Source organism: Pseudomonas sp. GL93 (assembly GCF_003408955.1).
Lineage (GTDB): Bacteria > Pseudomonadota > Gammaproteobacteria > Pseudomonadales > Pseudomonadaceae > Aquipseudomonas > Aquipseudomonas paracarnis.
In genome coordinates this window covers 1-57,152 of the sequence record NZ_NKRF01000002.1, presented here as the reverse complement: position 1 = coordinate 57,152, position 57,152 = coordinate 1, and the positions used below count along the sequence as shown (strand labels likewise).

The following is a 57,152-nucleotide window of genomic DNA, read 5'->3' as shown; positions in this document are numbered from 1 at the left end:
GGTTTTGCATGCCGTACTTCCAGTCGTTGAAGCCTGGGCAATTGGCGATGTCGAACGTCACCGGGCGTTGCGGGCTGAAGTACGCGTAGGACGACGGGTTAGCCACCACATACCGCAGGCGGATGCCTTCGGCGTTCAGCAGCGGATGGTCGTGGCCGGTGAGGGCGAAGCGCTGCACCACCTGGCCGCCACCGGAATGCCCGGCGACCACTATTTCTTTCAGTGCCGGGAACAGTTTGCGGTTGCCCAAGTGCTTGATGATCTGGTCCAGAGCGCCATAAGAGCTGATCTGCCCTGGGCCGGTGGACGCTTCGCCGGCCATCCAGTCGTTACCCTTCCAACGCAATACCTCTTTGTCCAGATGGTTACGCTTCACGTCCACTTGATTGAGGAACTGCGGCGCGATCACCAGCGTACTGCCGCCCACCCCGGCATGCTCGGCGGCGTCGATGCCGCTTTGCAGGTAGGTTTGCGCATTGCGCAGGCGGCCATGCACGATGATCAATGCGCGGGTGACCTTGGGCAGTGGTTGGCGCCAATCCTGGCTCAGGCCCAGGCTGAGGTCGCCGGCCTCCAGATGAAAGCGATCGGGGTTGACCACCTTGACGCCGTGTTCGGCTGCGAAGGTGCAACAGGACACGAGCACCCCCAGCAGTAACCCCAATCGTTTGATCATTTAGAGACTCTTGGCCGCGAAGGTATCGCATTGAGTGATCTGGCCCTGGGCGAAGCCGGTCTTGAACCAGCGCACGCGCTGGGCCGAGGTGCCGTGGGTGAACGAGTCTGGTACCACGCGCCCCTGGCCTTGTTGCTGCAAGCGGTCATCGCCGATGGCATTGGCTGCGTTCAGGGCCTCTTCGATATCACCGGGTTCCAGCCAGTTCAGGCGTTTTTGCGCATGGTTGGCCCACACGCCGGCAAAGCAATCGGCTTGCAGTTCCTGGCGAACCAGCAGGCCACCGTCGCCTTCCATCTGCCGACCCTGTTGGCGCGCTGCCTGGATCTTGGACGAGATGCCCAGCAACGTTTGTACGTGGTGCCCGATTTCGTGGGCGATCACGTAGGCCTGGGCGAAATCACCGGCGGCCTGGAAGCGTTGCGACATTTCCCGGAAAAAATCCAGGTCCAGGTACACCTGCTGGTCCGCCGGGCAGTAGAACGGGCCGCTGGCTGAGGTGGCGCCACCACAGGCTGAGTTCACCCGGCCACGGAACAGGATCAGTTTCGGGTTCTTATACGCCAGACCATTTTCCTGGAACACTTGGCCCCAGGTGTCTTCGGTATCGCCCAGCACAGCGCGCACAAAGTCGGCTTGCTCATCGTTGGCTGGCGGCGCTTGACGCGGCTGGGTGCTGACCGACGGCGCCTGTTCCATCTGGCCAGTCAATTGGCCAAGAATCTGCATCGGGTCCTGGCCGGTCAGCCAGCCAATGCCGACGATCAGCACGATGGCCGTGAGGCTCAGGCCCTTGCCGCCGCCGAAGCGCATACCGCCGCCGCCGCCGCCACTGTCGTTACGGGCATCCACCACGTTGTCGCTGCGTCGGCCTTTTTTCCATAGCATGGGAGCAATCCTCTGTGTGCTAACCGTGATTGATTATGGTCGGTATTAACGGCAATAGCCTTCGCCAGTGGCAACGATCAGGCAGTCTTTTTTATCTGCCAGCCACTTCAAGCCGGTGGCGGCGCCGTCGCCAGCGCGCAACAGCTGCGGGCCGTCGGGGCGGGTGAAGGCGATGCCGTCTTCGGCGGCCTCACCTTTGAAGGTGCCCGCGTCGTCGGCGTCCAGACCGTATTGCATGGTGAGAAGGTAGTGGCCGCGGCCAATGCTGTCGTCCTTGGCGATGGTCAGGTGCAAGCCTTCGACACCGACCCACTGGCCGACCCATTTATCGGTGGGCGGGGTCTCGGGCACCAGGGTCGCTTGCACGGAAGCCGGCGCGGGCTTGGGGGCTTCTTTCGGTGCTTTGTCGCAGGCAGCGAGCAGGGCGAGGGCAGGCAGGGCAAAGAGGATTTTTTTCATAGCGGCAAGGCCTTGGTTAAAAAGTGTGCAACGCCGGGGCGAGCGTGCAGCGTTGGACTAGGATCCATCGATTTAGTGCGCTGTTCGCCCGGTGTTTGGTTATGCTCTTGGGGCAGACTCCGGCCCGGCTGCTAGATTACCGGGTTGAGCGCTCCTTGGTTCAGTGCTCAGCGTCCCGCTCGCCACACAAGAGAATTCAATGACTGTCAGTACCCCGCTCTCCGGCGTCAACCATCCGTTCAAAGGCATCCTGCTGATTGTGCTGGCGACGTTCCTGTTCTCCAGCCACGACGCCTTGTCCAAATACCTGGCCGGGTTCTACCCGATTGTGATGGTGGTGTGGGCGCGGTACATGGTGCACACCTTGCTGATGGCCGGGATCTTCCTGCCGCAATCGGGCCTGCGCGTGTTGCGCAGCAAGCGGCCGGGCATGCAGGTGGTGCGGGCGTTATGCCTGTTGGGCACCAGCCTGTTCTTCACCACGGCGCTGCATTACATCCCGTTGGCCGAAGCTACAGCGGTGAACTTCCTGGCGCCGATCCTGGTGACGGCGCTGTCGGTGCCGTTGCTGGGTGAGCACGTGACCCGTGGCCAGTGGCTGGCGGTGATCTGCGGGTTTATCGGCGTGGTGATCATCATCCACCCCGGCGGCGAGCTGTTTACCCCGGCGGTGTTGCTGCCGCTGTGCTCGGCGCTGTTCTTCTGCTTCTACCAGTTGCTCACGCGCATCCTCAGCCAGTACGACAGCCCGACCACCAGCAACTTCTTCGCCGGCCTGTGCAACACCTTGGTAATGAGTGCGATGGTGCCGTTCTTCTGGCAAGTGCCGACGCTGTGGCACGCGGTGATGATGCTGGCGCTGGGCACCTGCGGGATGACCGCGCACTTGATGCTCACCCAGGCGTTCCGCTTCGCAGCGCCGGCCTTGCTGGCGCCGTTTGGCTATTGCCAGATCGTATTCGCGGGGTTGTTGGGCTGGCTGGTGTTCAGCCATACCCCCGATATGACCACGGTGGTGGGTATCGGGGTGATCTGCATGAGCGGGTTGGCCGCTGCCTGGCAGCAGCGGCGGCGTTAGTTAAACGTCTACCGTGGGGATCTTGCGCGGCGCCATGAAGTACATCCACACCAGTGCGATGAAGTACATCGCCGGGATCAGGGTGAACAACACCGTGTAGTTGTTGTTGGTCACCGTGAGGATATGGCCGACGATCTGGGTCATGAACATGCCGCCGATGGCCGCGCACATGCCGCCGAAGCCGAACACCGTGCTCATCATGTGCTTGGGCGTGTAGTCCATCACCAGGCTCCAGATGTTGGCGGTCCAGGCCTGGTGCGCGCCGATGGCCAGGGAGATGGCAAACACCGCGACCCACAGCTGGCTGGAGCCGGCTGCCATGATCACGCCGACGATGCAGCAGGCGAACAGCAGCATGGACAACAGCCGCGCCTTGATCGAGTTCATCCCACGGCCAATCAGGAATGACGACAGGATCCCGCCGCCCACGCTGCCGAAGTCGGCGGTGAGGTAAATGATGATCAGCGGAATGCCCATCTGGGTCACGTTGATGCCCAGGTTGTATTGCTGGTTCAAGAACGGCGGCAGCCAATACAGGTAGAACCAGAACCCCGGCGCAGTGAGCGAGTAGGCGAGGGCGAAGGCCCAGGTGCCACGCATGCGCAGGATGCGGCTGAACGGCACGCGGGGTTGTTCCGGTTCGACTTCCTGTTGCACGTAGTCCAATTCGGATTGTTTAACGGTGGGGTGGTCTTCCGGGTTGTAGTACTTCAAGCCCCAGAGCACCAGCCAGATACCGCCGAGTGCCGACATGCACAGGAACGCCGCCTGCCAGCCCCACACGTGCAGGATCAACGGCAGCAGCATCGGCGTCATCATCGCGCCGACGTTGGTGCCGGCGTTGAAGATACCGGTGGCCACTGCACGTTCACCTGCCGGGAACCACAAGCGTGTGGTCTTGACGCAGGCCGGGTAGTTGGCGGCTTCGGTCAGCCCGAGGATAAACCGGCAGACCATAAAACCGACCGCCGAGGTGGCCAGGCCATGGGCACCGGTGGCCAGGCTCCACAGCAGCACGGCGCAGAAGAACACGCGCTTGACGCCGACCCGGTCGATCAGGCGGCCTTGCAGCACAAAGCCGATGGCGTAGCCGACCTGGAACCAGAAGTTGATGTTGGCGTAGTCCATCGCCGTCCAGCTCATTTCCTTGGCGAGGATTGGTTGCATCACGCCCAGGGCGGCGCGGTCGATGTAGTTCAAGGTGGTGGCGAAGAACACGAGGGCCAGCATGCCCCAGCGCGTTTTACCCACGGCCAGGGCACCGCGGATCTTGTCGCCGATGCCGGCGTGCGGGTTGCCCGGGCGCGCGGCCAGGGCTGAATTTTGCAGAGGCATGAGGTTTGTACCCGTTTTTTGAAATTCTTATGGTGTGTTCTGGGTCTTTGTTACGTGAACGAATTGCCCGGTCGATGGTGCGCAGTGGTTAAAAAGTCGTCAATTCGCCAAAGGGGCTTAGTGTTCGATAATCGCACCAAAAACTAACCGGTTCGTACATTTTAATTGCTGCCTGTAGGCTGGGGGCGAATAATTTGCCACAAACAACAATTGCCGGGAGTCTTCCATGCAACGTTCTATTGCCACTGTGTCCTTGAGCGGCACCCTGCCGGAAAAACTCGAAGCCATCGCCGCCGCCGGGTTTGATGGGGTGGAGATCTTTGAGAACGACTTGTTGTATTACGACGGCAGCCCTCGGGAAGTTAGGCAGATGTGCGCCGACCTGGGCATCGCCATTACCCTGTTCCAGCCGTTTCGCGACTTCGAAGGCTGCCGCCGAGATCGCCTGGCGCGCAACCTGGAGCGTGCCGAACGCAAATTCGATTTGATGCAGGAGCTGGGCACCGACCTGGTGCTGGTGTGCAGCAACGCCTCGGCCGACAGCGTGGGCGACGAACGTATTCTGCTCGATGACCTGAGCCTGCTGGCCGAACACGCCGGCAAGCGCGGCCTGCGCATTGGCTATGAAGCCCTGGCCTGGGGCAAGCATGTGAACACCTGGCAGCAGGTGTGGAACCTGGTGCGCCAGGTCGACCACCCAAGCCTGGGCGTGTTGCTCGACAGCTTCCACACCTTGTCGCTCAAGGGCGACCCAAGCGGCATCGCCCAGATCCCCGGCGACAAGATTTTCTTCGTGCAGATGGCCGACGCGCCGATCCTGGCCATGGATGTGCTGGAGTGGAGTCGGCATTTCCGCTGTTTCCCAGGCCAGGGCGAATTTGACCTGGCGGGCTTTCTCGCGCCAATCATCAAAAGTGGCTACAGCGGGCCCTTGTCCCTGGAAATTTTCAACGATGGCTTCCGCGCCGCGCCCACTCGTGCGAATGCGGCAGATGGCTTGCGCTCGTTGCTGTACCTGGAAGAGAAAACCCGCCAGCGCCTGGCGCAAGAAGCCCCCGCTGCGCCGGTGGACATCCTGTTTGAAACCCCGGCGGCCAGCGAGTACGACGGTATCGAATTCCTGGAATTTGCCGTGGATGAAAGCCTCGGCGCCAAGCTGAGCAATTGGCTGGAACGCCTGGGTTTTGCCAAGGCCGGCCAGCATCGCTCGAAGAATGTGAGCCTGTTGCGCCAGGGCGATATCAACCTGATCCTCAACTGCGAACCCTATTCCTTCGCCCACAACTTTTTCGAGGCCCATGGCCCGTCGTTGTGTGCCACGGCGGTGCGGGTCAAGGACAGCGCCAAGGCCCTGGAGCGGGCGGTGGCCTACAAGGGCCAGCCTTATCGCGGCCTGGTCGGCCCCAACGAGCTGGAATTGGCCGCCGTGCGTGCACCGGATGGCAGCCTGATTTATCTGGTCGACCCCAGTGAAGGCGGGCTGTACGACACCGATTTCAACCTGCAAGCGGCCACACCCGCCAGCGGCGGCTTGTTGCGCATCGACCACATGGCCATGGCCTTGCCGGCCGACAGCCTCGACAGTTGGGTGTTGTTCTACAAAAGCCTGCTGGATTTCGAAGCCGACGACGAAGTGGTGCTGCCCGACCCTTACGGCCTGGTGAAAAGCCGTGCGTTGCGTAGCCGTTGCAGCTCGATCCGCCTGCCGCTGAATATCTCCGAAAACCGCAACACTGCGATTTCCCACGCGCTCTCCAGCTATCGCGGTTCGGGTGTGCACCATATTGCGTTTGATTGCGCGGACATTTTTGCTGAAGTACGCCGGGCCAAGGAAGCCGGTGTGCCGCTGCTGGATATCCCGCTCAACTACTACGACGACCTGGCTGCGCGCTTCGATTTTGACGACGAGTTCCTCAGCGAGCTGGCGTACTACAACGTGCTGTATGACCGCGACGCCCAGGGCGGTGAGTTGTTTCATGTGTACACCGAGCCGTTCGAAGGACGGTTTTTCTTCGAGATCATCCAGCGCAAGCATGGCTATGCCGGCTACGGCGCGGCCAACGTGGCGGTGCGTCTGGCGGCGATGGCCAAGTCACGCAGCGGTGCGGCGCGCCAGGCCCGTTTATAAGGGCAGGGCGGGTGCTTCCTTCGGGGAGCGCCTCGGCCCATAATCGGGCCTGCCCAAGCAATCGCCGTGAGCGCACCATGACCCTGACCCCTGACCTCTGCGCTGTGTCAGACACACCGCGCAAGAGTCGCAAGAACAATCCGGAAAAGACCCGCGAAAATATCCTGCAGGAAGCTATTGTCGAGTTTGTTCAGCAGGGCCTGGCTGGCGCTCGCGTGGACGCCATCGCCGAGCGCATTCACACCTCCAAGCGCATGATCTATTACTACTTTGGCAGCAAGGAACAGCTATACGTCGAGGTGCTGGAGAAGCTCTACGGTGATATCCGCAACACTGAAACGCGTATGAACCTCACCGCCCTGGAACCCCGTGAGGCGATTCGCCGGCTGGTGGAATTCACCTTTGATCACCACGACCAGAACGTGGATTTCGTGCGCATCGTCAGCATCGAAAATATCCACAACGCCGAATACGTCAAGCGCACCGACACCATCAAGGCGATGAACAGCAAAATCCTGGAAGGGCTGGGGGAGACCTTGCGCCGCGGGGCTGAGTTGGGGCTGTTTCGCGAAGGGCTGGAGCCGTTGGATGTGCACTTGCTGATCAACTCGTTCAGTTTCTACCGGGTGTCCAACCGGCACACCTTCAGCGAGATTTTCCAGATCGAACTGTCGGATGAGGCGATCAAGCAGCGCCATCGGGAAATGATTTGCGAGTCGGTGTTGCGCTACCTGCAAGCCTGAGAGCACCCGCTTTCAAGAATGAATCGAATCAATGCGGGAGCTGGGCTTGCCCCAATGCTGTAGGAGCGAGCTTGCTCGCGAAAAACGTCAACGATAACGCGTGCTTGCTGAATGAACGCGGCGCCCGTGAGTTTTTCGCGAGCAAGCTCGCTCCTACAAAAAGCTGGCATTGGGGCAAGCCCACATTTTGATGGGTTTGCATCCCTAGATATTCATGCTCTGGAAGTGCGCCAGCATCCGGTCTGCATCCGCCATTTCACCGCAGAACAACTCAAATGCCTTCACCGCCTGAAACACCGCCATATTGCCGCCGTCCAGCGTACGGCAACCCAAGGCGCGAGCGTCACGCAGCAGTTGGGTTTCCAGCGGGAAGTACACAATTTCCGCTACCCACAATTCGGCCCGCAACAACGCCGCTGGCACAGGCGTGCCGGGCAGCTTGGCCATGCCCATCGGTGTGGTGTTCACCAGGCCATCGGCCTCGGCCATGGCGTTTTCCAGGTGGCTGCCGACTTGAGCGCGACCGACGCCGAAATGCTGGGTAAGGTTATCCACCAGGTCCTGGGCACGGGCGCTGTCGACGTCGAAGAGGCTCAGTTGCTCCACACCCTCGGCCAACAGTGCATGGGCCACCGCCGCGCCCGCGCCACCAGCGCCCATCTGCACCACGCGTTGGCGCGGCACGCTGTGCAAGTTGCGTCGAAAACCTTCGGCGAACCCCAGGCAGTCGGTGTTATGGCCAATGCGCTTGCCGTCCTTGAACACCACGGTGTTGACTGCGCCAATGCCCCTGGCCTCATCGGAGAGTTCGTCGAGCAAAGGCAGGATCGCCTGCTTGCACGGGTAGGTAATGTTCAGCCCGGTGAAGTGCATCAACTCGGCGGCCCGCAATAGTTCCGGCAGGGCGTTGAGGTCCAGGTGCAGCGGCTCCAGGTCGATCAGGCGATACAGGTAGCGCAAGCCCTGGGCGTCGCCTTCCTGTTCATGCAGTGCCGGTGTGCGTGAGGCCTGGATGCCGGCGCCGATCAGGCCGGCGAGAATGCGCGGTTTCATCACGTGCGTCCCTTCAGCGTCAGGCTGAAATGCTCTAGGGCCAGGTGGTAGCCATGGCTGCCAAACCCGGCCAGCACGGCCTTGGCGATCGGTGACACAAACGAGTGATGACGAAAGGCTTCACGGGCATGCACGTTGGATAAATGCACTTCGATCACCGGCACCTCACTGGCTACCAGGGCATCGCGGATCGCGACTGAGGTGTGGGTCCAGGCCGCCGGGTTGATCACAATACCGGCGCAGCGGTTGCGGGCGGCGTGGATCCAGTCGAGCAATTCGCCCTCGTGGTTGGTCTGGCGAAACTCGATCTTCAGCCCGAGCTTGTCGGCGCTGCGACCACACAGGGCGGCAATGTCGGCCAGGGTTTCATGGCCATAAGTGGCAGGCTCGCGGGTGCCGAGCAGGTTGAGGTTGGGGCCGTTGAGCACCAGCACGATGGGCGGCATAGAGGCTTCTCCACAGTTCTTATTGGTTGTGGAGTCAAAATGTACCGGTTGGTTAATTTGGTCAATGGATGGCAGCGGATCTGTTCGGTGATCGAACGTTTAATCCATGCAATTACTGGATCACCGGCTGACGCGCATTCGGTTGTAGGAGCGAGCTTGCTCGCGAAAAACCCACAGGCAACGCGTTTATCCAGGAAGCACGCGTTATCGTTGACGTTTTTCGCGAGCAAGCTCGCTCCTACAACCCGCCGCTTTATCGGCGGGTCAGCAACACACCTGATTCCATATGGTGCGTCCACGGGAACTGGTCAAACATTGCACACTGGGTGATCTGGTGCGTGTCGTGCAGTTGCGCGATGTTCGCCGCCAGCGTCTGCGGGTTGCAGGAGATGTACAGGATGTTGTCGAAGCGCCGGGTCAGCTCGCAGGTGTCCGGGTCCATGCCAGCGCGGGGCGGGTCGACGAAGACGCTACCGAATTCGTAGCTTTTCAGGTCGATGCCGTGCAGGCGGCGGAACGGGCGCACTTCGTTCAGGGCTTGGGTGAGTTCTTCGGCGGAGAGGCGCACCAGGGTGACGTTATCCACGCCATTTTCATCCAGGTTGCTCAGGGCCGCATTCACCGAGGTCTTGCTGATCTCGGTGGCCAGCACCTTGCGCACGCGGGTCGCCAGCGGCAGGGTGAAGTTGCCGTTGCCGCAATACAGCTCCAGCAAATCGTCCGGGCGATCGCCCAGCGCTTCATAGGCCCAGTTGAGCATCTTCTGGTTCACCGTGCCGTTGGGCTGGGTGAACGCGCCTTCGGGTTGGCGGTAGCTGAAGGTGCGGCCACCGACGTCGAGTTTTTCCACCACGTAGTCATGGCCGATCACATCGCGCTTGCCCTTGGAGCGGCCGATGATGCTCACATTCAGCTCAGCGGCCAATGTGTTCGCGGCGGTGTGCCACTGTTCGTCCAGCGGGCGGTGATAACACAGGGTGATCATCGCGTCGCCGGCCAGGGTGGTGAGGAACTCTACCTGGAACAGCTTGTGGCTCAGGGCGGCGCTGGCTTGCCAGGCGGCCTTGAGTTGCGGCATCAACTGGTTGATGCGCTGGCTGGCGATGGGGAATTCTTCGATGAGGATCGGCGTGCGCTTGTCCTCCTGGGAGAACATCGCGTAGTGGCGCTCGCCGCCTTCGCGCCACAGGCGGAACTCCGCGCGCAGGCGAAAGTGCTGCAGCGGCGAGTCGAAGACCTGCGGCCCGGGCGCGTCGAACGGTGCCAGCAGGTCACGCAGGCGCGTGACCTTGTCTTGCAGTTGAGCGGTGTAGCTTGCGGCGTCGAAAGTCATGCGTTGAACCAGCCCAGCTTGATCACAAACAGGATCGACAGGATCACCAGTGCCGGGTTCAGCTCACGGTAGCGGCCCGAAAGCAGCTTGATGGCGGTCCAGGCGATGAAACCGAAGGCGATGCCGTTGGCGATGGAGTAAGTGAAGGGCATCGCCAGGGCGGTGATCACCACCGGCGCTGCCACCGTAATGTCGTCCCAGTCGATTTCGGCCAGGCCTTGGCTCATCAGCACCGCCACAAACAGCAAGGCTGGCGCGGTGGCATAGGCCGGCACGCTGGCGGCCAGTGGCGAGAAGAACAACGCCAGCAAAAACAGGATCGCGACCACGATGGCGGTCAAGCCGGTACGGCCACCGGCGCTCACGCCTGCGGCCGATTCGATGTAGCTGGTAGTGGTCGAGGTGCCCAGCAGGGAACCGGCCATGGCGGCGGTACTGTCGGCGATCAGTGCACGGCCCATTTTCGGCATATGGCCGTCTTTGCCCATCAGGCCGGCGCGCTTGGCGACGCCGATCAGGGTGCCGGAGTTGTCGAACAGGTCAACGAACAGGAAGGCGAAGATCACGCTGACTAGGCCGATGTCCAGCGCGCCCTTGATATCCAGCTGCAGGAAGGTCGGCGCCAGGGACGGCGGTACCGAGGTCACACCGATGAACGGCGTGAAGCCCAGGACGATGGAGGCGACGGTCACCGCCAGGATGCCGATCAGCACCGCGCCGCGTACGGCCAGGGCTTCCAGCGCGACGATCAGGACGAAACCCAGGGTGGCCAGGATCGGCGCCGGTTGCTTCAGGTCGCCCAGGCCGACCATGGTGGCCGGGTTGCTCACCACGATACCGGCGTTATGCAGGGCGATCAGCGCCAGGAACAGGCCGATGCCGGCGGCAATCGCCGAGCGCAGCGGCAGGGGGATGGCGTTGATGATCCACTCACGAATGCGGAAGATCGACAGCAGGAAAAACAGCACCGCCGAAATGAATACCGCACCCAGCGCCACCTGCCAGGTGTGGCCCATGTGCAGGACCACGGTGTAGGTGAAGAAGGCGTTGAGGCCCATGCCCGGTGCCAGGGCAATCGGGTAGTTGGCGATCAGGCCCATCACGGTCGAACCGATGGCCGCCGCCAGGCAGGTGGCGACAAACACCGCGCCCTTGTCCATGCCGGTCTCGCCGAGGATGCTCGGGTTCACGAACAGGATGTAGGCCATGGCCAGGAAGGTGGTGATCCCCGCGAGAATCTCGGTGCGCACATTGGTGTTGTGGGCTTTGAGTTGAAACAGCTTTTCCAGCATGCCGGCTCCCTGTGACGCTAGTGTGCGTCGTGATTTGTTGACCTCTAAGTCAAAGCACAAACTGCGCCAAACGCTTGTGGTTTCAGAGAGGATCGGAAAAAGCGGCGCATCATACCAGCAGCCGAGGCTGTGTGGCGCATGGGCTTGAGGCATACTGCGCCGACGTTCAACAGCCGGTCATCAACAGCATGAAAAAAGCCAACCCGTGGAGTCTAGCTCTGATCGCCAGTATCAGCCTGTGGCTGGGCGCGGCACCGGCATGGGGCGCGGCTGCACCGGCCTTGAGCGAGGTGCGGGTGTTCAAGGTGGAGTCGGCCAACTGCACCGAAGCGATCCCGGAGCGGGTCAACACCACCCAGATGTGCGAGCACCGCGGGCCCACCCAGGTCTCGGTGATGGAAGTCGGCCTGGGCAACAGCCCCATGGGCCGCTTCAACGGCGCAGAGTTGAATGGGCAACGCACAGCGGTGTGCCAGGTCGGCAACATCAGTGAGGCGTGCAACGGCGTGGGCACCTTGATGGGCTACATCTATGTGTTCGACCTGAACGTCCAGGCCCAGGGCTGGTTCGAATTCACCAATACCTCGATCAACCCACCGCAAAACACCCTGAAAGCCCAGCTCAATATCCGCTGATCAATCATCTTGAACGCTCAAAACCCCGGGAAGTCGTACCCCTAAGACGGCGATTTTCCTGAACGCCGCGGACGTACACCAACCCGTGAGGTGTTTATGAGCGCGACCCCCAATGGCGCGGCGGCCCAGCCGTTCGTCGCCCACCCGATACGCCTGACACTCAACGGCCAGGATCGCCAACTGAACGTGTTGCCCTGGACCACCTTGCTGGACTTGCTGCGTGAGCAGTTGGACCTGGTGGGCAGCAAAAAAGGCTGCGACCACGGCCAGTGCGGCGCTTGCACCGTGTTGCGTGACGGCAAACGCGTGAATGCCTGCCTGACCCTGGCCGTGATGTGCGACGGCGCCGAATTGACCACCGTCGAAGGCCTGGCCGACGGCGACCAACTGCACCCCATGCAACAGGCCTTTATCCAGCACGACGCTTTCCAATGCGGCTATTGCACGCCCGGCCAGATCTGTTCTGCCGTGGGCCTGGCCAATGAAGGCCGCGCCCACGACCGTGCGCAGATCCAGGAATTGATGAGCGGCAACCTGTGCCGCTGCGGCGCCTACAACAACATCCGCGATGCCATCGAAGACGCGCTGCCGGCCTGCCGTCGCCAGGGAGGTGAGTCATGAACCCCTTCCACTACAGCAGGCCGACCGATGTGCAGCAGGCTGTTCAGATGAGCAGCGCCGCCTCGCGCTTTATCGCCGGTGGCACCAACCTGCTGGACCTGATGAAGGAAAACATCAGCCATCCCGAGCACCTGATCGACATCACCGGCTTGCCGCTGCATGACATTCAAGAGACCGCCGAGGGTGGCCTGCGTATCGGTGCGCTGGTGAGCAACGCCGACCTGGCCTGGCACCCGCTCATTGAGCAGCGTTATCCGTTGCTGTCCCAGGCCATCCTCGCCGGGGCGTCCCCGCAGTTACGCAACATGGCCAGTACCGGCGGCAACCTGTTGCAGCGCACCCGTTGCTATTACTTCTACGACGCCGCGGTGCCGTGCAACAAGCGCCAGCCCGGCAGCGGCTGCCCGGCGCGCAACGGTTTGAACCGTATCCATGCGATCCTCGGCGCCAGTGAACAGTGCGTGGCCACCCATCCATCGGACATGTGCGTGGCCTTGGCGGCGCTTGCAGCGCGGGTGCATGTAGAAGGACGCGGCGGCGCACGGGTGATCGAGTTCGCCGACTTCCATCGCTTGCCAGGCGATGCGCCGCAACGTGACAACCAATTGGCCGACGATGAGCTGATCACCGCGATTGAACTGCCCGCCGATCACTTGGCCCGCCACAGCCACTACCTGAAAATCCGCGACCGGGCCTCCTATGCCTTCGCCCTGGTGTCTGTGGCCGCCGCCTTGGAACTGGACGGCGATGAAATCATCGACGCCCGCCTGGCCTTGGGCGGTGTGGCGCATAAACCCTGGCGTGACCGCGCAGTGGAAGCCTTGCTGATTGGCCGCACAGTCAGCCGCGAAACCTTCAGCGCCGCCGCCGATGCCCTGCTGCAAGACGCCGAACCGTTGGAACACAACGGCTTCAAGGTCAAGCTGGCCCGGCGCGCAATCATTCGTGCCCTGAGCGACGCCGCCGTCGCAGGAGAACAGCCATGAGCGCCATCGGCAAACCCCTGGACCGTGTCGACGGTCTGCTCAAGGTCACCGGCCAAGCGCGTTATGCCGGTGAATTTCCCGAGGACGGCCTGCTGCATGGCAGCGTGGTGTCGAGCACTGTCGCCAAAGGCCGGGTGCTGCGCATCGATGCGTCCAAGGCGTTGGCCTTGCCCGGTGTGGTGGACGTGATCCATCATCTCAATCGGCCGAAAATCGCCAGCTATGACGAGGCCTTCGCCGATGCCGATGCGGCCGATGGCTCGCCCTTTCGCCCGCTGTATAACGACCGGGTGCTTTACAGCGGCCAGCCCCTGGCCCTGGTGATCGCCGATAACCTCGAACTGGCGCGGCACGCCGGCTCGCTGGTACAGATCGACTACGCCCCCGAAGCCTTCGAAACCGACCTGCTCACCCAGCAAGCGGCGGCGCACCTGTCGCCCCAGGCTCCGCCCGGGCCGCGAGGCAACTTCGAGGCTGAATGGGCCGGTGCCGCAATCAGTCTGGACTTGCACTACAGCACGCCCATCGAGCACCACAACCCGATGGAACCCCACGCCAGCACCGTGCTGTATCAACCCGACGGCACCCTGCATATCCATGACAAGACCCAGGGCCCGCAGAACTGCCAGGCCTACGTGCAAAAAGTCTTCGGCCTGGACAAGCGCCAGGTGCGCATCTTCGCCGCTTTCGTCGGTGGCGCTTTCGGTTCGGGCCTGCGCCCGCAATATCAATTGCCGCTCGCGGTGATGGCGGCCATGGCGCTCAAGCGCTCGGTGCGCGTTACCCTGACGCGTCAGCAGATGTTCACCTTTGGCTATCGCCCGCGCACCTTGCAGCGTTTGCAGATGGGCGCCGCCGCTAATGGACGCTTGCTGGCCCTGGGGCACACCGCGATTGGCCAGACGTCGCGGTTTGAGGATTTCAGCGAGCACGTGGTGGAGTGGAGCGGCATGCTCTATCACTGCGACAACGTGCAGTTGACCTACAAGCTGGCGCCGTTGGACGTGTTTACCCCGCTGGATATGCGTGCCCCCGGTGCAGCACTTGGCGTGCTTGGCCTGGAGTGCGCCATGGACGAACTGGCTTGCGCCCTGGCCATCGACCCGGTGCAGTTGCGGCTGATCAACTACGCCGAACGTAACCAGAACGAAGACAAACCCTGGTCGAGCAAGGCCCTGCGCGAGTGCTACAGCGAGGGCGCCGAACGCTTCGGCTGGCACCAACGCAACCCGGAACCGCGCAGCATGCGTGACGGCCGCCAGTTGATCGGCTGGGGCATGGCCGGCGGGGTGTGGGAAGCCATGCAGATGAAAGCCAGCGCCAAGGCGCGCCTCGACGCCGAGGGCAAGCTCACCGTTAGCAGCGCCACCACCGACATTGGTACCGGCACTTACACTGTAATGACTCAAATCGCCGCCCAGGCCAGTGGCGTGGCCATGGCCGACGTGCGTTTTGTGCTGGGTGATTCGTCGTTGCCCACCGCGCCGTTGCAGGGCGGCTCGTTTACCGTCTCGTCCGTCGGCACTGCCGTGCAGCAAGCGTGCGAAGCGCTGAATGCCAAGTTGCTGAAGATCGCCCGGCAGACTTATCCGGTATTCAAGGATGCCGATTCGGCTCGGTTTGAAGACGGCCAGCTACACAGCGGTGACGTGAGCGTGTCGTTGGCGCAATTGGTCAAGGACAGCGGTGAAGAGGCCCTGGAGGTACAGGTCGACAGCCAGCCCGACAAGAAGCGCGAGGGTTATGCCAGCGCTACTCACTCGGCGGTGTTCGTCGAGGTGCGGGTTGATGAAGACCTGGGCACCATTAAGGTCAGCCGTGTGGTCAGCGCCATTGCCGCTGGGCGCGTGGTCAACCCCAAGATGGCCCGCAGCCAGATTCTCGGCGGCGTGGTGTGGGGGATTGGTATGGCCCTGCATGAAGAGACCCAGGTCGACCATGAACTGGGGCGCTACATGAACCACAGCCTGGCCGAGTACCACATCCCGGTGAACGCCGATATTGGCGAGATTGACGTGCTGTTTGTCGAAGAGCACGACGAGATCGTCAATGCGCTCGGGTCCAAGGGCGTGGGGGAAATCGGCATTGTCGGGGTGGCGGCGGCGGTGGCGAATGCGGTTTACCATGCCACCGGCAAGCGGGTTCGGGAGTTTCCGATTACCTTGGATAAGGTGTTGTAGCGCAAACCGTCAGGCCAATGAGGTTCCAATGTGGGAGCTGGCTTGCCTGCGATAGCGGTGTATCAGCCACCAGAAAGTTGCCTGATACACCGCTATCGCGGGCAAGCCCGGCTCCCACAGGGTATGGCGGTGACGCCTATGGCTTGGTTTCTTCCACCGGCACATGCATGCGATCCCGGTTGGCCAGGGTCGGGAACAGCTTGATCCACACGCCGGTCACCACCAGGGTGCCAACCCCGCCCATCACCACCGCAGGCACGGTGCCAAACCAGTGGGCGGTAATCCCGGATTCGAATTCGCCCAATTGATTGGACGCACCGATGAACAGGCCATTGACCGCACTCACCCGCCCGCGCATTTCATCTGGCGTTTCCAACTGCACGAACGACGCACGGATCACCATGCTGATCATGTCCGCCGCCCCCAGTACCACCAGCACCGCCAGTGAAAACCAGAACGAAGTCGACAGACCGAAGGCAATGGTTGCCACCCCGAACACGCCGACGGCGGTGAACATCACGCGGCCCACCTGGCGGTCTACCGAGAACCGCGCTAGCCACAGTGACATCAGCAATGCCCCCACGGCTGGGGCCGACCGCAGCAGGCCCAGGCCCCAGGCGCCGGTCAGCAGGATGTCCTGGGCGAACACTGGCAACAGCGCAGTGGCGCCGCCCAGCAGCACGGCAAACAGGTCCAGGGAAATGGCGCCGAGAATGTCCGGGCGGCTGCGGATAAAGCGAATGCCGGCCAGCAGCGAGTCCATGGTGGCCTTGGCTTTGTTCAGCGGGGTCTGGCGTGCGGGCAGGTTAAGGGTCAGCACGCAGGCGATCAGGTACAGCGCTACGGTGGGGCCGTACACCCACACGCTGCCAAACGCGTAAAGCAAACCGCCCACGGCCGGTGCGACGATGGTCGCCAGTTGCTGGGCCGATTGCGAGGCGGCCACAGCGCGGGGGAACAGCGCGCTGGGCACGATGCTGGGCAAGAGCGCCTGGGTGGTGGGCATTTCGAACGATCGCGCGGCGCCCAGCAGGAAGGCGAGGATAAAGATCATCTCGCGGGTCACGTTGCCGGTCAGGCCACCGATGGCCAGGGACAAGGCAATCAGCGCCTGCAAGGTCTGGCAGATAGCGGCGACCCTGCGGCGTTCATAGCGATCAGCCACGTGCCCGGTGTGCAGCATGAACAGCACGCGCGGCACAAATTCCACCAGGCCGACCAGGCCCAGGTCCAAGACGTTGCCGGTCAGCTGGTAGAGGTTCCAGCCAATCGCCACGGTGAGCATCTGGAAGCCGCTGGCGGTAAAGATCCGCGCCAGCCAGAACGCGATGAAAGGGCGGTGGTGACGTAACAACAACGCAGGTTCACTGGGCATCGGCAATCAGGTCGGCAACGGGAGAAGGGCGAGATTAGCATCAAGCTGTAACAAATAGTTGCAAGAACTGAGCTGAGGCAAGCTGTCACGCGGCAAAAGACCACACAGTCCTACAGCAAAAATGGGACTACTCTTTCAACGATGCTTGATCCAGATCAAAACCTGCCCCGGGATTGTTCTGGCGGTCGCAAGGCCAGATTCCCCACGCGATGGGTAATAAAAGAAACGAATTGAAATTCGCCACACTCCATATCCGTGGGGGCAGTGGGTGCAGGCTCCCAGCCAGCAGCCGGTATTACCTGACAGAGGAAGACTTATGTTCGGTTTGGAGGCGCTAGATCTCGCCCGAATTCAATTCGCGTTCACCATCTCATTCCACATCCTGTTCCCGGCGATCACCATCGGCCTGGCCAGTTACCTTGCGGTGCTGGAGGGCTTGTGGCTCAAGACCCACAACGACACCTACCGTGACCTCTACCATTTCTGGTCGAAGATCTTTGCCGTCAACTTCGGCATGGGCGTGGTATCGGGCCTGGTCATGGCCTACCAGTTCGGCACCAACTGGAGCCGCTTCTCGGACTTCGCCGGTGCCGTCACCGGGCCGTTGCTGACGTACGAAGTGCTCACGGCCTTCTTCCTCGAGGCCGGTTTCCTGGGTGTAATGTTGTTCGGCTGGAACAAGGTGGGGCGCAAACTGCACTTCTTCGCCACGGTGATGGTGGCCGTGGGTACGTTGATCTCCACGTTCTGGATTCTTGCCTCCAACAGCTGGATGCAGACGCCCCAGGGCTTTGAAATCATCGATGGCCGCGTGATCCCGACCGACTGGCTGGCGGTGATCTTCAACCCGTCGTTCCCCTACCGCCTGATGCACATGGCCACAGCGGCGTTCGTGGCCACGGCCTTCTTCGTCGGCTCGTCGGCGGCCTGGCATTTGCTGCGCGGCAAGGACAACCCGGCGATCCGCAAAATGCTCTCGATGGCGATGTGGATGGCCCTGATTGTTGCGCCCATCCAGGCGGTGATCGGCGACTTCCACGGCCTCAATACCCTCAAGCATCAGCCGGCCAAAATCGCCGCGATTGAAGGCCACTGGGAAAATATCGGCAACGAGCCGACGCCGCTGATCCTGTTCGGCTGGCCGGACATGAAAGCCGAGAAAACCAAATACTCGGTCGAGATTCCGTACCTGGGCAGCCTGATCCTGACTCACTCCCTGGACAAGCAGGTGCCGGCGCTCAAGGAGTTTCCGCCTGAAGACCGCCCCAACTCGACCATTGTGTTCTGGTCGTTCCGGGTCATGGTCGGCCTGGGGTTCCTGATGATCTTCACCGGTCTGTTCAGCCTGTGGCTGCGCCGGGGCGACAAGATGTACACGTCCAAACCGTTCCTGTACCTGGCGCTGTGGATGGGCCCGTCTGGCCTGATTGCGATTCTGGCCGGCTGGTTCACCACCGAAATTGGTCGCCAGCCCTGGGTGGTCTACGGGTTGATGCGCACGGCGGATGCCTCCTCCGGGCATAGCCTGACGCAGATGACCATCACCCTGGTGTTGTTCGTGGTGGTGTACTTCGCGCTGTTCGGCGCGGGCCTGGGCTACATGATGCGCCTGGTGCGCAAAGGCCCCGTGACCCACGACAGTACCGAGCCAACCCACGGTGGCCCTGGCCAGAAACGCACCCCGGCGCGTCCGTTGTCTGCTGCCGACGATGGCAGTGATAACGACCACGACCACATCCAGCACAAGGGGAATTGAGATGGGTATTGATCTTCCGCTGATCTGGGCCGTGATCATCATCTTCGGCATCATGATGTACGTGGTCATGGACGGCTTCGACCTGGGGATCGGCATTCTCTTCCCGTTTATCCCGGGCAAAGTCGACCGTGACGTGATGATGAACACCGTGGCGCCCGTATGGGACGGCAACGAAACCTGGCTGGTACTCGGCGGCGCGGCGCTGTTCGGCGCGTTCCCGCTGGCCTATTCGGTGGTGTTGTCGGCGCTGTACCTGCCGCTGATCCTGATGCTGATCGGCCTGATCTTCCGCGGCGTAGCCTTTGAGTTCCGCTTCAAGGCCAAGGACCACAAGCGTCACCTGTGGGACAAGGCGTTTATTGGCGGCTCGCTGGCGGCGACCTTCTTCCAGGGGGTGGCGTTGGGCGCCTTTATCGACGGTATTCCGGTGGTGGATCGCCAGTTTGCCGGCGGTTCACTGGACTGGCTCACACCCTTCACGATGTTCTGCGGCGTGGCGCTGATCGTGGCGTATGCCTTGCTCGGCTGCACCTGGCTGATCATGAAGACCGAAGGCAAGTTGCAGGAGCAGATGCACAACCTGGCGCGGCCTTTGGCGTTTGTAGTGTTGGCGGTGATCGGCATCGTCAGCATCTGGACGCCGCTGACCCACCCGGAAATCGCGTCGCGCTGGTTCACCTTGCCGAACCTGTTCTGGTTCCTGCCGGTGCCGATCCTGGTGCTGGTCACCATGTACGGGCTGATCCGCGCTGTGGCACGTAACGCGCACTACACGCCGTTCCTGTTGACGCTGGTGCTGATTTTCCTCGGCTACAGCGGCTTGGGGATCAGCCTGTGGCCGAACATCATCCCGCCGTCCGTGTCGATCTGGGATGCCGCCGCGCCGCCGCAAAGCCAGGGCTTCATGCTGGTGGGCACGCTGTTCATCATCCCGTTCATCCTGGGCTACACCTTCTGGAGCTACTACGTGTTCCGCGGCAAGGTCACCCACGAAGACGGTTACCACTAGGAGGGTTGAAACATGTCCAAACCTTCGTTGCACGAGATTGAACAGGCCGAGAAGCAGCCGTTGTGGCGGCGCCTGGGGTGGCTGGCGATGATCTGGACCGGCAGCGTGCTGGCCCTGTTCGTGGTGGCCAGCCTGATGCGCATGTTCATGAATGCGGCAGGCCTGAGCACCCACTGACACCAATAATGTAGGAGCGAGCTTGCTCGCGAAAAACGTCAACGATGACGCGTGCTTCCTGAATAAACGCGGCGTCTGTGGGTTTTTCGCGAGCAAGCTCGCTCCTACAAAAAAATCAGGGCTTTTTTATTTTCGCGCTTTGAGGATTACGAACTTGGGTGTGGCGGCTACTTGCTCTACACCGCGGAACAGCCGCGCCAGCTTGCTGTGGTAGCCCAGGTGACGATTCCCGACGATGTACAAGGCGCCACCGACCACCAGCGCTTCACGTGCCTGCTGGAACATGCGCCAAGCGAGGAAGTCGCCGACCACTTGCTGTTGGTGGAACGGCGGGTTGCACAGCACCACGTCCAGCGACTGCGCCTCCTGGCCGGCCAGGCCGTCGTCGGCACGTACGCTGACGTCCCGTTCACCCAAGGCGGCTTGCCAGTTTTCGGCGGCCGATTGCACGGCCATGTACGACTCATCCACCAAGGTGTAGTGCGCGCCGGGGTTTTGCAGGGCGCTGGCAATCGCCAGTACGCCGTTGCCGCAGCCCAGGTCCGCCACGCGGGCGCTGCCCAGGTTTTTTGGCAGGTGCGGCAGGAAGGCGCGGGGGCCGATGTCCCGGCCTTCGCGGGAAAAGACGTTGGCGTGGTTACGCAACTCGATGACGGGCGCGTCCAGGGTATAGCGGGTCGGGTAGGGCGAGACCGCAGCAGGGCGCGGCTCAACGCTGGCGATCAACAGCCGCGCCTTTTTGACCGCCAATGAGGCGTGCATGGGCCCGATATAACGCTCCAGCAATTCGCCCGCAGCCCGTGGCAAATGCTTGACCATCGCACCTGCGATTACCTCGGCGCCGGGCGCCAGTTGCCCTTGCAGGCGGATCAGTTGTTCTTCCAGCAACGCCAGGGTTTTCGGCACGCGGATCAACACGCGATCGAATGGCCCGGTCGCGAGCTGGCTGGCCGGTATGAAGGGCACGGCGTCAAAGGGCTTGCCGTTGCGCACCAGGTTTTTTTCCAGGCCCTGGGCGGCGAGGAACGAGTCACCGCTGGAGGTCACTTGCACCTGGCCTTGAAGGCTGGCTGCCAGGGCGCCGAAACTGTCATTGAGGACCAGCAAGCGGGTGGCAGCAGTAAGCTGTTGCGCGGCGAGGTGGCTGAGCAGGTATTCGTCGGCGGCATCGAAGGCTTGCAGCGGATCATTGTGTTGCTCTGGCTGACGAATCAGGTCGAGCTGGGCGAAAGGGCTGTCAAGCAGGGGCATGGTGGGGCAAGGCTCTGGGTAATCGACGGACCTTCTGAGCGAACTGCGGGGCAACCGTGGAAAGCGCACCCTCAACACTCAGAATTGGCCGTAAATGTTACGTTTTTTTCAACGCGATGACATGCGGTGTTTTGCGTGGGCTAAAACAGCCCGGCTTTAGCGGCGCGCAGCACCGCCTGGATTTTGTTATGCACGCCCAGCTTCTTGAAGGTACTGCTGATATGAAAACCCACCGTGCGCTCGGACAGGCAAAGAATCGCGGCAATCTCGGAGGCAGTCTTGCCCATCGCGGACCACTTGAGGATTTCCGTTTCCCGGGCAGTCAATTTGCTGGGCGCTTTGATGTCGGGTGCGTCGGCGTACTTCTGCGCGACGACCGCATGCATCGCATGGCAAAGCCACAACACCTGGCCGGCTTTTTCGTAAAGCTCTTCAGGGCTGACTTCACCCTTGCTGCGAACCAGGGTCAGCATGCTGAATACACCCTGGAAATCATGCACGGCTTGGGTCCAGCCTAAATGCACCCCGCATGACTGGGCCAACTCCCACAGCTGGGGGGTGTTGGCAAAGGTTTTTGGCTCCCAGAGAATGGGCAATACCGAACTTTTGCAGTGGGATACAACGGGGTCTACATCGAAGTAGTGTGCTTGTTTATAGATATGGCTCCATTCGTTTGGATAGTTATTGAATAGAATGGGTTTTGTTTTAGTGTCTTGTGTTTGGGAACTCATCGTAAAAGAGCAATATTCGAAACCCAGCTCATAGGTGTGGTTAATCACCATCTCAAACACACTGGTGACTTCACTTTCGCCTTCCAGCTTGGGCAGCCGGGTGTTATGCCAATTGACCATCGGTGACTCTCCATAGGTTTTTGTGTGACTTGGGTACGTCCTGATCCCCCAATGCAGCTCGAAAACAAGTGTAGGGTAAGTCCTACAAGTGAGTCTGAAATAAAATTTACCTATAGGATTTCTTTCATATGCCAGTTTTGTACAAGGCTCTAGGCTTTGTATAAGGGAGCCTGTCGGCTTTTTTTTCTTCAATATTCTTAATGGCTTGGAGGTAATGTTGAAATGATATTGTCGTGGGTGCCGTTTCATCTAGTGAGGTGTGCGAAGCGTGCTAATAGCCAAATAGTTAGTGCCAGGGTGGCGCGCAGGGTTCACGTGTGACTGTGCCAAAAACGGCCAGGCTCGCCCGCAAGGTGGCTGCCCGTACCTTGGACGATTTTAAATGCCAGTACCAATCATCGGTGTTTGCGCGGTCTGTTTTGAGGGACACTAAAGGCCTGTGCAAAACGGAGCCCCCCATGACGGCCAGTGCTGAGAAATTTACCCGCCAGACCCTGCTCGATGTGCAATCGCTGACCCCCAGCCTGTTCACCCTGCGAACCACCCGCGATGCCGGTTTTCGTTTTACCGCCGGCCAGTTCGTGCGCCTGGGCGTTACCAAGGCGGATGGCAGCACCGTCTGGCGTGCCTATTCCATCGTGTCTTCGCCGTTTGACGAGCATCTGGATTTCTTTTCCATCGTGGTCCCCGGTGGTGAGTTCACCAGTGAATTGAGCCGCCTGAGGGCGGGCGATACCTTGCTGGTAGAGCGCCAGGCCACCGGTTTTCTGACCCTCAACCGCTTTGTCGACGGGCGCGACCTATGGTTGCTGGGAACCGGAACGGGCGTTGCGCCGTTTCTGTCGATCCTGCAGGACTTCGAAGCCTGGGAAAAATTCGAACGCATCATCCTGGTGTACAGCGCCCGGGAAGCCAGGGAACTGGCCTACCAGTCGCTGATCAACACATTGGGCGAGCGTGAATACCTGGCCGAATACGCTCACAAGCTCACCTACATCCCCATCGTCACCCGCAAGCGGTATCCGGGCACGTTGAACGGGCGTATTACGGCCTTGATCGAAAATGGCGAATTGGAGCGGGCCGCCGGCGTGGAGCTGACGGCGCAGGATTCCCGCGTGCTGATTTGCGGCAACCCGCAGATGGTTGATGACACGCGCCAGTTGCTCAAGCGACGGGACATGCAACTGAGCCTGAGCCGACGGCCTGGCCAGGTAGCGGTAGAAAATTATTGGTAGAAAAAAGGCGCCTTACGAGGCGCCTTTTTTGCATCCGCCGGTTAAAGCGGCTTGTTGTTCTGTGCCTTGAGCAGATCGCGGATCTCGCCCAGCAGCACTTCTTCCTTGCTCGGCGTCGGCGGCAGGCTTGGGGCCACGGCTTCTTCGCGCTTCAGACGGTTGATCGCCTTCACGCCCATGAAGATTGCAAACGCGACGATCACAAAGTCGATGATGCTCTGGATGAACTTGCCGTAGGCCAGGACCACAGCGGGGACATCACCCTGTGCTGCCTTGAGCGTGACGGCCAAATCGGCAAAGTCCACGCCACCGATCAGCAGGCCGATGGGAGGCATTATCACGTCGCCTACAAATGAGGAAACAATCTTGCCGAAGGCAGCACCGATGATGATACCGACGGCCATGTCGACCACATTACCTTTGACCGCGAAGGCCTTGAACTCACTGATCACGCCCATAGGTTATTCCTTGTTACAGTTGAGGAGGGTGGAGGTCAGTGTAATTCAGTCGAACAGCGCTTGCTCGACACAACTGTTAACACTGTCGGTTTTTATCGACACATCAAATCGCAAATAGTTTGCAAAGTGCCATCAATCGCGCGCGATTTAGCGGCTATTTCAGCGAGTTACCAGATTTTTTTCTTAATCGGGCCTGTGGTGTTTTTCTATTTATCTTCTGACTCGCAGGTCACTAGCCTCTGACAAGCACAACAGAATGTGCGCTAAAAAAACCAGAGGAAACCTCGATGAACACTCCAATCAGCCGCAGGCCCGTGTCGGCGCGCCATGCGCTGGCACTGGTGACCGCCAGCCTGCTTTCCCTCTCTGTGCAAGCCGCCAACCTGACCCGCGATAACGGGGCCAACGTCGGTGATAACCAGAACTCCCAGACCGCCGGCGCCAATGGCCCGGTGTTGCTGCAGGATGTGCAACTGATCCAGAAGCTGCAGCGCTTCGACCGCGAACGCATCCCGGAGCGCGTGGTGCACGCACGCGGCACGGGCGCCCATGGCACCTTCACCGTGACCGACAACCTCAGCGACCTGACCAAGGCCAAAGTGTTCGCCGCCGGTGAAACCACGCCGGTGTTTGTACGCTTCTCGGCCGTAGTGCACGGCAACCACTCGCCGGAAACCCTGCGGGACCCACGGGGCTTCGCCACCAAGTTCTATACCGCCGAAGGTAACTGGGACCTGGTCGGCAATAATTTCCCCACGTTCTTTATTCGCGATGCCATCAAGTTTCCGGACATGGTCCATGCCTTTAAACCGGACCCGCGCACTAACCTGGACGATGACTCGCGCCGTTTCGACTTCTTCTCCCATGTTCCAGAGTCCACTCGTACACTGACCGAGTTGTACTCGGACTCCGGTACCCCTGCCAGTTACCGCGAAATGGACGGTAATGGTGTACATGCCTACAAGTTGATTAACGCCAAAGGCGAAGTGCACTACGTCAAGTTCCATTGGAAGAGCCTGCAGGGCATCAAGAACCTTGATCCCAAGCAAGTGACCGAGGTGCAGGGGCGTGACTACAGCCATATGACCAATGATCTGGTCACGCACATCAACAAAGGCGACTTCCCTAAGTGGGACTTGTACGTGCAAGTACTCAAGCCTGAGGACCTGGCCAAGTTTGATTTCGACCCACTGGATGCCACCAAGATCTGGCCGAATGTGCCCGAGCGCAAAGTCGGGCAAATGGTGCTGAACCGCAACCCGGCCAATGTGTTCCAGGAAACCGAGCAAGTCGCGATGGCCCCGGCCAACCTGGTACCGGGTATCGAGCCGTCGGAAGACCGCTTGCTGCAGGGGCGCGTGTTCTCCTATGCCGATACGCAGATGTACCGCCTGGGCGCGAACGCCCTGCAACTGCCGATCAACGCTCCACGGGGCACCGTCAACAACGGCAACCAGGATGGCGCGATGAACTTCGGCAAGACCACCACTGGCGTGAACTACCAGCCAAGCCGCCTGTTGCCACGCGAAGAGCCGCAAACCGCGCGCTACAGCCAGTCGCCGCTGTCGGGCAGCACCCAGCAGGCCAAGATCCAGCGTGAGCAGAACTTCAAGCAGGCCGGTGACCTGTACCGTTCCTACACCAAGAAAGAGCGTGAGGACTTGATCAACAACTTCGGCGGCTCATTGGCCACCACCGATGACGAGAGCAAGCACATCATCCTGTCGTTCCTCTACAAGGCGGATCCGGAATACGGCACCGGCGTGGCCAAGGTCGCCAAGGGCGACCTGGCTCGCGTAAAGGCGCTGGCGGAAAAACTGACTGACTGATTCGTTGGTTGCGGTCGGCGCCTTCACGGGCGTCGACCTTTGGCAGGAGAGACACCATGCGTATTTCTATCGGTTTGCTGATGAGCATGCTGGCCTTTATCGCCCATGCCGAGTCCCCCGACCCGGTGGCGCTCAAGGCGCAGTTGCAGGATTACTATTTTGACGCCGCCCGTCGTGGCGACCTCGACATGCTCAACACCTTCATAGAGTCCGGCTACGGCCTCAATACCCAGGACGACAAGGGCTACACCGCGTTGATCCTGGCTGCTTATCACGGCCAGGGCCCCTATGTGGAGCGTCTGCTCGATGCCGGCGCCGACGCCTGCGTGCAGGATAAACGCGGCAATACAGCGTTGATGGGTGCCATTTTCAAAGGCGAGCTGAAAATCGCCCAACGCTTGTTGGCCACCGACTGCAACCCAGACCAGCGCAACGGCGCGGGGCAAACTGCTGCCATGTACGCCGGGCTGTTCAAGCGCGTCGAGTTGCTGGGGGCGCTGCAAGCCAAAGGCGCCGACCTGAACGCCGAGGACCCCGTGGGTAACAGTGCTTCACGTTTAGCCAAAGGCGAAATCCGGACCCCAGCGTCGCGCTGAGCTATCATCGCGGTTTTTCGGTTGGAGGTTCTCACATGGCAAAGGCCAAGCGCATGTACGGCTGCACGGAGTGCGGTGCGACCTTTCCCAAATGGGCGGGCCAGTGCTCCGAATGCGGCGCGTGGAACACCCTGACTGAAACCATGATCGAGAGTGGCGGTTCCGCGGCCCCCCCCGGCCGTGCCGGCTGGACCGGGCAACAGGCACAGATCAAGACCCTGGCCGAAGTCAGCGTCGAAGAGATCCCGCGCTTTTCCACCGCCTCCGGCGAACTGGACCGGGTTTTGGGCGGTGGCCTGGTGGACGGCTCGGTGGTGCTGATCGGCGGTGACCCTGGCATCGGCAAGTCCACGATCCTGCTGCAAACCCTGTGCAGCATCGCCAGCCGCATGCCTGCGCTGTATGTCACCGGCGAAGAGTCCCAGCAGCAAGTGGCCATGCGTGCCCGGCGCCTGGGCTTGCCTCAGGACCAACTGCGGGTCATGACCGAAACCTGCATCGAAAGCATCATCGCCACGGCGCGCATCGAAAAGCCCAAGGTCATGGTCATCGACTCGATCCAGACGATTTTCACCGAACAACTGCAATCGGCACCCGGTGGCGTGTCCCAAGTGCGCGAAAGTGCGGCGCTGCTGGTGCGTTACGCCAAGCAGAGCGGCACGGCGATCTTCCTGGTCGGCCATGTCACCAAGGAAGGCGCACTGGCCGGGCCACGGGTGTTGGAACACATGGTCGACACCGTGTTGTATTTCGAAGGGGAATCCGACGGTCGCCTGCGCCTGCTGCGGGCGGTGAAGAACCGCTTTGGCGCCGTCAACGAACTGGGTGTGTTCGCCATGACCGACCGGGGGCTGAAAGAAGTCTCTAACCCCTCGGCAATTTTTCTCACCCGCGCTCAGGAAGAAGTCCCAGGCAGTGTGGTGATGGCGACGTGGGAAGGCACCCGGCCGATGCTGGTGGAAGTCCAGGCGCTGGTGGATGACAGCCATTTGGCCAACCCACGGCGGGTCACGCTGGGCCTGGACCAGAATCGCCTGGCGATGTTGCTGGCGGTGCTGCACCGGCATGGCGGCATTCCAACCCACGACCAGGACGTGTTCCTCAACGTGGTGGGCGGGGTCAAGGTGTTGGAGACCGCGTCGGACCTGGCGTTGATGGCGGCGGTGATGTCTAGCCTGCGTAACCGGCCGCTGCCCCATGACTTGCTGGTGTTTGGCGAGGTGGGTTTGTCGGGTGAAGTGCGCCCGGTGCCGAGTGGGCAGGAGCGCTTGAAGGAAGCGGCCAAGCATGGCTTCAAACGCGCGATTGTGCCCAAGGGCAATGCGCCGAAAGAAATGCCCCAAGGCTTGCAGGTCATCGGCGTTACCCGTCTGGAACAAGCCTTGGATGCGCTGTTCGAGTAACCCCTGTGGGAGCTGGCTTGCCTGCGATAGCGGCGGGTCAGCTTACCCATCCTTGCCTGAGACACCGTCATCGCAGGCAAGCCAGCTCCCACATTTTGATTGATGTGTGTTTCAGATCTCCAGCAGGGCGCCCAGCTCGCGCTCCAGCTCTTGCTCATCACCCAGGTTCAACTCAACGAACCTACGCAAATGGCTGATCGAATCCAGATCAATGTGTTTGCACACAAAGCCCAATTGACCCTGATCTTCATGGGTCAGCCGCGCTTGCATCTTTATATGCGTCTTCTGGTCCAGTCGTATGTCGACGTCAAAGGGCAGCGCTTTATTCCCTTTCCAGCCTTCAGGCCGTTCCACCAACAATCCCTTGAGTGACAGATCCACCAGTTTCACCGGCCATTCGCTGCCGTTTTGCCGAAGTTCGGCAGTGGCATCAAAGGCGATCCGGCGAAAACGGCGACGTTCAGACGCATGCTCGGTCATGGTATAGCCCTCTGTGAATGGGAGGAGTGTAGCCCGGGGCCATCAAGGGGCGTTTATTTCGGCTTTTTTTAACGGTTGAAGGCTCTAGACCAACGTAGGGGGCTGGTCTTTAAGGCCAGTAGCGCTAAACTCGGGCTGGCTGTCCTTTCTGTCCACCCTGGCTGGAATATAAAAATGAAAAATAATAATAGCCTGCTACGCCACTTACCCTGGCTGGTGCTGGCAATTGTAGGAGCGTGCGCCCTGGGCGTAGTGGCCTTGCGCCGCGGCGAGGCGATCAACGCCTTGTGGATTGTGGTCGCTGCAGTAGCCATCTACCTGGTTGCATACCGTTACTACAGTCTGTTCATCGCCAACAACGTGATGCAACTCGACCCACGGCGGGCAACCCCTGCGGTGGTCAACAACGATGGTCTGGACTATGTACCGACCAACAAACACATTCTTTTCGGTCACCATTTTGCGGCGATTGCCGGTGCAGGCCCGTTGGTCGGCCCGGTGCTGGCGGCGCAAATGGGCTATCTGCCCGGTACCCTCTGGCTGATTGCCGGGGTGGTGCTGGCCGGTGCGGTGCAAGACTTCATGGTCCTGTTCCTGTCCACCCGTCGCAACGGCCGTTCCCTGGGAGATATGGTTCGCGAAGAGATGGGCCGCATTCCCGGGACCATCGCGCTGTTCGGCTGCTTCCTGATCATGATCATCATCCTCGCGGTGCTGGCGCTGATCGTGGTCAAGGCCCTGGCCGAGAGCCCATGGGGCATCTTCACGGTGATGGCGACCATCCCGATCGCGATGTTCATGGGCATCTACATGCGCTACATCCGCCCGGGCCGCATCGGTGAAATCTCGATCATCGGCGTGCTGTTGCTGCTGGGTTCGATCTGGCTGGGCGGGCAGATTGCCGCTGATCCGGTGTGGGCCAAGGCGTTCACCTTCACCGGCATTCAGATCACCTGGATGCTCATCGGCTACGGTTTCGTGGCCGCTGTGCTGCCGGTGTGGCTGATTCTGGCGCCCCGCGACTACCTGTCGACGTTCCTGAAAATCGGCACCATCATCGCCCTGGCGATTGGCATCCTGGTCACCATGCCTGACCTGAAAATGCCAGCGCTGACCCAGTTCATCGACGGCACTGGCCCGGTGTGGAAGGGCGGCCTGTTCCCGTTCCTGTTCATCACCATCGCTTGTGGCGCGGTCTCGGGCTTCCACGCGCTGATCTCTTCGGGCACCACGCCCAAATTGCTCGCCAGTGAAAGCCACGCCCGTTACATCGGCTACGGCGGCATGTTGATGGAGTCGTTCGTGGCCATCATGGCGATGGTTGCCGCCTCGGTGATCGAGCCTGGCGTGTACTTCGCCATGAACAGCCCGGCTGCCATTGTCGGCACCGACGTGGTCACCGTGGCGCAAACCGTCAGCAGCTGGGGCTTTGCAATTACCCCTGAGGCGCTCTCTGCCGTGGCCCACGATATCGGGGAAACCACCATCCTGGCCCGTGCCGGCGGTGCGCCGACGCTGGCGGGAGGTATCGCACAGATCCTGCACAGTGTGCTGCCAGGTGAAAACACCATGGCGTTCTGGTACCACTTTGCGATCCTGTTCGAAGCGCTGTTCATCCTCACGGCGGTCGACGCCGGCACCCGTGCCGGTCGCTTCATGCTGCAGGACCTGTTGGGTTCGTTCGTGCCGGCGCTCAAACGCACCGAGTCCTGGACCGCCAACCTGATTGCTACCGCAGGCTGCGTGGCGATGTGGGGTTACTTGCTGTACCAGGGCGTAATCGACCCGCTGGGTGGTATCAACACCTTGTGGCCGCTGTTCGGTATCTCCAACCAGATGCTGGCGGGGATCGCGCTGATGCTGGCGACCGTTGTGCTGATCAAAATGAAGCGCCCGCGCTACATCTGGGGGACCATGTTGCCAGCGGTGTGGCTGTTGATCTGCACCACCACTGCGGGCTTCATCAAGCTGTTCGACGCCAACCCGGCGATCGGCTTCCTGTCGCTGGCCAAGAAATACAGCGATGCCCTGGCTAACGGCCAGATCCTGGCTCCGGCCAAGAGCATCGACCAGATGCAGCACGTGATCTGGAACGCCTACACCAACGCAACGCTGACGGCGCTGTTCCTGTTCGTGGTGTTCAGCATCCTGTTCTATGCGCTCAAGGTGGGTGTAGCCGCCTGGGGCAACAAAGAGCGTACGGATAAAGAAGCCCCGTTCCAGGCTGTACCGGACGCGTAAACGAGGATTGCAAGCATGTTCAATGACATCAGTCGCCTCGGTAAATACCTCGGTCAGGCCGCCCGCCTGATGGTCGGCATGCCCGACTACGACACCTACGTCGAGCATATGCAAACCAAACACCCGGACAAGCCGGTGATGGACTACAAGGCGTTCTTCCGGGAGCGCCAGGAAGCCCGTTATGGCGGCAAGGGTGGGCCCAAGTGCTGCTAAGTTGGTAAAACTGCCTTACCTGTAGGAGCGAGCTTGCTCGCGAAAAACCCAAGGACACCACGTGCATCCAGACAGCACGCGTTATCGTTGACGTTCTTCGCGAGCAAGCTCGCTCCTACAGTTGTTTTTGCGTTCCCTTTTTTCAGGAGAATCTCTTTGTCCTCTCCCATCCCCGTCACCATCCTCAGCGGCTTCCTCGGGGCCGGCAAGACCACCTTGCTGCGCCACCTGCTCAAGGCCGAGCACGGCTTGAAAATCGCCGTGATCGAAAACGAATTCAGTGACGCCGGTATCGACACCCAATTGCTGGGCGACGAGCCGGTGCAAGTGATGACCCTCTCCAACGGCTGCGTGTGCTGCACCATCCACACCGACCTGACCAAAGCCCTGTACCTGCTGCTGGAACGCCTGGACAGCGGCGAGATCGCCTTCGACCGGCTAGTGATCGAATGCACCGGCCTGGCCGACCCTGCGCCGGTGGCCCAGACGTTCTTCATCGACGAAGAACTGCGCGAGCGTTATATCCTCGACGGCATCATCACCCTGGTGGATGCGGCCCACGCTGAGCATCACCTGACCCAGACCATCGCCCAGGCCCAGATCGGCTTTGCCGACCGCCTGTTGGTGAGCAAGCGCGACCTGGTAGACGACGCCAGCTTCGACGCCCTCAGCCAGCGCCTCACCCGCATCAACCGCCGTGCGCCGATTCGTGTGGTGGACCACGGCAAGATTGATTTGGCCGAATTGCTGGATGTGCGCGGCTTCAACCTCAATGCCGGCATGAGCCTGCGCCCGGTGAGTGCAGCGCCTTCGGTCGACCGTATTTCCAGCCTGGTGCTGCGCACCGACCAGCCGCTGGATATCGACCGCCTCAGCGAGTTCATGAACGAACTGCTGGAGGACCACGGCAAGCAACTGCTGCGCTACAAAGGCGTGCTCAATATTGCCGGGGAAGACCGGCGCATGGTGTTCCAGGGCGTGCTGAAGCTCTATGGCTTCGACTGGGATACCGAATGGGCCGAGGGCGAGGCGCGGGAGAGTGTGATTGTGTTTATTGCCGATGAGCTGCCCGAAGACAAGATTCGCCAAGGCTTTGAGCGGGTCTACCAATGAACCCGGCTTGAAATGCAAGCCAATGTGGGAGCTGGCTTGCCTGCGATAGCGGTGGGTCAATCACTGATGGGCTGGCTGCACAACCGCCATCGCAGGCAAGCCAGCTCCCACACTTGACCCTGTTTCAAATTGAAATCTGTCCAGTCCTGAAATAGGTTTACACCCTGTTTCAGTCTCAAAACGCCCGATGCACCGCATCGGGCGTTTTGTATTTCAGGGACAGGTGTGGCCGTTCCCCGTTGTAGATCAGCACCGACTCATCCACCATTTTCACTGCGTCCGCCAGATTTTTAGGGCGATACAGCAGGAACTCGGTCTTCAAAATGCCGTTTATCCTCTCCGCCAGAGCATTCTGGTAGCAGTCATAGCCGTCGGTCATTGAGCATCTGATGCCATGACTAGTGTGCAAACGTTGATAACGCGCAGAGCAGTATTGGGCTCCGCGGGCTGAGTGATGGATCAGTGGCTGCTTGCTTCGACGTTCGCCAACTGCCTTTGCCATCGCCTTGATCACCGACTCGGTATGCAAGCTCTCATGCACATGATGCCCTACGATCTTGCGCGAGTAGGCGTCTGTCACCAGGCTCACATAAACCACGCTTTCCCGTGTCGGCAGGTAGGTTATATCTGCAACCCAGACCTGCTCTGGCCTATTGGCCACAATCTGGTCCTGACCCGCTTTGAGCAGGTTAGGATGGCGTCGAAAACGGTGATGGCTGTCTGTCGTTTTGTGGTAAGCCCGTTTGCGCACAACCAGTTCTCGAGCGTTGCGCAGGATGCTAAACAGGCGGTCTCTGCCGACCCGCACTGATGCGCCAACTTCGACGCTCATCAGGTAATGCAGCTTGCGCGTGCCTATCCGTGGTTGGCGGCGGCGCTTTTCAAGAACATAGTCCATGACTTCTTGATCTTGACGAGCCCTCTCGTCGAAAGCCCGATTGCGTTGGTAATACGCTTGGCGCGAAATGCCCATGAACAGGCAAGCCCTGGTGACGCTCAGGCCTTGGATTTGCCCTTGCGAGAGGACTTGCCGGGTCGCTTGCTTACGACGGCAACACCGCAGTACTTCGTCTGAACATTCACAACGGCTTCGAAGAATTGCGCTTTCTGATTACTTAGCGCCAGCTGTTCTTCAAGCTCTTTGATCCGCTGCTCGGGGGTCAGCGGGAGGGTTGGCTCGGTCATGGACCTGCTCCTCGGTTCTCGAATTGAGGCGCCTTGACTCCAGTCCTGCCGGCCGTGCTTGCGTAGCCAGACCAGTACCGTGGACCGGCCCTGAATGCCGTAGCGCCGTTGAGCCTCTTTATAACTCAACTCGCCCTTTTCGACCTGGTCTACGACCGATAATTTAAAGGCTAGCGTGTAGTCACGCTGGCTCCGCCTTTTGCCTGAATCCATTGACTCCTCCTGAAGATAGGTCAGAAGGCGTAAACCTTATTCAGGACGGGACAATCGGCATAAAAAAGCCCGGCACAAAAGCCGGGCTTTTATTCAAGCAACTGCAGTTACGCGCCGTATACCGGCAGCTTCTTGCAGATGGCCTTGACCTTCTCACGTACCGCGTCGATCACGGCTTCGTTGTTCAGGTCGGCCAGGATGTCGCAGATCCAGCCCGCCAGTTCCTTGCACTCGGCTTCCTTGAAGCCACGGGTGGTCACTGCCGGGGTGCCGAAGCGCAGGCCGGAGGTGACGAACGGCGAACGTGGGTCGTTCGGCACGGAGTTCTTGTTCACGGTGATGAAGGCTTTGCCCAGGGCAGCGTCAGCATCTTTACCGGAAATGTCCTGCTTGATCAGCGACAGCAGGAACAGGTGGTTTTCAGTACCGCCGGACACCACATCAAAACCGCGCTCGATGAACACGCTGGCCATGGTCTTGGCGTTCTTGACCACTTGCTGCTGGTAGGTCTTGAACTCAGGCTGCAGTGCTTCCTTGAAGCAGATCGCCTTGGCCGCGATCACGTGCTCCAGCGGGCCGCCTTGGGCGCCCGGGAACACGGCGGAGTTGAGCTTCTTCTCGATCTCGGCATTGGCACGCGCCAGGATCAGGCCGCCACGTGGACCGCGCAGGGTCTTGTGGGTAGTGGTGGTGACCACGTCGGCGTAAGGCACTGGGTTGGGGTAAACGCCCGCAGCCACCAGACCGGCCACGTGGGCCATGTCGACGAACAGGTAGGCACCGACCTTGTCGGCGATTTCACGGAAGCGTGGGAAGTCCAGGATCTGCGAGTAGGCAGAGAAACCGGCCACGATCATTTTTGGCTTGTGCTCAACCGCCAGGCGCTCGACTTCGTCGTAGTCGATCAGGCCGTTGGCATCGATACCGTACTGGACGGCGTTGTACAGCTTGCCGGAGGAAGAAACGCTGGCGCCGTGGGTCAGGTGACCGCCGTGGGCCAGGCTCATGCCCAGGATGGTGTCGCCGCCTTGCAGCAGGGCCAGGTACACGGCGCTGTTGGCTTGGGAACCGGCGTGTGGCTGGACGTTGGCATAATCGGCGCCGAACAGTTCTTTTGCACGGTCGATGGCCAACTGCTCAACCACGTCGACGTACTCGCAACCACCGTAGTAGCGCTTGCCTGGGTAGCCTTCGGCGTACTTGTTGGTCAGAACCGAACCTTGAGCCTCCATCACCGCAGGGCTGGTGTAGTTTTCCGAAGCGATCAGCTCAATGTGCTCTTCCTGGCGCACGGCTTCTTGCTCCATGGCGGCGAAGAGATCGGCGTCGTACTTGGCAATAGTCAAATCACGGCTGAACATGGCGGTCCTCAAGGATCGGGGGCAGAAAAGGAGGGCATTCTAACTCAATGGGTTTTAGATGGCATATGAAAGGACATCATGTCGCGGACAAGTGGGGCTCATCTGGGGATGGGCGGTGCCGGTGATGGGTACATCGCCTTCTTCTGTAGGAGCGAGCTTGCTCGCGAAAAACGTCAACGATAACGCGTGCATCCTGAATGAACGCGGTGCCTGTGAGTTTTTCGCGAGCAAGCTCGCTCCTACAAAAAAACCTAAGCCCCGCCACAGCTTTCAGTCGAACATGAACAGCGCATCATTACTGAACTGCACCTCAAACCGATTCGCCGGCATCGGCCGCCCGAACAGGTAACCCTGCACCTCATCACAGCCATGCTCACGCAGGAAGTCCAACTGCTCATGGGTTTCCACCCCTTCGGCAATCACCGCCAGGTTCAGGCTGTGGGCCATGGCAATGATCGCCCGGGCAATCTGTGCGTCCTGCTCACCCGAGGGCAGGCCGTCGACGAAGGTGCGGTCGATCTTCAGCACATCGATGGGGAATTGCTTGAGGTAGTTGAGCGACGAATAACCGGTGCCGAAGTCATCCACCGCGATGCTCAGGCCCAGGTTTTTCAGGCTGGCGAGGATCTGCAGCGCTTCGTTGACTTCACGCATCAGGATACTTTCGGTCAGTTCCAGCTCCAGGCACGCCGGCGGCAGGCCGGTGTCCTTGAGGATGGTGGCGATGCGCGTGCCCAACTGGCCGTCGGAGAACTGCCGCGCCGAGATGTTCACTGAGACTTTCGGCACGCGCACCTTGTTCTGGTGCCAGGTCTTGAGCTGTCGACAGGCCTCGCCAATCACCCAGTCGCCCACATCCACCACCAGCCCGAGTTCTTCCAGCACTGGGATAAAGTCCCCGGGCGGTACCAGGCCACGGCGCGGGTGGCGCCAGCGCAGCAGGGCTTCGGCGCCGGTCAGGCGTTTGCCGTCGCCGCTGAATTGCGGCTGGTAATAGAGCACGAATTCGTTCTGGTCCAAGGCGTGGCGCAGGTCGCTTTCCAGCTCCAGGCGCTCCAGGGCGCTGGCGTTCATGTCGGCCTGGTAGAACTGGAAGTTGTTCTTGCCGCGCTCTTTAGCGTGATACATCGCCGTGTCGGCGTTTTTCATCAATTGGCTCAGCTCGTTGCCGTCTTGCGGGCTCAGGGCGATGCCGATACTGGCGGTCACGAAGAACTCGCGACCCTCCAGCACAAAGGGCTTGACCAGGCTGGCGAGGATCTGCTCGGCCACATGAATGGCGCGGTTCAGCGCCATCTCGCGGCTGACCCGTGGTTGCAGGAGCAAGGTGAACTCGTCGCCGCCCATGCGCGCCACGGTGTCGTCCTCGGCCACGCAGCCGAGCAGGCGCGTGGCCATTTCCTTGAGCATGCGGTCGCCGGCTGCGTGGCCGAGGGAGTCGTTGATCGGCTTGAAGCGGTCAAGGTCGAGGAACATCAGCACCACCCACGACTTCTGCCGTTCGGCGGACTGCAACGCGGTGTGCAGGCGGTCCTGGAACAGGGTGCGGTTGGGCAGGTGGGTCAGGGCGTCATAGTAGGCCAGGCGGTGGATGCGCTGTTCACTGGCCTTGCGCTCGCTGATATCGCTGAAGAAACACACGTAGCTGGCCAGGTCGCCTTCATCGTCGAACACCGCGGTAATGCCCACCCAGGCCGGGTAATGCTCGCCATTGCGGCGCTTGAGCCACACTTCACCTTCCCAGGTGCTGTGCTGATGCAGCTGTTTGAGTACATAACGCAGATGGGCTTCCTGCTGCTCGTCGACGGTGAGCATGTTCGGCAATTGGTCGAGCACATCCGCCACTTCATAGCCGCTGACCCGGCTGAACGCCTCGTTGGCCTGCACGATATAACCGGCCGGGTCGGTGATCAGGATCGCCGAGGTGGAATGTTCGAATACCGTGGCCGCCATGCGCAGGTCTTTTTCGGCGCGGCGTTGCTGGCTGATATCGCGGCCCACGCCGAGGATGCCTTCAAACCCGCCATGTTCATCCCACACCAGCACCAGGCGCAGTTCTATCGGCACCTTGCGCCCGTCGGCGCGCAGGCAGTCGAACAGAAACAGTTGGGTCTGGACTTCATCGCGCAAGGTGTTCAAGGCGTCGGGGTTGCCGAGGGCGCGGCTGACCTGTTCCATCAGGTTGTAAATGCCGGTCAACTGCTGAGGGTTGGCAACGATCGACTGCCAACCGTTCTTGAACACCCAGTCCACGTCATAGCCCAGGACGGTGTTGACCGAGGGGCTGATGTAGTTGAGGGCCAGTTGGCTATCGGTGGAGCAGATCACGTCGCTGATGCTTTCGGCCAGCATCCGGTAGCGCTGTTCACTGTCGCGCAGCGATTCACTGGCCTCGATCTGGTCGGTAATGTCCTTGGCCACGCCGATGATTCGGGTGACCACTGTGGACGTATCGCGGGCCAGGGCCTGTTCGCGGATATCGAAGCGGCGCCACTGGTTATTGCGGTGACGAAAGCGCAGTTGGCAGTGCAGTTGGGTCGTATAAGCGGCTTGGCGTTGCTGCTGGCGCAAATCGTGGTAATGCTCGGCGTCTTCGGGGTGCAGCAGGATTTCCCAGAAGTACTCACCCATTTGCTGCAGTTCGGCTTTGTTGTAGCCCAGGGTGTGGCCCAGATGATGGTTGCTGAAAATCATGCGCTGGCTGATCACGTCCTGCACATACAGGTGATCAGGCACGGTGCGCACCACATCCGACCAGAAACTTTCACGCTCCACCAGCGACAACTCGATCAGCTTGCGGCTGGTGATGTCGCTGATGCTGAGAATCACGGCCTTGACGTCATCCTGCTGTTCCGGCAAACGCATCACCAGCCACAGGTACTGTTCGTTGCCGGCCACGTCGTTGAGCTGGATTTCCAGCTCCAGCTGTTTTTGCCGGGTCAGTACAGCTTCCAGCACCTGATAGCCGATGGACGTGGCATTGCGCGGGCAATCATCGATCAGGCGTTCCCAGGCCTGCTCGCAGGACGCGACGTTGAGCAGGCGCACGGCCATCTGGTTGACCTCGGTGACGCGCAACTCTTTGAGCAGTTGCTTGCGCTCAGTGGGGTTGGCCTGCAACCAGGCGTGCAACTGCTCGCGGCTTTGAACCTGGGTCTTGTTGCAAAACGCCTTGAGCCCGGACAGGTCAAGCACGCACAACGCCACGCCTGTGCCCTCGAAGATGTCCTGGTAGCGTCGCCGGCCTTCATGCACTTGGCGTTGGCGGCGGCGCATGTTGAGCAGCACGATCACCGGGACCAGCGAAAACGCCAGGCCCAGCAGGCACTTGCCGATAAAGGCAGGCAGCAGTTGTTCCAGCACCGCGCTACGGTCAAACAGGCCGCGCAGTTGCCAGTCGCTTTTGCTTAAAGGCGTGACCAGCACACTGCGGTTCAACTCTTCCGGCGTCAGGGCGCCGGACCACTGCGCCGGCATCCCGCTGTCACGGCTGACCACACGATGGTTCAGGCTGTTCTCGATCGCCCACATCGGGCGTTGACCCTGGGCATCCTGGCGTGTGAGGTTGGCCAGGTAATTGGGCGCCAGGCGCAAGGCCCAGTACACCTTGGAGCCACCGCTGGGTTGGTGCAGCAACAGATAGATGACCGTGCCGTCATTGTCGTTGCTCAGGTAGTAGGACTGGGCGTGACTGCGCTTGACCAGGTCTTCGAGCAGGGCACTGTCTTGGCTGCCTTTGGCAGTGTCGCTGATCAGTGCGCCGCTGGGGGCGAGCAGGGCGAAGCTGCGCAGGTCTGGCAACGAGCGCTGCAAGGTGCGCATCAGGGCCTGCTGCTGTTCGGCATTGCGCGGCGGCTCGACAATCGGCAACAGGTTCAGGGCGATCTGTGCGCTCAGGGCCATGTTCTGGCTGATCTGCTCGGCCAGGTCGGCGCTGTAGTCGATGGTGTATTGCTGCTGGTTTTTCTGGTTTTGCTGTAATTGATCAAGCAATTGCCAGAACAATAAGGCGAGCAATAGCAGGACAAGCGTCGCCAACGCGCCTTTCAAGGTGCCGTGCAGGGGCGCTCCCGGCGCAATATGAGCGGCGCGCAAGGGCGTGGGCGGCGTGACGTTGGACAAACTGTGATCCTGCGGTTTGGCTGGACTGGCGCGCGACGTGCACTATAAGCCGGACGCCCGAAGGGCGGCTAGCATGCCTTGAGTTGTGGCAAAGTGCCAGTCCTGCCTGGCTGGACTGCCCCAGCGCATTCAGGTAGCTTTGCCGGTTACGCGGGGGCGTTCCAGCCCCAGATATTCAGGCTTTTTTTGCTCGCTGGCATTGATGATAGTCAAAGGCCCGCGCGGCGCATGGCCTGGCACGGGCTTCGTCCGCTTAATTCATCAGTCACTGACGCTAGGTTCACCATGGCTCAATACGTCTTCACCATGCATCGGCTGGGAAAAGTTGTTCCGCCGAAGCGGGAAATCCTGAAAAACATTTCGCTGTCCTTCTTCCCAGGCGCCAAGATCGGCGTGCTCGGCCTCAACGGTTCGGGTAAGTCCACCCTGCTGAAAATCATGGCGGGCGGCGACACCGAGTTCGAAGGCGAAGCGCGCCCGATGCCCGAACTGAACATCGGCTACCTGCCGCAAGAGCCGATCCTGGACCCGACCAAGACCGTGCGTGAAGTGGTCGAAGAAGCCGTCAGCGTGATCAAGGACGCCCAGGCCCGCCTCGATGAGGTGTACGCCGCCTACGCCGAACCGGATGCCGACTTCGACAAGCTGGCCGCCGAACAGGCCAAGCTCGAAGCGATCCTGCAGGCGGGCGACGGTCACAACCTGGAGCGCCAACTGGAAGTCGCCGCCGATGCGCTGCGCCTGCCAGCCTGGGACGCCAAGGTCGAGCACCTGTCCGGTGGTGAGAAGCGTCGTGTGGCCCTGTGCCGCCTGCTGCTGTCGGCCCCTGACATGCTGCTGCTCGACGAACCGACCAACCACCTGGACGCCGATTCCGTCGCCTGGCTGGAGCATTTTCTCCACGATTTCCCGGGCACCGTGGTTGCGATCACGCACGACCGTTACTTCCTGGACAACGTCGCCGGCTGGATCCTCGAACTCGACCGCGGCGCCGGTATCCCTTACGAGGGCAACTACTCCGGTTGGCTGGAAGCCAAGTCCGACCGTCTGGCCGCCGAATCCAAGCAGCAATCGGCCCACGAAAAAGCCATGAAGGAAGAACTGGAGTGGGTGCGCAAAGGCGCCAAGGCTCGCCAGTCCAAATCCAAGGCCCGTCTGCAACGCTTTGAAGAAATGCAGTCGCAGGAATTCCAGAAGCGCAGCGAAACCAACGAGATCTACATCCCGGCCGGGCCGCGCCTGGGTGACAAGGTCATCGAGTTCAAGAACGTCACCAAAGGCTATGGCGACCGCGTGCTGATCGACAACCTGTCGTTCGCCATGCCAAAAGGCGCGATCGTCGGCGTTATCGGTGGTAACGGTGCGGGTAAATCCACGCTGTTCCGCATGCTGATGGGCAAGGAAACCCCGGACTCCGGCAGCATCGAGATCGGCGACACCGTGCAACTGGCCTGTGTGGACCAGAGCCGCGACGACCTGGACGGCAGCAAGACTGTGTTCCAGCAGATCTCCGACGGTTCCGACCAGATCCGCATCGGCAACTATGAAATCCCGTCGCGCACCTACGTCGGCCGTTTCAACTTCAAGGGCGGCGACCAGCAGAAGTTCGTCAAGGACCTGTCCGGTGGTGAGCGCGGCCGCTTGCACCTGGCCCTGACCTTGAAAGAGGGCGGCAACGTCCTGCTGCTCGACGAACCGTCCAACGACCTCGACGTTGAAACCCTGCGTTCCTTGGAAGAAGCCCTGTTGGACTTCCCGGGCGCCGCCATTGTGATCTCTCACGATCGGTGGTTCCTTGACCGCGTCGCGACCCACATCCTGGCGTACGAAGATGACTCCCAGGCGGTGTTCTTCGAAGGTAACTACACCGAGTACGAAGCCGACCGTAAGAAGCGTTTGGGTGAGGCCGCTGCCCAGCCGCACCGTGTGCGTCACAAAAAGCTGGCTTGATGCTGCAATAGCCGCAGCAGCCTGTTGAAAAAATACCCCTCACGCAGGGGTATTTTTTTGCCCGCGTTATGCCGGGAGCGTTGTGGGCGCCAGGGCCGGGCGGCTGCGCAGCAATTCTTCGACCACCCCCATAAACGCCTCGACCAACAGTGAGCGTGACTGCGAGCGTGTGAGTATCAGCAGGTGTACCCAGGCTTCGGGGTCTGCCAAGGGGCGGTAGACCACGCCTTTCCTGGCCAGGGTGTGGGTGCACCGGGGCACGAGCGAGACACCTTGGCCTGCGGCCACCAGGGCGATGATCGAGGTGATCTGGCGCCCCGCAGGGCCCGGGCGCAGCGCCAGGTCGCGGCGTTGATACAGGTGCTCGATGGAGCCGTTGAGGCCCGAACCGTAATCGCTGGGAAACAGAATCAACGGGTACTCACTGAGCTGGGCGAGGGTGACTTCGTCCTGGCCCGCCAGCGGGTTGTCACTGCAAAGAGCCGCCACCAGCGGCTCTTGCCCCAACGACAAAACGTCAACGCCGGTTTGCCCGGCCTCCGGCAGCAGGCGGCTCATGCCGATGTCGATGCGCCCATCCAGCACGTGCGTGTGCAGGCTGGCGGAAGCGCTCTCCACCAGGGTCAGTTGCACATCGGGAAAACGCTGGGCGAAGGCTTGCAGGGTTTGGCTGAAGAGTTCCGACAGCGCGATCGAGCTGGCATAGCCTACGACCAGTTGGCCGGTCGAGCCGGCAGCCAGCTTGGCGGCGATGTCTTGTGCAAGCCTGGCGTGCTCCAGCGCTGCGCGGGCATACGGCAAAAAGTGCTGGCCTTGGGCGGTCAGTGTGACCGTGCGGCTGGTGCGGTCGAACAGCCGAAAGCCAAGCTCGGTTTCCAGGGCCGAAATCTGCCGCGTCAGGGGCGGCTGGGCAAGGTGCAGGCGCTGGGCCGCGCGGCCGAAGTGCAGCTCTTCGGCGACCGTCAGGAAGTAACGTAACTTGCGTAGATCAAGCATTCTGTTTCCTGGGTATTGATCGGTCCGAATTCGGTATTGGTGTTCCCTGCGCTGGGTGTTCTATAAACATCCTCGACTAGTAAGACGAGAGGTCACATGAACCCGCGTTTGCATCACGCCCGCTTCGCCGTGTTTCTGTGTGGTTGTGCGGCGTTTCTGAATCTTTATGCGACACAGAGCATCCTGCCTGCGTTTGCCGAAAGCTTCCAGGTGAGTGCCCGGCAGGCAGGGTGGAGCATTACGGTGACCACGCTGGCGGTGGCGGTGACCGCGCCGTTTGTCGGGCGCCTGACCGGACGTTTCGAGCAGCGCACGGTGATTGCTGTGGCCGCGTTGCTGCTGGCGCTGCCGACGCTGCTGACGGCCTATGTGGACAGTTTTGCCGAGCTGCTGGTGTGGCGTTTTGTCGAAGGGATGTTGATCCCAGTGGTGTTCGCCACCAGTGTGGCCTACATCGGCGATCGCTGGCGCGCGGCCACCGTCACCGAGATCACCAGTTTGTACGTTGCGGGTACGGTGCTCGGTGGGTTTGCCGGGCGCTTTGTCTCGGGAGTCATGACCCAATATGTGGGCTGGCGCGAAGCCTTCGAACTGTTGGCGGTCATCAGCCTGCTGGTCGGCCTGCTGATTGTGTGGCTGTTGCCGGCCAATCCGGTGGCGCGGCCCGGCGTCGCGGCGGTAGGCTCGCACGGGGTGCGCCGGCTTCTGCGCAAACCCTTGTTGGCGGCCTATGGCGTCGGTTTCTGCGTGCTGTTCTCACAAGTCGCAACCTTTACCTATGCCGGGCTGTATCTCAGCCAGGCCCCGTTCAACTTGGGCGCTGCAGCCTTGGGCACTTTGTATGCAGTGTTCCTGCTGGCGCTGGTGGTCATTCCTGTTGCGGGGCGCTTGAGCAAATCGCGACCACAATCGCAGTTACTGACCGGCGCTGTGGCGCTCGGCATGTGTGGCTCGGCGCTGACATTGTTGCCGTCCCTGTGGCTGATCGTGCTGGGTCTGGCCCTGAGCTCGACCGGCGTATTCCTGGCACAGGCCTCCGCCAATGCGTATATCGCCACCACGGCAGGCCCGGACAAGTCCGGCGCCGTGGGGCTGTACCTGACCGGCTATTACCTGGGCGGCAGCGCCGGCGCCGTGGCCCCGGCCATGCTCTGGAATCAATGGGGCTGGCCGGGCTGCGTGGCGTTGGTCGCAGGTTTTCAGCTGTTGTCGCTGACGATTGCCCTGCTGGGTTGGAAACCGGTAAAGCCCCAGGCACTGGTCGCCGGACAGCGCGGCAAACCAGCCTGATTCTTCATCCAATAAAGGACTATGAGAGGTGAACATGACTAACACCGTGATCAAGCGCAGCCAGTTGTTGAAGCTCATCGAACCGGTATTGAACGACATGCCGGCCGGTGCCTTGCGCCATGCGCTGTTCGAAGCCTTCTGGGCTCAGGAAGACGCGCTGGTGGAGATCGAAGACGCTTTTGCGCGACTCACCTCGCGTCGGCATTCGCCGGAGGTACTGCGCAAGTTCTTCGCCAGTTGGTCCAAGACCAATAATTCGGCGGCCAGTGTGTCCGGCCTGGCCAACCGCATTACCTTGCTGGCGCGCTCCGATGAAGGCTCCGCCGCCGCCGCGCAGTTGTACCGCGCCTGCGGCAGCCTGCAACGCATCACTGATGAAGATCTGGGCGCGTTGGGCAACACCTTGCACGCGGACCTGTTCTACACCATGGCCACCGCGCTGTGCGGCGATGACCAGTGGATATTGAAGGACAATTGCCTGCCCTCGGCACAGGCGTTCAAGGACTGGACCGACACCCGCCGCCTGCGTGATCGCGACCTGCTGCAGGGGTTACTGACCACGTTGATCCACGAGGTTTACACCCACGGCGAAGTGGAATTCATCCACCCGTTGTACTCGCAGTGGTTCGTGCGGGACATGGGCGTGCCGCCGGAGAAATCCCGGGCGACGGTGGCCTGGGTCACGGTGCATACCGGCGGTACCGAGAGCAACCATTTCGCCCATGCGGTGGCGGCGGTGAATGAGTTCACCACCGCCATGCAGATTGAAGTGGACCCCGCCACGGCGCGCGACATTTTTGCCCAATACCTGCAGCGTAAAGCCAGTGTGATGAGCGACTGTGCGCAGTTGCTGGGTTAACCCAGCGTTTTGCCTGAGAGCCTCTGACCCAGATGAACACCCTGAAGCAGACCGCAGCGCCATCGTTGTCGCCCCCTGATCCGGTCACCGTGCGTCGCCGCGCTCTGGTGGCAGGCTGCGGCGCGCATGCCGTGCACGATGGGCTGACCGATGTGATTTATGTGCTGTTGCCGATCTGGCAAGCGCAGTTCGGCCTCAGCTACGCCCAGATCGGCCTGTTGCGTGGTGCCTACGCGGGCATGATGGCCGGTTTTCAGTTACTGGCCAGCCGGGCTGCCGCGCGCTGGGGGCGTGAACGCTTGCTGGTAGGTGGCACTGCGTTGGCAGGCCTGGCCTACCTGCTGGCCGGCCAGGCTGGCGGGCTGGGCGTGTTGCTGTTGGCGCTGCTGCTAGGCGGGCTCGGCGCGAGTACGCAGCACCCGCTGGCCTCGTCGTTGATCACCGATACGCACGAGGCCGGCGGAGGCGTCAAACAAGCGCTGTCGCAGTACAACTTCAGCGGCGATATCGGCAAGACCCTGATCCCGGGGTTGATCGGCCTGTTGCTGGCGGTCATCAGTTGGCGCGCCAGTGTCACCCTGCTGGGTGTACTCGGGCTGCTGGCGGCAGCCCTGTTGTGGTGGCTGATCCCGGCACGCACCGAGGCTTCGGCGGCGCCGGTGAAAGCCACCCGTACGGGCGCCGGCGCCGGCTCCGCGAGCGGCCTGCGTGCGCTGATCGTGACCGGCACGCTGGCCAGCGCCGTGCGCATGGGTTTCCTCACGTTTCTGCCGTTTTTGCTCAAGGCCAAGGGCGCCGGGCCTGCGGGCATCGGCCTGGCGTTGACGATGCTGTTCGTCGGGGGCGCCTTCGGCAAATTGTTGTGCGGTTACCTCGGTGCGCGCATCGGAATGATGAAAACGGTATGGGCCACAGAGTTCACCACGGCCGTGCTGATCGTCATGGCGGTGTACTTGCCCTACGCCGGCTTGATGGTGATGTTGCCGCTGCTGGGGCTGGCGCTGAACGGCACGTCGTCGGTGCTGTACGGCGCAGTCCCGGACCTGGCAGGGCCGGGCAGGCGCGACCAGGCGTTCGCCGTGTTCTACACCGGCACCATCGGTGGCGGCGCCTTGGCGCCGGTGCTGTTCGGCAGCCTTGGGGATGCCACCGGTGTGCCCATGGCCGTCCTGTTGCTGGCCGCCACCCTGTTGCTGACCTTGCCGCTGTCCTGGCGGGTTCAGCAAGGGCTGGAGGCCCAAGCCCGGTAGGGCGAACAAACGTTCCAACGTGTTCTGGCAGGTATAACAATGAATAACAGTGAACCGTCTGCCGTGTCATTGCCGTTGTCCCAGCGTGCGCAACGTCTCAGCGCGCCCGGCACGTCCAGCATGCGCAGTAAAGCCAATGCCTTGAAAGAAGCCGGCGTCAACGTGGTCAACTTTGCCGCGGGCGAATTGTCCTTCGATGCCTGCCCGGTCATGAAAGCCGCCGCGGCTGATGCGCTCGCCACTGCCCGCAACCGCTACACGCCGCCCATCGGCCTGCCCCAGCTTCGCCACGCGCTGGCGCAGCAGGTCACTCTGCGCTGCGGGGTGAATTACGCCGCCGATGAAATAGCGGTGACCGCCGGCGCCAAGCAAGCGCTGTACAACGCCGCAATGGTGCTGCTTAACCCGGGGGATGAAGTCATCGTCGCGGTGCCGTACTGGGAAACCTTCCCCACCCAGATCCAACTGGCCGGTGGCGTTCCCGTCTATGTCGACACGGCTGCGGATGACTATCGCCTCACCTGCGCAGCGGTCCAGAAGGCCCTGACCCCGCGCACCCGGATGATTGTGATCAACACCCCGAACAATCCGACGGGCACGGTTTATCAGCGCGAGGAACTGTTGGGTATTGCCCGGCTTGCCTTCGCACACAGGCTTTGGGTGGTGTTCGACGAGTGTTACCGCAAACTGGTGCGTGCGCCCCATGAACATCACAACATCGTGTCGCTGTTTGCGCCGCTCAAACATCAGACGGTACTGGTCGATTCGTTTTCCAAAAGCCACGCGGTCACCGGCTGGCGGGTAGGGTATGCGTGCGCGCCCGCCCCAGTCATCGCCGCCATGCACAACCTGCAAGGGCATACGACGTCCAACCCCAGCAGCCTGTCCCAATATGCCGCGCTCGGCAGCCTGATGGCGGACGCGCCGCACTTTACCCGCCAGGTCAATGCCTTCCTCGACCAGCAATTGCTCGCGGCCTGCACTTGCCTTGGGCATGTCGACGGCATTCGGTGCGCCCCGCCGGAAGGGGCGTTCTATCTGTTTATCGATGTGTCCCGCAAGTTGGGGGGCCGCTACCTGGGCACCGTTATTCGTGACGTCGACCACTTGGCCAATCTGTTATTGACCGAAGCCCATATCGCGGTAGTGCCCGGCTCTGGCTGTGGTGACGGCAACAGCATCCGTATCTCCTACGCCGTTGAGCGTGAAGCGCTGATTGAGGGCCTCACGCGCTTCGGTCGTTTCATGTCAGAAATCGTTGCGCATTAACCCCACCTTAAAAGGATATGAGCCGTGGAAAATCTGAGCCGCCAATTTATCGGGTACGTGAACCAGGCGCTGGTGGATGTCGAGGATGGACATCTGGCCCAGGCCCTGCTCAGCGGTTTCAACAGTCAAACCGCCGCGCTGGACAAGTACTGCGAGACCTATGTCGACATGACCTCCAGTAATTGGAGCGAGTCGTCACTGTGTACGTTCTTCTGTGGCTGGCGTAGCCCGGACGGCGCCGCGCATGCCGTCTCGAGCATCATCGTGCGCATCCTCCAGGAGTCGGCATCGTTGACGGATGACGCCCGGTTGAAAATGCTCGAGGCGGCGGCCCATTGTGGGGAGATCATTGTCGAGGACATCGGGCTGGGTGAAATGCATGGGCATCCGCACCATTCCAAGCTGTATTACCGCATGGCTTCGGCCATCTGCGGCTCCGATGATTGGCGCCTGCAAGACAAGTTCCTCAACCCGATCACCAAGGAATTCTCCGGTTGGGTGGGAGAAAAACGCCCGTTGGCGCCGCAACTCATCGAAGCGCTGGAAATGATGGTCATGACGGAGTTGTTCAATACCGGCGAATACAACCTGATGACCCCGCTATGGAAACAGTGGTTGCGCGATGTACGGGGCTATAGCGCCGGTGAGGCCAGCCGCGTCGCGAGTTTTCTCAGTGTGCATTGCGGCGGCGTGGAAGCACGCCACTTCAAGCATGCCGCTGAGGCGTTGCGGCTGTATGCCAGCGCCACCGGGCAGGTCGTGGATTACGCGCGTATCGCACGGCTCTCCAGGGAGTACGTGGCCAGGGCCTGCGAACATCTGCAAAAGATGGCGTCGGTGCTCAAGTGCGAACAGCCTGCATGGGATTGAGGCTGTCCGATAACCCTTGTTGTGCCGCTGATAAGGAGCCTGAACCCTATGATGGATACCGAAGCGCGCCGACGCCCTCTGTCGGCACTGTTGGATAGCAACCGTTGCTTGCGTGTACTCGAAGCCCATAGCCCGATATCGGCGTTGCTCGCGCAGCGCGCCAGGCTGGAGATCAGCCCAGGGCATACGGTGGGGTACGACGCCATCTGGTCGAGTTCGCTGACCGACTCGACCCAACGCGGGTTACCCGACATCGAAATTCTTTCGCCCAGTAACCGATTGCCGGGGATTCGCGAAATATTCGATGTGTGCTCGCTGCCGCTGATATTCGATGCCGATACCGGCGGCAAGGCCGAACATTTCGCGATTCATATCAAGATGCTGGAGCGCGCGGGCGTCTCGGCGGTGGTGATCGAAGACAAGTGCGGCTTGAAGAAAAACTCACTCTTGGGCATCGAGGTCGACCAGGCGCAGGAGTCCATCGAGGCCTTTTGCGCCAAACTCCAGGCCGGCTGCACGAGTCGCACCGGCTCAGGGCTGATGATGATAGCCCGGTGTGAAAGCTTGATCCTCGATCGCGGCATGGAAGAGGCGATGGCACGGTGCCTGGCGTATGTCGAGGCGGGGGCGGATGGCATCATGATCCACAGCCGCAAGCAGGATGGCCTGGAAATCCTGGAATTCGCCCGGCAGTTTCGCCTGCAGCGGCCCAGGGTACCGCTGATTTGCGTGCCGACCAGCTATGTTCACCTGAAGTTCGAGGTGCTGGAGCGAGCAGGTTTCAACGCGGTGATTTATGCCAATCACATGTTGCGCAGTGCCTACCTGGCCATGCGCGATACCGCCGTCGGAATACTCGCCAATGGCCGGACACTGGAGCTGGAGCCACGTTGCCTGGGCATCGACGAGATACTCGACCTGGTGCCGGGCACACGCTAGTGCCCTGCGCGAGTCTGTAGGCAAATGTAAGAGCAGTGTGGGAGCGGGCTTGCTCGCGAAGGCGGAGTGTCAGCCACTGAATCTTGAGCTGAACCACAGCTTTCGCAGGCAAGCCAGCTCCCACATTTGATCGAGTACACCGGTCATGTGGGAGCTGGCTTGCCTGCGATAACGGCCTCCTTGTTGGTGCAAAACCCAGAGTGAAATCCCCATTTAAGGGCAAAAAAAGGCAGTTATTTATACTTATTGCACCATTTAATTTCACAAAGGCGACATTTTGCCCTGTCACGGTGCGAAACGAATTGATAAAGTCCGGCTCATTCTCTGTTTAACAACAATCAATTTGCCGAGACTTTTCATGACCGAATCCGTCGACTCCTTCCTTGCCCGCCTCAAGAAACGCGACCCGGACCAGCCGGAATTCCACCAGGCTGTAGAAGAAGTTCTGCGCAGCCTGTGGCCCTTTCTTGAAGCCAACCCCCGTTATCTGACCTCGGGCATCCTGGAGCGCATCTGCGAGCCAGAGCGCGCGATCACGTTCCGGGTATCGTGGGTGGATGATCACGGCAAGGTTCAGGTCAATCGCGGTTTCCGTATCCAGATGAACAGCGCCATTGGGCCTTACAAAGGTGGCTTGCGCTTTCATCCTTCGGTCAACCTGGGTGTGCTGAAATTCCTCGCCTTCGAACAGACCTTCAAAAACTCACTCACCTCGCTGCCCATGGGCGGCGGCAAAGGCGGCTCGGACTTCGACCCCAAGGGCAAGAGCGACGCCGAAGTGATGCGCTTCTGCCAGGCGTTCATGAGCGAGCTGTACCGCCACATCGGTGCGGACGTGGACGTACCGGCCGGCGATATCGGCGTGGGCGCGCGGGAAATCGGTTTTCTGTTCGGCCAGTACAAACGCCTGAGCAATCAATTCACCTCGGTGCTGACCGGCAAGGGCATGACCTATGGCGGTAGCCTGATCCGCCCGGAAGCCACCGGTTTTGGCTGCGTGTATTTCGCCGAGGAGATGCTCAAGCGCCAAGGCCAGCGCGTCGAGGGCAAGCGGGTGGCGGTGTCCGGCTCCGGCAACGTGGCGCAGTACGCGGCGCGCAAGGTCATGGACCTGGGCGGCAAGGTGATTTCCCTCTCGGACTCCGAAGGCACCCTGTACGCCGAAAGCGGTTTGACCGAAGAACAATGGTCGGCGCTGCTGGAGCTGAAAAACATACAGCGCGGGCGCATCAGTGAATTGGCCGAGCGTTTCGGCCTGGAGTTCCGCAAAGGCCAAACCCCTTGGGAACTGGCGTGCGATATCGCGCTGCCCTGCGCCACCCAGAACGAACTCGACGCCGAGGCTGCGCGCACCTTGCTGCGCAACGGCTGTCTCTGCGTGGCCGAAGGCGCGAACATGCCGACCACGTTGGAGGCTGTGGATATCTTCATCGACGCGGGCATTCTGTTTGCGCCGGGCAAGGCATCCAACGCGGGTGGCGTGGCGGTGAGCGGCCTGGAAATGTCGCAGAACGCCATGCGCCTGCTGTGGACCGCAGGGGAGGTGGACAGCAAGCTGCACAACATCATGCAGTCGATCCACCATGCCTGCGTGCATTACGGTGAAGAAAACGGCCGTATCAACTACGTCAAGGGCGCGAACATCGCGGGCTTCGTGAAAGTAGCTGACGCGATGCTGGCCCAGGGTATCGTCTAAGCCTCGGGTTCGATGCGCAGCACTTCGATCAACTGATCGCCGACGGGGCGCTGCCACAGCACCTCGTCACCCACCTGGGCACCCAACAAAGCACGGCCCAGGGGCGAGCCCCAGTTGATCAAGCCTGCGTTGGCATCGGCCTGGTCTTCACCGACCAACTGGATGCGCTGCTGTTCGTCCTGCTCGTTGGCGAACGTAACCCAACTGCCGATCTGCACCTTGTCGGTGGACGTGGCCGGCGCGACTACCTGGGCGCTCTGCAGCCGCTGATTGAAGTAGCGCAAATCCCGCTCAAGGTCAGCCTGGCGCTGTTTATCAGCCTGCTCGCCCTTGGCGGCTTCGTCGCTGTGTTCCCCCTGTAACTGCGCCACCTTGGCCTGCAATTGCGCCAACCCTTGCGCGGTCAGGCGGTTAGGTTGCGCGCTGACCTGACGCTCCACCGGCTGATCAGCCTGGGCCGCCGCGTTATCTTCATTTACAAAAGCTCGGCTCATGGCGTTCTCCTTCCTATGGAAGTTGGGCCACGTTCGCTGCCTGTTCGTTCCCACGCTCCGCGTGGGAATGCATCCTGTGACGCTCCGCGTCACGACCTCGCGAGCGGACGCGGAGCGTCCAGGGCGGCATTCCCACGCGGAGCGTGGGAACGATCAGCGTGAGCGATAGGCTTTGGCGGCGCCACGATCTTTTTCCTGCTGCCAATCGTGTTCGCGGTCGTCCCTGCGGTTTTCCTCGTAGTCACGCAATTCCTGGTTCTCGCGCATGGCCTTGCACTGACGAAACCCGTCTTCCCAACCTTCGGCGTATGGCCGGTCTTTCAGATAGCGTGGAACGTTCTTGCGAAATTCCCCGGTAATCACCCCAGCGGCCTGGCGACCGCTGCTGCAACCGTCGTCAAAGCCATCGGCGAAGGCGGGTGGGTAACCTTTGGCCAGCAATTCCTGATGGGTTGACTGGCAACCCGACAACCCCACCACCGCGCACAGCATGACCGCATACCGCCACATGGCGTACTCCCTGGCCGGTTAACGGCTGATAAGGAGAGTCTAGAAGGGGATTTGTCAGCTGTATGTGAAAGGGGTGTCAGAGGGATGTACCGGACTTAACTGTAGGAGCGGGCTTGCTCGCGAAAAACGTCAACGATAACGCGTGTTTCCTGAATAACCGCGGCGCCTATGAGTTTTTCGCGAGCAAGCTCGCTCCTACAGAGAGCGAGCGCCGGCCAGCTTTTGATTTTCACCAGGCTTGAGTCAGTAGTGGTACCACCTCACCTCAAGCATCACTTCATTGACTGGCGTGGACAGGTGGCTGTATTCACGCTGGGCACTCAGGCGCAGGCCCAGGTTGCGCGACAGTTCCCACTGCTGGTTGAGGCTGATGCTGCGCCGCACTTCGCCGTTGGTGAAGAAGTCGCCCTTGGCTTCCAGGCTCAGGTTGCCCAGTGGGTTCTTCCACAGAACGCCAGTGTTGAAACCGGCGGCGGGGGAGATGGCTTCGCTAAAGTCATTGTTGTGCTCCACACGCACGGTGCCGAGGGCGAAGCCGAGCATGTCGTCGGAGAGTTGCCAGGTGCCACCGGCGCCGCCATTGACGTGGGCCACCAGGGTTTCGTCGTCGTGTTTGCCCGGTACGCGTTCCAGGCCGCCGGTGACTTGCCACGACCAGGGTTGCAGCAGCGCATTGCGCGGCGTCAGGGAGCGGATGGTGGCCAGGTCCAGTTGCTGGAGCTGCCAGTGATTGCCCTCGTACTGACGCAACTTCATTTGCAGGATTTCGATCTGCGCGCCCAAGGGGAAGCCTTCGGCGTTGTCGTTGAGGTCGTGATAGGCCATGCGCAGGCCGTATTCGCCGAAGGCTTTGTCACCGCGGGTGCCGATGCCGGCTTGCCAGGTGCGTGACTGGTGGCCGTTCTCCGGCAAACCAGGCGGCGTGATCTTGAGGTCCGGCGCAGGGTTCTGGTTGATCGCCCGCAGCAGTTCGAAGCTGCGCTGGGAGCGTTCGGTGTCGCGTTCCAGCCCATTGGCGCGGTAGCGGCCGAGGCGGTAGGCAGCGTCGATGATCAGCGCCTGGCGCTCGCGAGGCAGGGCCTTGAATGCGGGCTCTTGCAGTTGCTTCTGGTCATCGCTGACTTTCAACACCCACTGCTGCTCATCGCCATCCAGCGGCTTGGCGCGTTCGAGCAGTTCGCGTTCACGCGAGGGGCGATAGTCGATCTTTTCGACCAGCCCTGCGTCTTTTACCGCTTTGACCGTGTCGGTAGGGATCGCGGTGAGCGGGAACTGTTCGGTCAGGCGCAGGCCGGGGCGGGCGACTTGCAGCAGTTCGAGCAGGCGGTAGGAGCAGTTTTCGTCGAAGAAGAAGTAGTCGAACTGGATCTGCTTGAGCTCCCACACGTGCTCGACCATACGCTTGGTCTCGACCTCGGTGAGGTTCAGGCGGTATTCCCACAAATCGCGGTTTTCAAGACTGCGGTATTCGGAGAGTTTCTCCTGATAGGGCACCAGGGCGAACAGGCCGGGGTAGCCGCCCATCAGGCCCTTCCAGGCATAGAGGATGCTGTTGTCGGAGCCTTCGATATAGGCGCCGAAGTTGATCGCATAGCTGAGCAGCGCGGTGTTGTTGCTTTGCACGTCAGCCTGGTCGATGCGCAGCAGCGTATGGCCGAACATCGACGACGGGCTGTTGAGGTAGGCCGCCGGGAAGATCATCACTGCGCTATGGGGCGCGACGTCCTTGAACCACTGGGTGAACTCTTTGCACTCCAGGGCGGGCAGGTCGTTCAGTTGCAACTGGGCCTTGAGCCAGCGGGTGCGTGCGGGGTAAACGCATTGGGCGTGCTTTTCACCCAGGCTGGCCGGTGCATACAGCGCCTGCACGGTGGCCTTGAGTTCGGCGTCCGGATGGTGCGCGCCATCGGCGGCGAGGAAGAACTTCTTGTCGCTGACATAGCTGCGCCAGCCACTGATCTTGCCGGCTTCGTAGTGCCCCAGCGACAGCCAGAACGGATCATTGGCCAGTTGCTGCAAACGTTGATCGTCGAGGTGCGGTGCCGCATGCAGCGGGGCGCAGGCGAAGAGAGCCAGGCAAGCGAGGCGTTTGAGCATGGGGGCTACTTAAGTCGGACGGAAAAAAAGACCCAAGGTGGGCGGGTCGAAAAAATAAAACCCGCGCCTCGAAAGGCGCGGGCAGGTCGAGCTTAAGCCTGGGTTGCGTATTTCGCCAGACGGGCATCGCTTTTCAGTACGGCAATGGTGTTGTTGTGCACGTCGTCAGCGGTCACGTCAGCCTTGCTGAAGATCTGCTGGAAGTGCTCGTGGGTCACGGCCGCGAAATGATCGCGATCTTCCGGCGCAACGCCCAGTACCACGGCGTAGGTGGTCAGCGCTTCGCCGTTACCCTTGGCCATGTCTTCGGACAGCTCGTTCATCATGCCATTCATGGCAATCCAGGACTTGCCGCCGTAGGTCAGGGCGCTGTTGGTGCTGCAACCGTTGGTGCCCGAGGTCATGCCGAAGGTGGCGTTACCCGAAGTACCGTTGGTGGTGGAGGCGAGGAAGTGGGCTGGAGTACCGCGCTGGCCTTCGAACAACATGTTGCCCCAACCGCAGTTCGGGCCACCTGGTGCTTCTGCCATTGCATTGAGGGAGACGACGGTGAAGAGAGTACCAAGAAGGATCCGTTTCATAGCTTTGTTCTCTTTGTGTGCAAATCAATGGACAAGGGTTCAGGTGCTCAACGCACCCTAGGGGCCAGTTATTAGTCCAACCCGCGCAGTTTGGAGTTTAGGCACGTTATAAGGGTTCCGTGTTTTTTTATAAACATTCAGTCGCGGGCGATTTTTTTGTAGGACGCATGCAATGGCTATGCTTTACCGAAAGCGCGCCTTGCCAGAGCGCTCAACCGGGAGCCAGAATGCCCCATCTGCCCCGCCTGATGTAAGGAAGCCCGATGCCTGATCCTGTTGCTGCCAGCTTGCGTCTAGCGCCTGAAGCGCTGACTCGCCCTTTCTCCGCTGAACAGTTCAGCTTCTCGACCACCAATGATTTGGAGCCCTTTCGCGGTGTGCTTGGCCAGGAACGTGCGGTTGAAGCCTTGCAGTTCGGCGTGGCCATGCCACGCCCCGGTTACAACGTGTTTGTCATGGGCGAGCCGGGCACCGGCCGCTTTTCGTTCGTCAAACGCTACCTGAAAGCCGAAGGTAAGCGCCTGCAAACCCCGGCGGACTGGGTTTATGTCAATAATTTCGATGAGCCCCGCGAGCCCCGCGCCCTGGAATTACCGGGTGGTGCCGCCGCGGCGTTTATCGCCGATATCAACGGCCTGGTCGATAACCTGGTCGCCACCTTCCCGGCGGTGTTCGAGCACCCGACTTATCAACAGCGTAAAAGCGCCATCGACCGGGCGTTCAACCAGCGCTACGACAAGGCGCTGGACGTGATCGAGCGCCTGGCCCTGGAAAAAGACGTGGCGCTGTACCGCGACAGCTCCAACATCGCCTTTACGCCGATGCTCGACGGCAAGGCGCTGGACGAAGCCGAGTTTTCGCAACTGCCGGAAGCCGATCGCGAGCGCTTCCACACCGATATCTCCGAGCTGGAAGAACGCCTCAACGAAGAGCTGGCCAGCCTGCCGCAGTGGAAGCGCGAGTCCAACAACCAGCTGCGCCAGTTCAACGAAGAAACCATCACCCTGGCGCTGCAGCCGTTGCTGGCACCCTTGTCGGAAAAATACGCAGAAAACGCCGGGGTCTGTGGCTACCTGCAGGCCATGCAGGTGTATCTGCTCAAAACCGTGGTGGAGCAATTGGTGGACGACGCCAAGACCGACGCCCAGGCGCGCAAGCTGCTCGAAGAGCAGTACTGCCCGAGCCTGGTAGTGGGCCACTCGGTCAACGGTGGCGCGCCGGTGGTGTTTGAACCGCACCCGACCTACGACAACCTGTTCGGCCGTATCGAATACAGCACCGACCAGGGCGCGCTCTACACCACCTATCGCCAGTTGCGTCCCGGCGCGTTGCACCGCGCCAATGGCGGCTTCCTGATTCTGGAAGCCGAAAAAATGCTCAGCGAGCCCTTTGTGTGGGATGCGCTCAAGCGTTCCCTGCAATCGCGCAAGCTGAAGATGGAATCGCCCCTGGGCGAACTCGGCCGCCTGGCCACCGTGACCCTCAACCCGCAGATGATTCCCTTGCAGGTCAAGGTGATCATCATCGGCTCGCGCCAGTTGTATTACGCCTTGCAAGACGCCGACCCGGACTTCCAGGAGATGTTCCGCGTACTGGTGGACTTCGACGAAGACATCCCCATGGTCGACGAAAGCCTGGAGCAGTTCGCCCAGTTGCTCAAAACCCGTACTTCGGAAGAAGGCATGGCGCCGCTGACCTCGGACGCGGTGGCGCGCCTGGCGACCTACAGCGCACGCCTGGCGGAACATCAAGGGCGTTTGTCGGCGCGTATTGGCGATTTGTTCCAACTGGTCAGCGAGGCGGATTTCATTCGCCATCTGGCCGGCGACGAGATGACCGATGCCGGGCATATCGAGCGCGCCCTCAAGGCCAAGGCCACGCGCACCGGCCGTGTGTCGGCGCGGATTCTCGACGACATGCTCGCCGGCGTCATCCTGATCGACACCGCCGGCGCCGCGGTGGGCAAGTGCAACGGCTTGACGGTGCTGGAGGTCGGCGACTCGGCATTCGGCGTGCCGGCGCGGATTTCCGCCACGGTGTACCCGGGTGGCAGCGGTATTGTCGACATCGAGCGCGAAGTTAACCTCGGCCAGCCGATTCACTCCAAGGGTGTGATGATCCTCACCGGTTACCTGGGCAGCCGCTATGCCCAGGAATTCCCGTTGGCCATCTCCGCCAGTATTGCCCTGGAGCAGTCCTACGGGTATGTGGACGGCGACAGCGCTTCCCTGGGCGAGGCATGCACCTTGATCTCGGCCTTGTCGAAGACGCCGCTCAAGCAATGTTTTGCCATTACCGGCTCGATCAACCAGTTTGGTGAAGTGCAAGCGGTGGGCGGGGTCAACGAGAAGATCGAAGGCTTCTTCCGCCTTTGCGAAGCCCGCGGGCTGACCGGTGAGCAGGGGGCGATCATCCCTCAGGCCAACGTTGCCACGCTGATGCTCGACGAGAAGGTGTTGCAGGCCGTGCGTGCCGGGCAATTCCTTATCTATGCGGTGCGCCAGGCGGATGAGGCCTTGAGCCTGCTGGTGGGCGAGGATGCCGGCGAGCCGGACGCCGAGGGGCAGTTCCCGGAAGGCACCGTGAATGCGCGGGTGGTGGAGCGCCTGCGCGCGATTGCCGAGATGATCAGTGAGGAGGATTTGAAGGAGGCGGAGAAAGAGCTGGCGCAGCAGGCGTTGGCAGAAGCCAAGCCAAGCTGATTGCTGTCATCACTCGGTTAAGGTGGGAGCTGGCTTGCCTGCGATAGCGGTGTATCAGCCAACTGGGAGGTTGGCTATGAGTCCGTCATCGCAGGCAAGCCAGCTCCCACACTGGTCCGTGATGTCTTTAGGGACGTTTAGCGTGCCACAAAATTGACTCTATCCTCAGGGACCAACGCCCGTTGGTCCCTACAACCTTGGTTTGTCGTGTTTTTATTCTATTCTCAGAGTCAGGGATATCCACAGGAGTCGCAGGATAGAAACAGCCTCGCCTTGCGCTGGGGCTGAACACCGATCTACCGAGGGTCGCCGCCATGTCGCGCAACCTTTGCCTTACCCGCCAGTGCCTGGGCCTGGTCACCCGTATCGAATGCTCCATTCGCCCTCTCGCCGGGGATAACGGGATGTGGACGCTGTTGTTTGCCGCCGGCATGTCGGGCGAGCAGCCTTCCACCGTCAAATCCCAGGGCCCGTTCCATGGGCCCTTCGTGGCAGAACGCATGCTGGGCACCATCGTTGATAGCCTGACCTTGCACGGCTACGAGCAAATGGACGAGCCGCAGATCTGGTGCCTGCACCTGCAGGCTCATCTGCGCCAACTCAATGGCGGCCAGGAGCGGCTAGCCCTCTGAGGATCGTTCCCACGCTCCGCGTGGTAACGCCGCCCCGGACGCTCGGCGTCCACCCAGGGCTATTTGCTCTCAGGCCTGTCCAGCTTCACCTCAAAACCGTACTGCACGGTGCTGAGGTCGGTGCGCTGGTAACTTTCCAGCGTGGTCGGCTGGCCGTAGAAGTAATGCACGTCAAACATCGCCGTGCCGTATTCCTCGGCGCGGTGGCTGACACCGAGGATCTCCTTGAGGTAATTGCCGCTGGCATCCTTGGCGTAGAAGCGCCAGCTGTCGGCGGGGAAGTCCTTCTGGTTGAC

At 61.0% G+C, this 57,152-nt stretch carries 48 protein-coding genes and 1 pseudogene (1 of these 49 running past the window's edge); 27 read left to right on the top strand and 22 right to left on the bottom strand.

Annotated elements, in window-relative coordinates; translation table 11 throughout:
• The 3 genes in view from CER19_RS00300 to CER19_RS00290 are tightly spaced (at most 45 nt apart) and all read right to left on the bottom strand, a layout consistent with a single transcriptional unit that may run on beyond the window.
• Positions 1-676, bottom strand: partial view of an alpha/beta hydrolase gene (locus CER19_RS00300; protein WP_116664975.1) — the 5' portion only. It extends 299 nt beyond the left edge of the window; only the first 676 of its 975 coding nucleotides appear in the window; its start codon is at positions 674-676; the stop codon falls past the left edge of the window.
• Positions 677-1,564 (bottom strand): neutral zinc metallopeptidase, encoded by an 888-nt coding sequence (locus CER19_RS00295; RefSeq protein WP_014720040.1) that lies wholly within the window; start codon positions 1,562-1,564, stop codon positions 677-679.
• Positions 1,565-1,609: 45 nt separating this feature from the next.
• The gene (locus CER19_RS00290; protein ID WP_116664974.1) at positions 1,610-2,023 is read right to left on the bottom strand and encodes a hypothetical protein; all 414 of its coding nucleotides are present in this window, start codon (positions 2,021-2,023) and stop codon (positions 1,610-1,612) included.
• 199 nt (positions 2,024-2,222) lie between these two features.
• On the opposite strand from CER19_RS00290, the gene CER19_RS00285 reads away from it, so the two are divergent.
• Positions 2,223-3,101, top strand: coding sequence for a DMT family transporter (locus tag CER19_RS00285; RefSeq protein ID WP_003194370.1), 879 nt, complete (start codon positions 2,223-2,225; stop codon positions 3,099-3,101).
• Here CER19_RS00285 and CER19_RS00280 read toward each other — a convergent pair whose 3' ends face one another.
• Complete coding sequence (locus tag CER19_RS00280; RefSeq protein ID WP_116664973.1) at positions 3,102-4,436, bottom strand: MFS transporter; 1,335 nt, start codon at positions 4,434-4,436, stop codon at positions 3,102-3,104.
• 226 nt (positions 4,437-4,662) lie between these two features.
• Here CER19_RS00280 and quiC point away from each other — a divergent pair, with 226 nt between their 5' ends.
• Positions 4,663-6,564 (top strand): 3-dehydroshikimate dehydratase QuiC, encoded by a 1,902-nt coding sequence (quiC, locus tag CER19_RS00275; protein WP_116664972.1) that lies wholly within the window; start codon positions 4,663-4,665, stop codon positions 6,562-6,564.
• A gap of 77 nt (positions 6,565-6,641) precedes the next feature.
• On the top strand, positions 6,642-7,307 hold the full coding sequence (locus CER19_RS00270; protein WP_116664971.1) for a TetR/AcrR family transcriptional regulator: 666 nt from the start codon (positions 6,642-6,644) through the stop codon (positions 7,305-7,307).
• A 204-nt stretch (positions 7,308-7,511) separates the two neighbouring features.
• Here CER19_RS00270 and CER19_RS00265 read toward each other — a convergent pair whose 3' ends face one another.
• From CER19_RS00265 to CER19_RS00250, 4 genes are all read right to left on the bottom strand, one after another.
• On the bottom strand, positions 7,512-8,360 hold the full coding sequence (locus CER19_RS00265) for a shikimate dehydrogenase (RefSeq protein ID WP_116664970.1): 849 nt from the start codon (positions 8,358-8,360) through the stop codon (positions 7,512-7,514).
• Complete coding sequence (gene aroQ / locus CER19_RS00260) at positions 8,360-8,806, bottom strand: type II 3-dehydroquinate dehydratase (RefSeq protein WP_116664969.1); 447 nt, start codon at positions 8,804-8,806, stop codon at positions 8,360-8,362. Before aroQ ends, CER19_RS00265 begins: the two co-directional genes overlap by 1 nt.
• A gap of 253 nt (positions 8,807-9,059) precedes the next feature.
• Positions 9,060-10,139, bottom strand: coding sequence for a tRNA (uridine(54)-C5)-methyltransferase TrmA (gene trmA / locus CER19_RS00255; protein WP_116664968.1), 1,080 nt, complete (start codon positions 10,137-10,139; stop codon positions 9,060-9,062).
• Complete coding sequence (locus tag CER19_RS00250; protein ID WP_003194342.1) at positions 10,136-11,431, bottom strand: NCS2 family permease; 1,296 nt, start codon at positions 11,429-11,431, stop codon at positions 10,136-10,138. Before CER19_RS00250 ends, trmA begins: the two co-directional genes overlap by 4 nt.
• 188 nt (positions 11,432-11,619) lie before the next feature.
• Between CER19_RS00250 and CER19_RS00245 the strand changes: the two genes are divergently transcribed.
• From CER19_RS00245 to CER19_RS00230, 4 genes are all read left to right on the top strand, one after another.
• Positions 11,620-12,066: a DUF4879 domain-containing protein gene (locus tag CER19_RS00245; RefSeq protein ID WP_116665158.1), complete on the top strand. Its 447-nt coding sequence runs from the start codon at positions 11,620-11,622 to the stop codon at positions 12,064-12,066.
• Between the two features lie 96 nt (positions 12,067-12,162).
• Positions 12,163-12,687: a (2Fe-2S)-binding protein gene (locus tag CER19_RS00240; protein ID WP_054896161.1), complete on the top strand. Its 525-nt coding sequence runs from the start codon at positions 12,163-12,165 to the stop codon at positions 12,685-12,687.
• Positions 12,684-13,673: a xanthine dehydrogenase family protein subunit M gene (locus CER19_RS00235; RefSeq protein ID WP_020301733.1), complete on the top strand. Its 990-nt coding sequence runs from the start codon at positions 12,684-12,686 to the stop codon at positions 13,671-13,673. The genes CER19_RS00240 and CER19_RS00235 overlap by 4 nt, the downstream gene beginning before the upstream one ends.
• On the top strand, positions 13,670-15,853 hold the full coding sequence (locus CER19_RS00230; RefSeq protein ID WP_116664967.1) for a xanthine dehydrogenase family protein molybdopterin-binding subunit: 2,184 nt from the start codon (positions 13,670-13,672) through the stop codon (positions 15,851-15,853). The genes CER19_RS00235 and CER19_RS00230 overlap by 4 nt, the downstream gene beginning before the upstream one ends.
• A 136-nt stretch (positions 15,854-15,989) precedes the next feature.
• Here the strand turns inward: CER19_RS00230 and CER19_RS00225 are convergent, their stop codons facing one another.
• Positions 15,990-17,228, bottom strand: coding sequence for an MFS transporter (locus CER19_RS00225; protein WP_116664966.1), 1,239 nt, complete (start codon positions 17,226-17,228; stop codon positions 15,990-15,992).
• 316 nt (positions 17,229-17,544) lie between these two features.
• On the opposite strand from CER19_RS00225, the gene CER19_RS00220 reads away from it, so the two are divergent.
• From CER19_RS00220 to CER19_RS00210, 3 genes are read left to right on the top strand one after another with little or no spacing between them, the layout of a single operon-like run.
• Positions 17,545-18,984 carry a cytochrome ubiquinol oxidase subunit I gene (locus tag CER19_RS00220; protein ID WP_116664965.1) on the top strand — a complete coding sequence of 480 codons (1,440 nt, stop codon included), beginning with the start codon at positions 17,545-17,547 and terminating at the stop codon, positions 18,982-18,984.
• 1 nt (position 18,985) lies between these two features.
• The gene (gene cydB, locus CER19_RS00215; RefSeq protein WP_014720024.1) at positions 18,986-19,993 is read left to right on the top strand and encodes a cytochrome d ubiquinol oxidase subunit II; all 1,008 of its coding nucleotides are present in this window, start codon (positions 18,986-18,988) and stop codon (positions 19,991-19,993) included.
• Positions 19,994-20,005: 12 nt separating this feature from the next.
• A complete protein-coding gene (locus CER19_RS00210; protein ID WP_003194328.1) occupies positions 20,006-20,170 on the top strand; it encodes a DUF2474 domain-containing protein in 165 nt (54 codons plus the stop codon).
• Positions 20,171-20,296: 126 nt separating this feature from the next.
• Here CER19_RS00210 and CER19_RS00200 read toward each other — a convergent pair whose 3' ends face one another.
• Together CER19_RS00200 and CER19_RS00195 are read right to left on the bottom strand one after the other, a co-directional pair.
• Positions 20,297-21,421 carry a class I SAM-dependent methyltransferase gene (locus CER19_RS00200; RefSeq protein WP_116664963.1) on the bottom strand — a complete coding sequence of 375 codons (1,125 nt, stop codon included), beginning with the start codon at positions 21,419-21,421 and terminating at the stop codon, positions 20,297-20,299.
• Between the two features lie 140 nt (positions 21,422-21,561).
• Positions 21,562-22,272, bottom strand: a complete 711-nt coding sequence (locus tag CER19_RS00195; RefSeq protein ID WP_116664962.1) for a LuxR family transcriptional regulator — start codon at positions 22,270-22,272, stop codon at positions 21,562-21,564.
• Between the two features lie 458 nt (positions 22,273-22,730).
• Between CER19_RS00195 and CER19_RS00190 the strand changes: the two genes are divergently transcribed.
• Positions 22,731-23,507: a ferredoxin--NADP reductase gene (locus CER19_RS00190; protein ID WP_116664961.1), complete on the top strand. Its 777-nt coding sequence runs from the start codon at positions 22,731-22,733 to the stop codon at positions 23,505-23,507.
• Positions 23,508-23,548: 41 nt separating this feature from the next.
• On the opposite strand, the gene mscL is transcribed toward CER19_RS00190, so the two are convergent.
• The gene (gene mscL, locus CER19_RS00185; RefSeq protein WP_019818024.1) at positions 23,549-23,965 is read right to left on the bottom strand and encodes a large-conductance mechanosensitive channel protein MscL; all 417 of its coding nucleotides are present in this window, start codon (positions 23,963-23,965) and stop codon (positions 23,549-23,551) included.
• Positions 23,966-24,252: 287 nt separating this feature from the next.
• Here mscL and katB point away from each other — a divergent pair, with 287 nt between their 5' ends.
• From katB to radA, 3 genes are read left to right on the top strand one after another with little or no spacing between them, the layout of a single operon-like run.
• Positions 24,253-25,794 (top strand): catalase KatB, encoded by a 1,542-nt coding sequence (gene katB / locus CER19_RS00180; protein ID WP_116664960.1) that lies wholly within the window; start codon positions 24,253-24,255, stop codon positions 25,792-25,794.
• 56 nt (positions 25,795-25,850) lie between these two features.
• A complete protein-coding gene (locus tag CER19_RS00175) occupies positions 25,851-26,390 on the top strand; it encodes an ankyrin repeat domain-containing protein (protein ID WP_116664959.1) in 540 nt (179 codons plus the stop codon).
• Between the two features lie 35 nt (positions 26,391-26,425).
• On the top strand, positions 26,426-27,793 hold the full coding sequence (gene radA, locus CER19_RS00170) for a DNA repair protein RadA (protein ID WP_116664958.1): 1,368 nt from the start codon (positions 26,426-26,428) through the stop codon (positions 27,791-27,793).
• Between the two features lie 111 nt (positions 27,794-27,904).
• Here the strand turns inward: radA and CER19_RS00165 are convergent, their stop codons facing one another.
• Positions 27,905-28,273: a PilZ domain-containing protein gene (locus CER19_RS00165; protein ID WP_116664957.1), complete on the bottom strand. Its 369-nt coding sequence runs from the start codon at positions 28,271-28,273 to the stop codon at positions 27,905-27,907.
• Positions 28,274-28,447: 174 nt separating this feature from the next.
• Here CER19_RS00165 and CER19_RS00160 point away from each other — a divergent pair, with 174 nt between their 5' ends.
• The 3 genes from CER19_RS00160 to yjiA all read left to right on the top strand — a co-directional run bounded on the left by CER19_RS00160 (position 28,448) and on the right by yjiA (position 31,840).
• A complete protein-coding gene (locus CER19_RS00160; RefSeq protein ID WP_116664956.1) occupies positions 28,448-30,514 on the top strand; it encodes a carbon starvation CstA family protein in 2,067 nt (688 codons plus the stop codon).
• A 15-nt stretch (positions 30,515-30,529) separates the two neighbouring features.
• Positions 30,530-30,727, top strand: a complete 198-nt coding sequence (locus CER19_RS00155; protein ID WP_003194308.1) for a YbdD/YjiX family protein — start codon at positions 30,530-30,532, stop codon at positions 30,725-30,727.
• Between the two features lie 156 nt (positions 30,728-30,883).
• Positions 30,884-31,840 (top strand): GTPase, encoded by a 957-nt coding sequence (gene yjiA, locus CER19_RS00150; RefSeq protein WP_014720013.1) that lies wholly within the window; start codon positions 30,884-30,886, stop codon positions 31,838-31,840.
• A 175-nt stretch (positions 31,841-32,015) separates the two neighbouring features.
• On the opposite strand, the gene CER19_RS00145 is transcribed toward yjiA, so the two are convergent.
• From CER19_RS00145 to CER19_RS00135, 3 genes are all read right to left on the bottom strand, one after another.
• Positions 32,016-33,238, bottom strand: a protein-coding gene (locus CER19_RS00145) for an IS3 family transposase (RefSeq protein WP_165861584.1) whose coding sequence is annotated in 2 segments (ribosomal slippage) — positions 32,016-32,887 and positions 32,887-33,238 — 1,224 coding nt in all. Because the reading frame shifts where the segments join, the coding sequence is not laid out codon by codon here.
• 107 nt (positions 33,239-33,345) lie between these two features.
• Positions 33,346-34,599 carry a serine hydroxymethyltransferase gene (gene glyA / locus CER19_RS00140; protein WP_116664955.1) on the bottom strand — a complete coding sequence of 418 codons (1,254 nt, stop codon included), beginning with the start codon at positions 34,597-34,599 and terminating at the stop codon, positions 33,346-33,348.
• A 270-nt stretch (positions 34,600-34,869) separates the two neighbouring features.
• A complete protein-coding gene (locus tag CER19_RS00135) occupies positions 34,870-38,721 on the bottom strand; it encodes an EAL domain-containing protein (protein ID WP_116664954.1) in 3,852 nt (1,283 codons plus the stop codon).
• A gap of 285 nt (positions 38,722-39,006) precedes the next feature.
• Here CER19_RS00135 and ettA point away from each other — a divergent pair, with 285 nt between their 5' ends.
• The gene (gene ettA / locus CER19_RS00130; RefSeq protein ID WP_116664953.1) at positions 39,007-40,671 is read left to right on the top strand and encodes an energy-dependent translational throttle protein EttA; all 1,665 of its coding nucleotides are present in this window, start codon (positions 39,007-39,009) and stop codon (positions 40,669-40,671) included.
• Positions 40,672-40,737: 66 nt separating this feature from the next.
• On the opposite strand, the gene CER19_RS00125 is transcribed toward ettA, so the two are convergent.
• Positions 40,738-41,667 carry a LysR family transcriptional regulator gene (locus CER19_RS00125; RefSeq protein WP_116664952.1) on the bottom strand — a complete coding sequence of 310 codons (930 nt, stop codon included), beginning with the start codon at positions 41,665-41,667 and terminating at the stop codon, positions 40,738-40,740.
• A gap of 96 nt (positions 41,668-41,763) precedes the next feature.
• Here CER19_RS00125 and CER19_RS00120 point away from each other — a divergent pair, with 96 nt between their 5' ends.
• From CER19_RS00120 to gdhA, 7 genes are all read left to right on the top strand, one after another.
• Positions 41,764-42,957: an MFS transporter gene (locus CER19_RS00120; RefSeq protein ID WP_116664951.1), complete on the top strand. Its 1,194-nt coding sequence runs from the start codon at positions 41,764-41,766 to the stop codon at positions 42,955-42,957.
• A 34-nt stretch (positions 42,958-42,991) separates the two neighbouring features.
• Positions 42,992-43,816, top strand: a complete 825-nt coding sequence (locus tag CER19_RS00115; protein WP_116664950.1) for a hypothetical protein — start codon at positions 42,992-42,994, stop codon at positions 43,814-43,816.
• Positions 43,817-43,848: 32 nt separating this feature from the next.
• Positions 43,849-45,066, top strand: coding sequence for an MFS transporter (locus tag CER19_RS00110; RefSeq protein WP_116664949.1), 1,218 nt, complete (start codon positions 43,849-43,851; stop codon positions 45,064-45,066).
• Positions 45,067-45,105: 39 nt separating this feature from the next.
• On the top strand, positions 45,106-46,335 hold the full coding sequence (locus CER19_RS00105) for a pyridoxal phosphate-dependent aminotransferase (protein WP_116664948.1): 1,230 nt from the start codon (positions 45,106-45,108) through the stop codon (positions 46,333-46,335).
• 24 nt (positions 46,336-46,359) lie between these two features.
• Positions 46,360-47,205: a hypothetical protein gene (locus CER19_RS00100; RefSeq protein ID WP_116664947.1), complete on the top strand. Its 846-nt coding sequence runs from the start codon at positions 46,360-46,362 to the stop codon at positions 47,203-47,205.
• Between the two features lie 48 nt (positions 47,206-47,253).
• A complete protein-coding gene (gene aepX, locus CER19_RS00095) occupies positions 47,254-48,144 on the top strand; it encodes a phosphoenolpyruvate mutase (protein WP_034126960.1) in 891 nt (296 codons plus the stop codon).
• A gap of 358 nt (positions 48,145-48,502) precedes the next feature.
• Positions 48,503-49,840: an NADP-specific glutamate dehydrogenase gene (gene gdhA / locus CER19_RS00090; RefSeq protein ID WP_116664946.1), complete on the top strand. Its 1,338-nt coding sequence runs from the start codon at positions 48,503-48,505 to the stop codon at positions 49,838-49,840.
• On the opposite strand, the gene CER19_RS00085 is transcribed toward gdhA, so the two are convergent.
• The 4 genes from CER19_RS00085 to CER19_RS00065 form a co-directional block, all read right to left on the bottom strand.
• A complete protein-coding gene (locus tag CER19_RS00085; RefSeq protein ID WP_116664945.1) occupies positions 49,837-50,334 on the bottom strand; it encodes a GreA/GreB family elongation factor in 498 nt (165 codons plus the stop codon). The genes gdhA and CER19_RS00085 overlap by 4 nt on opposite strands.
• A gap of 153 nt (positions 50,335-50,487) precedes the next feature.
• Positions 50,488-50,844: a hypothetical protein gene (locus CER19_RS00075; protein WP_116664943.1), complete on the bottom strand. Its 357-nt coding sequence runs from the start codon at positions 50,842-50,844 to the stop codon at positions 50,488-50,490.
• Between the two features lie 243 nt (positions 50,845-51,087).
• Entirely contained in the window at positions 51,088-52,941 is a 1,854-nt protein-coding gene (locus CER19_RS00070; RefSeq protein ID WP_116664942.1) for a DUF4105 domain-containing protein, read from the bottom strand.
• Between the two features lie 92 nt (positions 52,942-53,033).
• Positions 53,034-53,522, bottom strand: a complete 489-nt coding sequence (locus CER19_RS00065) for a DUF3015 domain-containing protein (RefSeq protein ID WP_003194274.1) — start codon at positions 53,520-53,522, stop codon at positions 53,034-53,036.
• A 263-nt stretch (positions 53,523-53,785) separates the two neighbouring features.
• Between CER19_RS00065 and CER19_RS00060 the strand changes: the two genes are divergently transcribed.
• Together CER19_RS00060 and CER19_RS00055 are read left to right on the top strand one after the other, a co-directional pair.
• Positions 53,786-56,224 (top strand): Lon protease family protein, encoded by a 2,439-nt coding sequence (locus CER19_RS00060; RefSeq protein ID WP_116664941.1) that lies wholly within the window; start codon positions 53,786-53,788, stop codon positions 56,222-56,224.
• Between the two features lie 314 nt (positions 56,225-56,538).
• On the top strand, positions 56,539-56,856 hold the full coding sequence (locus CER19_RS00055; protein WP_003194269.1) for a hypothetical protein: 318 nt from the start codon (positions 56,539-56,541) through the stop codon (positions 56,854-56,856).
• Positions 56,857-56,915: 59 nt separating this feature from the next.
• Here the strand turns inward: CER19_RS00055 and CER19_RS00050 are convergent.
• Positions 56,916-57,152, bottom strand: a pseudogene (locus CER19_RS00050) (hypothetical protein); the annotation flags it as partial.

Bases quoted from the DNA above. Each gene is read 5' to 3' on its own strand.
- CER19_RS00085 (WP_116664945.1), bottom strand. From the start codon at position 50,334: ATGAGCCGAGCTTTTGTAAATGAAGATAACGCGGCGGCCCAGGCTGAT.
- aepX (WP_034126960.1), top strand. From the start codon at position 47,254: ATGATGGATACCGAAGCGCGCCGACGCCCTCTGTCGGCACTGTTGGAT.
- CER19_RS00055 (WP_003194269.1), top strand. From the start codon at position 56,539: ATGTCGCGCAACCTTTGCCTTACCCGCCAGTGCCTGGGCCTGGTCACC.
- CER19_RS00200 (WP_116664963.1), bottom strand. From the start codon at position 21,421: ATGCCCCTGCTTGACAGCCCTTTCGCCCAGCTCGACCTGATTCGTCAG.
- CER19_RS00165 (WP_116664957.1), bottom strand. From the start codon at position 28,273: ATGACCGAGCATGCGTCTGAACGTCGCCGTTTTCGCCGGATCGCCTTT.
- CER19_RS00220 (WP_116664965.1), top strand. From the start codon at position 17,545: ATGTTCGGTTTGGAGGCGCTAGATCTCGCCCGAATTCAATTCGCGTTC.
- CER19_RS00295 (WP_014720040.1), bottom strand. From the start codon at position 1,564: ATGCTATGGAAAAAAGGCCGACGCAGCGACAACGTGGTGGATGCCCGT.
- CER19_RS00235 (WP_020301733.1), top strand. From the start codon at position 12,684: ATGAACCCCTTCCACTACAGCAGGCCGACCGATGTGCAGCAGGCTGTT.
- CER19_RS00105 (WP_116664948.1), top strand. From the start codon at position 45,106: ATGAATAACAGTGAACCGTCTGCCGTGTCATTGCCGTTGTCCCAGCGT.
- glyA (WP_116664955.1), bottom strand. From the start codon at position 34,599: ATGTTCAGCCGTGATTTGACTATTGCCAAGTACGACGCCGATCTCTTC.
- CER19_RS00075 (WP_116664943.1), bottom strand. From the start codon at position 50,844: ATGTGGCGGTATGCGGTCATGCTGTGCGCGGTGGTGGGGTTGTCGGGT.
- quiC (WP_116664972.1), top strand. From the start codon at position 4,663: ATGCAACGTTCTATTGCCACTGTGTCCTTGAGCGGCACCCTGCCGGAA.
- CER19_RS00155 (WP_003194308.1), top strand. From the start codon at position 30,530: ATGTTCAATGACATCAGTCGCCTCGGTAAATACCTCGGTCAGGCCGCC.
- CER19_RS00250 (WP_003194342.1), bottom strand. From the start codon at position 11,431: ATGCTGGAAAAGCTGTTTCAACTCAAAGCCCACAACACCAATGTGCGC.
- katB (WP_116664960.1), top strand. From the start codon at position 24,253: ATGAACACTCCAATCAGCCGCAGGCCCGTGTCGGCGCGCCATGCGCTG.
- CER19_RS00195 (WP_116664962.1), bottom strand. From the start codon at position 22,272: ATGGTCAATTGGCATAACACCCGGCTGCCCAAGCTGGAAGGCGAAAGT.
- CER19_RS00230 (WP_116664967.1), top strand. From the start codon at position 13,670: ATGAGCGCCATCGGCAAACCCCTGGACCGTGTCGACGGTCTGCTCAAG.
- CER19_RS00175 (WP_116664959.1), top strand. From the start codon at position 25,851: ATGCGTATTTCTATCGGTTTGCTGATGAGCATGCTGGCCTTTATCGCC.
- CER19_RS00265 (WP_116664970.1), bottom strand. From the start codon at position 8,360: ATGAAACCGCGCATTCTCGCCGGCCTGATCGGCGCCGGCATCCAGGCC.
- CER19_RS00285 (WP_003194370.1), top strand. From the start codon at position 2,223: ATGACTGTCAGTACCCCGCTCTCCGGCGTCAACCATCCGTTCAAAGGC.
- CER19_RS00125 (WP_116664952.1), bottom strand. From the start codon at position 41,667: ATGCTTGATCTACGCAAGTTACGTTACTTCCTGACGGTCGCCGAAGAG.
- CER19_RS00190 (WP_116664961.1), top strand. From the start codon at position 22,731: ATGACGGCCAGTGCTGAGAAATTTACCCGCCAGACCCTGCTCGATGTG.
- CER19_RS00110 (WP_116664949.1), top strand. From the start codon at position 43,849: ATGAACACCCTGAAGCAGACCGCAGCGCCATCGTTGTCGCCCCCTGAT.
- radA (WP_116664958.1), top strand. From the start codon at position 26,426: ATGGCAAAGGCCAAGCGCATGTACGGCTGCACGGAGTGCGGTGCGACC.
- ettA (WP_116664953.1), top strand. From the start codon at position 39,007: ATGGCTCAATACGTCTTCACCATGCATCGGCTGGGAAAAGTTGTTCCG.
- CER19_RS00225 (WP_116664966.1), bottom strand. From the start codon at position 17,228: ATGCCCAGTGAACCTGCGTTGTTGTTACGTCACCACCGCCCTTTCATC.
- CER19_RS00290 (WP_116664974.1), bottom strand. From the start codon at position 2,023: ATGAAAAAAATCCTCTTTGCCCTGCCTGCCCTCGCCCTGCTCGCTGCC.
- CER19_RS00240 (WP_054896161.1), top strand. From the start codon at position 12,163: ATGAGCGCGACCCCCAATGGCGCGGCGGCCCAGCCGTTCGTCGCCCAC.
- trmA (WP_116664968.1), bottom strand. From the start codon at position 10,139: ATGACTTTCGACGCCGCAAGCTACACCGCTCAACTGCAAGACAAGGTC.
- CER19_RS00070 (WP_116664942.1), bottom strand. From the start codon at position 52,941: ATGCTCAAACGCCTCGCTTGCCTGGCTCTCTTCGCCTGCGCCCCGCTG.
- CER19_RS00280 (WP_116664973.1), bottom strand. From the start codon at position 4,436: ATGCCTCTGCAAAATTCAGCCCTGGCCGCGCGCCCGGGCAACCCGCAC.
- CER19_RS00210 (WP_003194328.1), top strand. From the start codon at position 20,006: ATGTCCAAACCTTCGTTGCACGAGATTGAACAGGCCGAGAAGCAGCCG.
- CER19_RS00060 (WP_116664941.1), top strand. From the start codon at position 53,786: ATGCCTGATCCTGTTGCTGCCAGCTTGCGTCTAGCGCCTGAAGCGCTG.
- aroQ (WP_116664969.1), bottom strand. From the start codon at position 8,806: ATGCCGCCCATCGTGCTGGTGCTCAACGGCCCCAACCTCAACCTGCTC.
- CER19_RS00245 (WP_116665158.1), top strand. From the start codon at position 11,620: ATGAAAAAAGCCAACCCGTGGAGTCTAGCTCTGATCGCCAGTATCAGC.
- CER19_RS00270 (WP_116664971.1), top strand. From the start codon at position 6,642: ATGACCCTGACCCCTGACCTCTGCGCTGTGTCAGACACACCGCGCAAG.
- CER19_RS00120 (WP_116664951.1), top strand. From the start codon at position 41,764: ATGAACCCGCGTTTGCATCACGCCCGCTTCGCCGTGTTTCTGTGTGGT.
- mscL (WP_019818024.1), bottom strand. From the start codon at position 23,965: ATGGGCGTGATCAGTGAGTTCAAGGCCTTCGCGGTCAAAGGTAATGTG.
- gdhA (WP_116664946.1), top strand. From the start codon at position 48,503: ATGACCGAATCCGTCGACTCCTTCCTTGCCCGCCTCAAGAAACGCGAC.
- CER19_RS00065 (WP_003194274.1), bottom strand. From the start codon at position 53,522: ATGAAACGGATCCTTCTTGGTACTCTCTTCACCGTCGTCTCCCTCAAT.
- cydB (WP_014720024.1), top strand. From the start codon at position 18,986: ATGGGTATTGATCTTCCGCTGATCTGGGCCGTGATCATCATCTTCGGC.
- CER19_RS00160 (WP_116664956.1), top strand. From the start codon at position 28,448: ATGAAAAATAATAATAGCCTGCTACGCCACTTACCCTGGCTGGTGCTG.
- CER19_RS00115 (WP_116664950.1), top strand. From the start codon at position 42,992: ATGACTAACACCGTGATCAAGCGCAGCCAGTTGTTGAAGCTCATCGAA.